The sequence below is a fragment of the Ruegeria sp. AG6 genome (genome assembly GCF_056541565.1).
On record NZ_JBQFYQ010000002.1, the window covers coordinates 228,221 to 285,891 of the forward strand.

Genomic DNA, 57,671 nt, shown 5'->3' on the forward strand with positions numbered 1-57,671 from the left:
TCTGATGGCCGTGGCTGATATCGCCCAAAAATACGACCTTTACACCCATCTTGACGCCGCCTGGGCGGGTTCGGCCATGATCTGCCCCGAATTCCGCAGGGCTTTGTGGCAGGGCGCCGACCGCTATGACAGCATCGTCTTCAACCCGCACAAGTGGATGGGTGCGCAATTCGATTGTGCGATGCAGTTCCTGAGGGACGCCACGCCGCAGCTCGATACGCTGAAAATCGAGCCGGAATACCTCAAGACGACCGGAGCCGAGGTGACGAATTACTCGGAGTGGACCATCCCGCTGGGCCGCAGGTTCCGGGCGTTGAAAATCTGGTTCCTGTTGCGGTCATACGGGTTGGAGGGATTGCGCGAACGCATCCGCAACCATGTGGCATGGGCCGGTGAACTGGCGGAAAAGATTGGTGCGATCGAGGGGTTCGAGATCACAACCGGCCCTATCCTCAGCCTGTATTCCTTCCGCTGCCCAGGGGACGATGCTCAGCAGCAGCGTCTGGTGGACGCGCTGAATGACGATGGCCGGATTTACCTGACGCAGGGCATGTTCGACGGCCGCAAGATCATCCGCTTTCAGGTCGGGCAGTTCGATACCACCCGCGACGACGTGTTGATGGCTGCGGACGTGATCCGGGACGTGTGGGAGACCATGAAATGAGGTTTGCCACTTTCGTATCGGGCGAAGAACGTTTCTTCGGGGCAATCACCGACGGTGGTGCCATTGCCTTGAACCAGGAATTCCCGGAACACGACAGCCTTTATGAGGTGATCGCGGCCGGGGCGTTCGATCAACTGGCAGAGGCGGCCGGGGGGAAACCTGTCACCCATCCCGATTTCATCTACGACATGGTGATGCCGGACGCGCGACGTATCCTTTGCGTCGGGGTGAACTTTCCTGACCGGAACGCAGAATACAAAGATGGCAGCGCGCAACCCAAATACATGTCCCTGTTTCCGCGTTTCGCCAGTGGCTTTACAGGCCATGACCGGCCTCTGATCCGCCCGCCGGAAAACCACACGCTGGATTACGAAGGCGAAGTGGCCATCGTGATTGGCAAGGCTGGCCGACGCATTCCACAGGAAGACGCGTATGATCACATCGCCGCGCTGACGTTGTGCAATGAGGGAACCATTCGGGACTGGGTTCGGCACGCCAAGTTCAATGTCACACAAGGCAAGAACTGGGACAGGTCCGGGGCCATTGGCCCGTGGCTGGTTCCGTTCACGGATGTGGCTCAGCTGGATGAGGCGCGTCTTCAAACCCGCGTGAATGGCGAGCTGCGTCAGGATGATACGCTGAACCGCATGATGTTCCCGATCCGGCGCGAGATCGAATATATCTCGACTTTCATGACGCTTCAGCCCGGCGATATCATTGTGACCGGTACACCGACCGGGGCGGGCGCGCGGTTCGACCCGCCGAAATACCTGGCACCCGGTGATGTGGTCGAGGTCTCGGTCGACGGTATCGGTACTCTGCGAAACACGGTTGAGGATGAAATAGTATGACGCCCGAAGACCATGCGCGCGCGGCCGCTGATCTGTTGCAGGCGGAACGAACGCATGAACAGATTGGCCTGCTCAGCCTGCGCCACCCCGAGATAGGCATGGATGACGCTTACGAGGTGCAGAAAGCCATCTGTCGCCAGAAACTGTCCGAAGGGCGCAAGGTGATCGGGTGGAAGATCGGCCTGACTTCGAAAGCCATGCAATACGCGTTGAACATCGATATTCCTGACAGTGGAATTCTGTTTGACGACATGGTGTTTGCACAGGGTGCCACCGTTCCGGCCGGGCGTTTCATTCAGCCGCGGATTGAGGCCGAAATTGCCTTTGTCATGAAATCGGCCATAGGCGGGGAAAACGTGTCCCGCGCAGATATCATCGCGGCGACGGATTATGTCGCGCCGTCCATCGAAATTCTGGATACGCGGATTCAACGGGTGGATCCCGAAACCGGCGCGGTCCGCACGGTTTTTGACACGATCAGTGACAATGCCGCCAATGCCGGTATCGTTTTGGGCAACGATCGCCACAGGGTGGATGCCTTTGATCTGCGATGGGTTGGCGCGCTGACCTTCCGCAATGGCGAGATCGAAGAAACCGGTCTGGGTGCGGGGGTGCTGAACGATCCGGTCGAAAGCGTCGTGTGGCTGGCGCGTCGCATGGCGCAATACGGTCAGAGCATCGCGCCGGGCCAGGTCGTTCTGTCCGGCAGCTTCATCCGCCCGGTCGAATGCCCCCTGGGAACAGAAATCCACGCGGATTTCGGACCGTTCGGCTCAGTCGATATCAATTTCGCCTGAAAGGAGCGCCAATGCCTGCGCCAATCAATACGTTCAAGGCCGCGCTGACGTCGGGAACCCCTTTGATCGGGTGTTGGATCGGCTTGGCCAATGCCTATACCGCCGAGATCGCCGCAACCGCGCAGTTTGACTGGCTGCTGGTCGACGGAGAGCATGCGCCAAACGATCTGCGCTCGATCCTCGAGCAGGTAAGGGTGATTGAAGGATCTGGCAGTACACCCGTCGCCCGCCTGCCGATTGGCGAAACCTGGTTGATCAAGCAATATCTCGATGCCGGTGTGCAGAACATACTGGTGCCGATGGTGGAAAGCGGCGATCAGGCGCGCGAACTGGTGCGGGCCGTGCAGTATCCACCTCGTGGCGTTCGGGGCGTAGGTTCCGCTTTGGCGCGGGCTTCGCGTTTTGCGGCTATCCCGGATTATCTGAAAACGGCGGACGAGCAGATCTGTCTTTTGGTGCAGGTCGAAAACAGGCTTGGGCTGGAGGCGCTGGACGACATACTGGCGACCGACGTCGATGGGGTGTTCGTCGGCCCGTCGGATCTGGCCGCAGATATGGGCCATATCGGCGATGCCGGGCACCCGGACGTGATCGAGGCCGTTCTTGATGCCATCCGGCGCATCGTTGCGGCAGGCAAGCCGGCAGGGATATTGTCACTGGACCCGGTCATGCAGCGAAAATGCCTGGATCTGGGGGCAACATTCGTGGCCACGGACATCGATGTGACTTTGTTCGCCAAGGCAATCCGGGCCGCTGCTACTGATGGGCTCAGCCTGCTGCCCGATCAGGTGGCTTCGGGAATCGCACAGACAGGCGCGGCGTCGAAATACCTGCAACAGCTTTGCAAACACTGGTCGCGCAAGGCTCAGGTAACATTTGATGAAACGCAAGGCAGCGTGAGCTTTCCGGACGGGAACCGCGTCACGCTTTCGGCAGGTGATACCAGCCTGACCGTAACCGCCGCCACCCGGGCGCGCGGTGATCTGGCCCGATGGCAACAGGTCATCGAGGCTCATCTGGCGCGTTTTGCGTTTCGGGAAGAGTTCCGCATTGATTGGTCAGGATGAGGAAAACACGTTGCGGCCCTGAATCCGGCTCTGTGGCAACAGGACAAAGGCAGGCACACCTGCGTTGGATTTGAAACGGTTTTGCCCGAAAGGCCACAACTAGAGCTTGTGGATACCATGGACGGTCAGCGTACTGACCAGATCGGCATAGTCTTCGCGGGCTTTGGGGCCCGCGCCGGTGTTCCACATGTAATACCAGTTCAGCATCCCAAAAACTGACATCGTGGTGCCGCGCAGCTTGTCCTTGTCATCATTGAAGGCTGTCGGGGCCAGCTCTTTCAGGATGTCGCGCACAAAATTTACCAATTCCAGCTGATACCCGCGCAGAAGTTTCTGCTGTTCCTCGGTCAAGGCGCTCATGCCGCTGATCTGCACCCGGTGTTCGTCATCTGCGCCTTGATAGGCAAACAGGATTTCGCGCACCGCTTTCCGCAGCTTCTGTTCAGACGTAAGACCGTTCAGATCCACATTGCAGATACGGTCGCGAAGCTCGCGCAGGTAGGTTTCTAGGATGTCATACAAGATGGCATCCTTGCTGTCGTAATAGTGGTAGATGTTTGCCTTGGAAATCCCGCACTCTTTTGCCAACAGGGTCATCGAGGCGCGATCAAACCCTTGGTCGGCGAACACTTTGGCGGCCATTTTCAGGATTTGCTTCCGCTTCTGGTCGTGATCTTTGGCGATTGTACGGGCCACGGCTTATTCCTTATCGCGATTGTCGACGACGCGCTTCGCCTTGCCCTGAGAGCGTTCGACGTCGCCGGGGTCACCTACAACAATCTCCGTTGAGACGCCAACGACGTCCTTGATCCGCTTGGTCAGCATCCGTGCCGCGGCCGTCTTGGACAGTTCGTCGGTGGAATCCGGGGACGATTCAACATAAACCCGCATGGCGTCCATGCGGCCAGATTTGTACAGCTCTATCTGATAATAAGGGGCAAGGCCCCCCGTTGCCATGACCTGTTCTTCAATCTGGCTGGGAAAGACGTTGACCCCGCGCAGGATCATCATGTCGTCGCTGCGACCGGTGATTTTGGCCATCCGGCGCATGGATCGTGCTGTCCCCGGCAGCAGGCAGGTCAGATCGCGCGTGCGATAGCGGATCATCGGCAAACCTTCCTTGGTCAGGGTCGTGAACACCAACTCGCCGGTTTCGCCATCGGGCAGGACCTCTCCGGTCGTGGGATCAATGATTTCAGGCAGGAAGTGATCTTCCCAGATCACCGGGCCATCCTTGGTTTCAACGCATTCATTGGCCACCCCGGGCCCCATGATTTCGGACAGGCCATAGATGTCGACCGCATGCATATCAAACGCATCCTCGACTTCGGCGCGCATGGCGTCCGTCCAGGGCTCGGCACCGAACACGCCAACCTTCAGCGAGCTTTCACGCGGGTCGAGCCCGGCCTTGTGGAACTGTTCAAGGATATTGAGCATATAGGAAGGTGTAACCATGATCCCGTCGGGCCGGAAATCGTTGATCAGGTTGACTTGCTTTTCGGTTTGCCCGCCGGACATGGGGACGACGGTCGCGCCAAGCCGCTCGATCCCGTAATGTGCGCCAAGACCGCCGGTGAACAACCCGTAACCATAGGCATTGTGCACCATGTCCCCCTTGCGCAACCCCGATGCGCGCAGGGACCTTGCGCCCAGATCCGCCCAATTGTCGATGTCGTTTTTGGTGTAGCCCACCACCGTCGGCTTGCCCGTCGTACCGGACGAGGCGTGCAGACGAATGATCTGGCTGCGTGGAACGGCGAACAGGCCGAACGGATAGTTGTCACGCAGATCATTCTTGTACGTGAACGGAAACTTCGCCAGATCCGAAAGCAGCTGAAGATCGTCGGGATGCACACCGGATTCGTCAAACCGTTGCTTGTACATCGGAACGTTCTCGTAGGCGTGGCGAACGGACCATTTGAGGCGTTCAAGCTGCGTCGCGCGGATTTCGTCGATCGAGGCGATCTCGATCGGGTCCAGATCCGCTTTGTTTGGGGAAAGGTCTTCCATCGCGTCACTCCTCCAGTCGCGAAGCTATTCCTGAAAATTCTGCCCGCCGACCGCGCGGGACATTCCGCGAAACTCGGCGATCAGGGTGTTGTCTTGGTTGGTGACGTGCACGTCATAGATGCCACTGCGGCCGGTGACGGCAACCTCTGTCGCGGTTGCGGTCAGATGGTCCCCTTTTTTTCCGGGCGCGAGGTAGCTCATCATCGTATGCTGGCCGACGGTTGCCACGTTGCGGCTGTTGCAGGCGAAGGCAAAGGCGCTGTCGGCCAGGGCATGAGTGACGCCCCCGTGGCAAATGCCGTGCCCGTTGCAGTGATGGTCCCCGACTGTCAGGGTCAGAACTGCACGGCCTTCGTCGACTTCGACCAGATCCATCCCGAACCATTTGCTGGCTTGGTCATTCGCCCACATCGCTTCAGCGGATTTCGTGGCACGTTCCTTGGGTGTCATCATCAGCGTCCCTGGAAATTCGGTGTCCGCTTTTCAAGAAAACTGGATACGCCTTCGGCGTAATCCGCGCTTTCCCCGCAGGTCTTCATTGCGTCTGCTTCGATCTCAAGCTGATCCGAGAGCGACGTGGTGGCAGCGGTTTGAATGCACTGTTTTGTCAGCCCGAGCCCGAGGGTTGGGCCGTTTGCCAATTGCGCGGCAAGTGCGCGCGCTTCGGTCATCAATTGATCATCGGCCACCGCCTTCCAGATCAGCCCCCAATCTTCGGCTTGCTTGGCCGGAAGGGGTTGGGCTGTCAGGGCCAGCCCCTTGGCGCGCGCCTCGCCCAACAGGCGCGGCAAGTGCCAACTGCCGCCCGTGTCGGGAATCAGGCCCACCTTGGAAAAGCTCTGAATGAATTTTGCACTTTCCGCGGCCAGAACCATATCACAGGCCAGCGCCAGATTTGCACCCGCCCCGGCGGCTACTCCGTTCACGGCGCAGATCACCGGGATATTCACTGACCGGATCAACCGGATAAGAGGGGCATAGAATCTGCGTACCGTTTTGCTTAAATCCGGCGGGCCATCCATTTTCGACGGGTCGCGATCGCCGAGGTCCTGACCGGCACAAAAGCCTCGTCCGGCACCGGTCAGCAATATCGCGCGGGCCCCGCCGTCGCGCGCGGCTTTCAGCGCATCCTGTAGCGCCAGGTGCATTTCTTCATTGAACGAGTTCAGCTTGTCCGGGCGGTTCAGGGTGATTTCGGCCCAGTTCCCGTTGTCTTGTACAAGAATCGTATCGCTCATGACTGTCTCATCTGGTCTCGTTTCAACTTAATCATTGCATTAACCGAACGGTTGGTCAATATATAAACCCGAACCGAATCTGAACCGATCAAAGGGATTGCAAATGTCGCAGTCGTCGCTGGTGAGCGTTGAATTTAAGGGCGACGTGGCGTGGGTCACCATTGGCAACCCGCCGGTAAACGCGACGTCGACAGGAGTTCGCCAAGGGCTGACTGACGCCGTTGATGCGGTCAAGGGGGCGCGGGTGGCGGTGCTGTGTTGCGCTGGAAAAACCTTTGTCGCAGGCGGCGACATGTCCGAATTCGATGCGCCGCCGGTCGAGCCGCACTTGCCCGACGTGGTTCAGAAAATCGAAGACAGCGAGGTTCCGTTCATTGCCTGCATGCATGGCAACGTGCTGGGTGGTGGGTTCGAAATCGCCATGGCCTGTGCGTGGCGGATCGCAGCGCCGGGAACGGGTTTTGGTCTGCCGGAAGTCAATGTGGGCTTGATCCCCGGGGCAGGGGGCACACAACGATTGCCGCGTCTTGTCGGGATGCAGGCTGCAATTGACATGGCTTGTTCGGGCAAAATTTTCAAGGCAGAGACACTGGCCGAGCTTGGCGGCGTCGACCGCGTCGCCGAAGACCCCAGGGCTGCTGTCCTGGAGTTGATTGCCGACCTGCCCGAACGCCCAATACCTGTCAGCCAGCGTGCTGTGGCGGAATTTGCGCCGGATCTGTTGGAGACGAGCCGCGAGGCTTTGAAGAAACGCGCCAAGGGTCAGAAATCACCGTTGGAAAACCTGACGGCGCTTGGTTGGTCGGTTGAGCCATTTGCCACCGCACAACCGAAAGAGCGCGCGCGCCATCTGGAGTTGCGCCAAAGCCCGGAAAGCCGCGCTTTGCGCTACGCGTTTTTTGCTGAACGTGCCGTGTCCAAACCTTCGTTGATCAAAGGCGTGGCCGCCCGTGACATAACACGGATCGCCGTTGTCGGAGGTGGGTTGATGGGGGCAGGGATCGCAACTGCGGCCCTGAGCGGCGGGCTGTCCGTGACGTTGATCGAGCGAGACGCTGACGCCGCGGCCGCAGCGCACAATCGGGTCGAGGGTCTGCTGCAAGGCGCGGTCAAGAGAGGCAAGATGTCCGAGGCGCAGCTTCGGGATCGCCTTGCTGCGTTTCGTGCGGTGAACAGTTATGCAGGCGCTGCGGATGCCGAACTGGCGATCGAGGCCGTCTTTGAAGACCTGCCCGTCAAGCAACAGGTATTTGACGAGCTGGCAAGGCATATGAGCAGCGATGCGATTTTGGCCACCAATACGTCCTATCTGGACCCGCGCGAAATTTTCGCGGACGTCGGCAATCAGGCCCGATGCATCGGGCTGCATTTCTTCAGCCCGGCCCATGTCATGAAACTGCTCGAGGTCGTGGTAGCTCCGCAAACCTCTGCTGAAGTGGTCGCAACCGCGGTCGCGCTTGGGAAGAAGCTTCGCAAGGTTTCGGTGCTGTCGGGTATCTGCGATGGGTTCATTGGCAACCGCATGTTGGCCGCCTATCGGCGCGCGGCCGATTATCTGCTGGCAGATGGGGCGCTTCCCTATCAGGTGGACCGTGCAATGCGGGCGTTCGGGATGCCCATGGGGCCTTACGAGCTTCAGGACCTGACCGGTCTTCAAATTGCCTGGGCGAACCGCAAACGCAATGCCGCCAACCGCGACCCGAACGAACGTTATGTCACCATCGCGGACCAGCTTTGTCAGCGTGAGCGTTTCGGCCAGCGTGTCGGCAAAGGGTGGTACCGCTACGAAGAGGGCAGTCGTGATCCGGTTCGTGATCCCGAAGTTGAGGCATTGATCGAAGCTTATTCCGACCAGCAGGGCATCACCCGCAGGGATTTTTCGGACGAGGAAATCTGTTCGCGGTTGCTGGCGGTCTTGGCCAACGAGGGCGCTTTGATCATTGAAGAGGGGATCGCGGAAAACGCCGAAGCTGTCGATATGGTTCAAATCCATGGATATGGCTTTCCCCGCTGGAGAGGAGGACCGATGAACTATTGCAACGAAATCGGCATCAGCCGGTGCGCCGCAAATATGCTAACCGTAGTGAAAGAAAGCCCAGGTTCGTGGCGCCTCGCGGGCCAATTGGAAAACAATTAACATGTTGATGGTTACAAAAGTGACCATTAACGCATTCTCGAGTCATGTTTCACAGGGAGGAGACAAAACCATGAAGTTCACCAAGTTGAGCACTCTTTTGGCCTCGGCCGCGCTGGCTGTTTCGGGCACAGTGGCGCTGGCGGCGGATTATACGCTGACGATTTCCAGCTGGGCACCGCCGACCCACGGCATCAACGCGAAGATGTGGCCGAAATTCGTGGAAATGGTCGAAGAAGCCACCGACGGCAAAGTCACTGCTGAACTGAAGCTGGGAATTGCCCCGCCGCCGGCGCAGATGGATCTGATCATGGATGGCGCGGCGGATGCGTCGATCATCTTCCATGGTTACCAGCCCGGTCGTTTCGTCACCACCAAGATGATTGAGCTGCCCGGATATGAGGGCTCGGCCGAAGCGGCTTCGGTCGCGTATTGGCGTACATACGACAAGTATCTCAAGGCAGCGGACGAACATCGCGGTGTGAAAGTGATCGCCCTGCACACACACGGCCCGGCACAGCTTCATTCCAGCAGCTCCGTGACCAACCTCGACGAGGTATCAGGCCTCAAGGTGCGTATCCCGGGTGGTGTGGGCGGAGATGTCGGCACGGCGCTGGGCGCAACCGGAATCCAGGTTCCCGCGCCGAAAGTATACGAGACACTCGCGTCGAAAGCTGCTGATGGTGTGGTTATGCCATTTGAATCCCGTAAGGGTTTCAAGCTGACTGAAGTGGCGCAGAACGTATATGAAGTTCCGGGTGGCCTGTATCGCGGTTCATTTGCATTCATCATGAACGAAGACACTTTTGCGGATCTTCCCGCCGATGTGCAGGCCGCTTTGGAAGAAAAGGTCTTCGGCGAACCGCTGAGCCGCGAAATCGGTAAAATCTGGGATGAGATCGACGCGATCGGCCGTGAGGCGACCGAACAGACCGAGGGCAACGCGATTAATGCAGCCTCTGCTGAAGATCTGGAAAAGTTCAACGCGATTGCTGCCGATGTGCGCGCCAAGGTCATCGAAGAGGTCAATGGCACCGGTGTTGATGCGCAAGCCGCTTATGACATGATCGTTAACGAAATGGCTGCCCAGTAACACAGCCCGGCTGGCGAGGTTGACCCGCCAGCCATCTTCACCCGTTGGGGGCCAATCATGCAATCTATCGTGACCTTCGCGCGTCGCGTCAGTATCATTCCGACGGTGCTGGCCTGTGTGGCGCTGTTCATCCTGATGGTGATGACCTTTTTTGACGTCATCCTACGCTCAGTCTTCAATGCTCCGATCGAGGCGGCAACCGAACTGACGCGGATTCTGATGGCGATCCTTGTGTTCTCGGTTCTGCCGATGATTTCGGCCGGGAAAGGGCAAATCGCCGTTGACCTGACCGATGGAATTTTTTCCCGCCTGCGGCTGAGCAGGGCACGCGATGCAATTGTCTATCTGGTGTCTGGCATCATGCTGATCTGGCCGATTCAGCGCGTTTGGGTTCTGGCTGAACGTGCACGGGATTACGGGGACGTCACCGAATACCTGTCGATCCCTGTCTTCTATGTCGGCTGGTTCATCGCCGCCTTCACTGCAATAACGGCCGTTGCGATGGTCATCACCGGTCTTTTGCACATTTTTGCCCCCCAAACCTTGTCGGAGCACGCCTGATGACTGCCGCACTGATCGGTTTCGCCCTTGTCCTGGTTCTTGTGTTGGTACGCTTGCCCATTGTGTTTGCGATGGGCCTCGTGGGGACGCTTGGGTTCGCATATGAACGCGGTGGCAGCATCCTGTCCGAGCGCGGGCTGAAGGCCGCCATGTCGATGGTGGGTCGCCAGATTACCGATACGGCACAGGACTATGGCCTTTCGGTCGTGCCACTGTTCATCCTCATGGGTCTGTTCGTGAACAAGGGCGGGCTCGCGCGCGAATTATACGCGGTTTCAAACGCCTTCCTGGGCCACTTCCGAGGTGGTATCGCCATGGCGACGGTTGCCGCGTGCGGCGGCTTTTCGGCCATTTGCGGTTCCTCGCTGGCAACGGCTGCGACCATGTCCAAAGTCGCGATGCCCGAGATGCGCCGGTACCGCTACGCGGATGAGTTGTCGACCGCGTCGATTGCCGCCGGTGGCACGCTGGGTATCCTGATCCCACCGTCGGTCATTTTGGTGATCTACGGCCTGTTGACCGAAACATCGATCGGCAAACTCTTCGTTGCGGGCATAATTCCCGGTGTACTTGGTATCCTCTTCTATCTGTTCGCGGTGCGCTGGACCGTTTGGCGCAGGCCCGAGGCCGGCCCCGCCGGTGAACGCCACGGCTGGGGCGAACGCCTGTCGGCCCTGCGCTCGGTCTGGGCGGTGTTGCTGTTGTTCTTCCTGGTGATCGGCGGCTTGTACGGAGTGTTCGATTTCCATCCTTTGAACCTGACCTTCAGCCCGACCGAAGCCGCTGGTATGGGCGCGATGGGGGCGTTCCTGATCGCATTGTCGCGCGGCGGGCTGACCCTAAGATCGACCTTTGAAGTGCTGAAGGAAACCAGCTTCACCGCCGCAGCGCTGTTCTCGGTTCTGATCGGCGCGCAGATCTTCTCGAATTTCATCAACCTAGCCGGTCTGCCCGAAGCGTTGATCGCCTTGGTCACCGCATATGAGGTGGAGCCCTTCGTCGTGATCCTGATGATCCTCGGGATCTACATCATTCTGGGATGCGTCTTTGAATCGCTGTCGATGCTGTTGCTGACGGTTCCGATCTTTTTCCCTCTGGTCACGTCACTGGGATACGATCCGATCTGGTTCGGCATCGTTGTCGTCGTCGTGACCGAGATCAGTTTGATCACGCCGCCCGTGGGTCTGAACGTGTTCATTCTGAAAGGCGTGGTCGGGGACGTATCGACCGGAACAATCTTCAAGGGGGTCACACCGTTCTGGGTGGCAGACATCTTCCGTCTGGCTCTGATCGTTCTGGTGCCTTGGCTGGTTCTGGTCCTTCCCGAACAAATGGGAGCGATGGGTCACTAATGTTCTCTCTGACTGCGCTTTCGGACGGGTTTCATGCGGATCCCTATCCAACCTACGCCGCGTTGCGCGAAGACACGCCCGTCTGCTGGCAGCCCGATGGTTCGGTGGTCCTGTCGCGGTATGACGATCTGGATCTGGTGTACCGGGATACCGAGCGTTTCATTTCGGATAAAAAGGCGGTTTTCGGCCCCAAATACGGTATCGATAGCCCGCTGTACGAACACCATACCACCAGCCTTGTGTTCAACGATCCGCCCCTGCATACCCGCGTCCGCAAGGTCATGGTCGGCGCTATGAACCCACGGGCGCTGGCGCAGATGGAACCGGGCCTGATTGAACTTGTGGATGGGCTGCTGGACGAGATGCAGGCCAAGGGCTCGGTAGAGTTGATCGAGGATTTCGCCGGTGCCATCCCGATCGAGATCATCGGCAACCTGCTTGGCATTCCCAGATCGGAACGTGGCCCTTTGCGGGATTGGTCTTTGGCTATTCTGGGCGCTTTGGAACCCCAATTGACGCCCGAGCAGGAAGAGTGGGGCAACCGGTCGGTATCTGATTTCAAGGACTATCTTCGGCATGTCATCGAAGATCGCCGGGCCATCCCCGGAGATCCTGCGACGGATGTCCTGACACGGTTGATGCAGGATGACACCGACGGTGGCTTGACCGAGGTCGAGCTGTACCAGAACTGCATCTTCATTCTGAACGCAGGGCACGAGACCACCACCAACCTGATCGGCAACGCATTGGAACTGTTGGAACAGCACCGCGACAAGCGGGCCGATCTTCTGGCCAATCCGGATCTGATCAACACGGCAGTGGACGAGTTTCTGCGGCTGGAAAGCCCAAATCAGTTTGGCAATCGTCTGACCACCGAAGATGTAACGTTCCACGGTCAGACCATTCCGGCCGGTACGGACATTCACCTGTGTATCGGCGCGGCCAATCGCGATCCGCGGCAGTTTGAACAACCTAATGAGGTTGTATTGGATCGGCGCCCCAACAAGCATCACGCGTTTGCCGGAGGTCCCCATACCTGCGTCGGCCTGACCCTTGCCCGTATGGAGGGGCGCGTGGCCGTCGGACGGTTTCTTACGCGATTCCCGACCTATCGCATCACTGACGGCGCCGAACGGGGCGGGCGCATCCGGTTTCGGGGTTTCGCGCGACTGCCAGCGCAAGTCTGAGATGTGCGGTTTGGGTGACAATTCGCCAATTTATTGACCGACCGTACGGTTTATATTATGATTTCGTGAGACGGGCATATGGCCGCGCGAAGTTCACACAACAAATGAGGAGACGCTCATGACAATCCAACAGATTTCCAGCTTCGCGGCCGGTGAATGGGTTGCGCCCGGTGCGGGTGCCCGCAATATTACAAGCGCAGTCACCGGCGAGGTGATCGCCACGGCCGGCAATAGCGCGTTGGATGTGCAGGGGATGCTGGACTATGCGCGCAATGTCGGCGGGCCGGCGCTGCGGCAGATGACGTTCCACCAGCGGGCCAAGATGCTCAAGGCGCTGTCCGTTCGTTTGGGTCAGCACAAACAGGAAATGTATGACCTGTCTTTCAGCACAGGTGCGACCCAGTCCGACCACTTGATCGACATAGACGGTGGTATCGGCACGATGTTCGTCTTCGCTTCGAAAGGTCGACGCGAGATGCCGGACGGATATGTCTATCTGGACGGTGAGGTCGAGCAGTTGTCGCGCAATGGCACTTTTCTGGGGCAGCACATCTGCACCCCGTTGCATGGGGTGGCGGTTCACATCAACGCGTTCAACTTTCCTGTCTGGGGGATGTTGGAAAAGCTGGCTCCAACCCTTCTGGCAGGCGTTCCGGCCATCGTAAAACCGGCGACGAACTCGTGCTACGTCACCGAACTATGCGTCCGGCTGATGCTGGACTCCGGCATTTTGCCTGCGGGCGCGTTGCAGCTGGTTTCGGGTGGTCTGGGCGATATGCTGGACCGTCTGACCATGCAGGACGTGGTCAGTTTCACCGGATCCGCGGAAACGGCGTCGAAACTGCGTTCCAACCCGGTCATCCTGGAGAATTCTGTTCGTTTCGTAGCCGAGCAGGACAGTCTGAACTGCTCGATCCTGGGCCCTGATGCCGAGCCCGGAACGCCGGAATTCGACCTTTTCGTCAAAGAAGTCCAGCGCGAGATGACCACGAAGGCCGGGCAGAAATGTACGGCGATCCGCCGGATCATTGCCCCAGAGCCTCAGGTGCAGGCGGTGATCGAAGCCCTGTCCGCGCGGTTGGCAAAAACGGTCATCGGCGACCCGCGGCTGGAAACCACACGCATGGGCGCGCTGATCTCGAACGGTCAGAAACGCGATGTTCTGGAAAAGGCGGCAATCATCGGGCAGGAAGCCGAGCGCGTTTTCGGCAACCCTGACGATTTTCAGGTTGATGGGGCGGATGCCGAGAAAGGCGCGTTCCTGCCGCCGATGTTGTACCACTGTGCCAATCCGGATGCGGCCCGACGCGTCCATGACACCGAGGCTTTTGGCCCGGTCAGCACGGTGATGGGGTATCGCGATCTTGACCATGCGATCGATCTGGCGAACCGCGGGCAGGGGTCGCTGGTGGCATCGGTCATAACTCGTGACGCGGATGTGGCGCGGCAAGTTGCCCTTGGGGCCGGGGTCTATCACGGGCGGCTGTATTTCAACAATCGTGACTCGATGAAGGAATCCACCGGCCACGGCTCTCCTCTGCCGCATATGGTTCACGGCGGACCCGGACGCGCTGGTGGCGGCGAGGAGATGGGCGGTGTGCGTGGCGTGAAGCACTACATGCAGAGGACAGCCATTCAGGGGTCACCCGATTTGCTGACCGCGATCGGGAACAAATGGGTTCCCGGCGCGACCGAGGTCGCAGGGCCAGCCCATCCGTTCACGCGCCGGTTCCACGAGCTGGCGATTGGCGAGACCCTCCACACGGCGCCCCGTACAATCACGATGGAAGACATCGAACACTTTGCCAATTTCACCGGCGACACGTTCTACGCACATATGGATCAGGCAGCGGCGGAACGGAACCCGTTCTTCCCGGGCCGTGTGGCCCATGGGTATCTGCTTCTGTCATTTGCAGCCGGATTGTTTGTTGAACCGAACGAAGGCCCGGTTCTGGCAAACACAGGTCTTGACGGGTTGCGATTCATGAAGCCCGTCGAGGCGGGTGATACCATCAAGGTGCGGTTGACGGTCAAGGCCAAGACCAAACGGAACGAAGAATACGGCGAAGTCCGCTGGCATGTCACCCTGACCCAACAGGATGATGAAATGGTTGCGGAATATGAGCTTTTGACGATGGTCGCCTACTAGGCCCGGAACCCATTGAATTCGGCAGGTCAGCGTGTTCACGGTTCGAAAAACGAGCGGTGAACATGTCTGATCTTCGGGATGCGTGCCAGAATCCGGGGGCGCAAACAGTGCGGGTTGCCTGCAAAGCACGCTAAGCGGCGCAATCGCGTCAAGATAATGTTCGACAGAATCAAGGGCTGGCTGCGCGCCACGACCCTTTGCGACCGAGGCTCAAAGGTCCTCTCGCCCGCGCCGCCATGAGTTGGCTGTGAAACCTTATCCCGGCGCGCGTTAAACATGCACATCAACCTGAGTTCGCAGATTGGCCGGGCGCGTTCCATCAGGGTGGAAAAACGGCGGTCTTCTTTACCGTTCCATAAACAAAGCTGGTGTCGATCGAAGCAATCCCACCGATCGGGTGAATTCTGTTTCGTATGAATTCTTCATATGCCTCGAGATCCGATACCAACACCCGCAGCTGGTAGTCCATTGCCCCGGTCAGCACGTGGCATTCAAGAACTTCGTCGATCATCCGAACGCGTTTTTCGAAATTCTGTACGTCCGTTTCATTGTGTCGCTCCAACCGGACCCGCACAAAAACGGTAATGCCTATGCCGTATGCGGCGGCGTCCACATCTGCGCTGTAACCCTTTATGATCCCGCGCGCTTCGAGGTTCTTGACCCGGCGCAGACACGGCGACGGAGACAGGTTCACCTCGTCGGCAAGGTCCTGGTTCGTCATGCGCCCGTCCTTTTGCAGCGCCCGAATGATCTGTCTGTCTTTATCGTCCATTTCAACCTTAAAATTGGCAGAATCTGCCAATATAGATCGCTGTCTTGATACTATTTGCAAGCACAAGCCCAAAGTAAAGGTGCAAACTGGCGTCAGCTTGAAACAGGAGCTTGCAATGACTCGTTCAACCGGATTTGCCACCCGCGCCATTCACCACGCTTACAACCCTCTGGAAAATGACGGCGCCCTTACCCCACCGCTGCATTTGACGTCCACGTTTACCTTTGAAACCGCAGAGGCTGGTGGAGAGATGTTCGCCGGTGAACGCGCAGGTCATATCTACAGCCGTATTTCGAACCCCACATGTGAACTTCTGGAACAACGCATTGCGGTGCTTGAAGGGGCCGAGGCCGGACTGGCCCTTTCCAGCGGCATGGGGGCGATCACGGCAGTGCTTTGGACCCTGCTGTCGCCGGGGGACGAAGTCATCGTGGACAAAACGCTCTATGGCTGCACCTTCGCCTTCATGCGCCACGGTCTGGCAAAATGGGGGGTCACGATCACCCATGTCGACATGACAGACCCAGAGAACCTGAAAGCTGCCGTTTCTGACAAAACCCGCGTTGTCTATTTCGAAACTCCGGCCAATCCGAACATGCGCTTGGTGGACATCGCCGCCAGCGCCGAAATTGCGCATTCGGTCGGTGCAACGGCTGTCGTCGACAACACCTATGCCAGCCCCTATCTGACCCGCCCGATCGAGCACGGGGCGGATATCGTTCTGCATTCTGCCACCAAATATCTCGGTGGGCATGGCGACGTGGTCGCTGGTCTGGTTGTCGGCACCGCCGAACAGATCGCCGAAATCCGCCTGGTCGGAATGAAGGATATGACCGGTGCGGTCATGGCCCCTTTCAACGCGATGCTGATCCTGCGTGGTCTAAAAACACTGAACCTGCGTCTGGATCGTCATTGCGCGTCAGCCAAGGTCGTCGCTGATTTCCTCGAGGCGCACCCCGCCGTCGGTGAGGTTTATTTTCCCGGGCTGAAAAGCTTTGCCCAGCATGATGTCGCGCAGCGGCAAATGTCCCAACCCGGCGCCATGATCGCGTTCGAGATCAAGTCCGGCCTGTCCGGTGGGATCGAATTCATGAACCGCCTGAACATGATCCAGCGCGCGGTGTCCTTGGGCGATGCCGAAACGCTGATCCAGCACCCTGCATCCATGACGCATTCGACCTATACCCCGGAAGAACGGGCCGCGCATGGGATCAGCGATGGTTTGATCCGTTTGTCCGTCGGGCTTGAGGATGTCGAAGATATCCTCGCAGACCTGGAGCAAGCTTTGCCGTATCCTGCCCGCAGCGCCGCCTGAACCCGGAGACCGCCATGCAAATTGATCCCACTCAGTTGAAGATCGTTGAACAACGTCTGCTATGGTTGTCGCATTGGATGATCCACAATGCCAACCAGATCCGACCAAAGGTGGATGGGATCAAGGTTGGTGGCCATCAAGCGTCGTCTGCTTCGATGGTGTCGATCATGACCGCGCTCTATTTTTCGGCCCTGCGCCCTGAAGACCGGGTGGCGGTCAAACCCCATGCCTCGCCGATTTTCCATGCGATGCAGTATCTCATGGGCAATCAAACGCGCGAGAAGATGGAAAACTTCCGTGGTTTTGGCGGTGTGCAAAGCTATCCCAGCCGGACCAAGGATATCGACGACGTCGATTTTTCTACCGGGTCTGTGGGTTTGGGTGTCGCGATCACCTCGTTTGCTTCGATCATTCAGGATTACATCAAGGCCAAGTGCTGGGGCTCGGATGCTCCGATGGGGCGGATGGTGGCCCTTGTAGGCGACGCAGAACTGGACGAAGGCAATGTGTACGAGGCTTTGCAGGAAGGCTGGAAGAATGACCTGCGCAATACGTGGTGGATCGTTGACTACAACCGGCAATCCCTGGATGGCATCGTCCGCGAAGGGCTGTTCGAACGGATTGAAAAGATCTTCGATGCGTTCGGTTGGGATGTCGTGCGCGTGAAATATGGGGTTCTGCAACGCGCGGCCTTTGAAGAACCGGGTGGCGATCGCCTGCGCGACTGGATCGATGCGTGCCCCAATCAGGAATATTCGGCTTTGACCTTCATGGGTGGCGCAGTCTGGCGGCAGCGTCTCATGGACGATCTGGGGGATCAGGGGGATGTGACCGCCCTGATCGAACGGCGGACGGATGCAGAGCTGGCTGCCCTGATGGAAAACCTTGGCGGCAATTGCGTCGAGACCATGGCCCGGACATTTGCCGCCATCGATCATGATCGCCCGACCTGTTTCCTGGCCTACACCGTCAAAGGGTGGGGCACCCCCATCGCAGGTCACAAGGACAATCACGGCGGGCTGATGAACAACAGCCAGTTCGCCGCGTGGCAGTCGCATATGGGCGTGCCGAAGGGCGAGGAATGGGAGCCGCTTGCGACAGTGCAGGACCCAGCCGCATTCAAGGATTTTCTGGCAAAGGCACCGTTCTTTGCCAAGGGTCCGCGCCGCTATTTCGATGACAAGCTGGACGTGCCACGGATCGAGGTCGACACCAGCCGTGAAATCTCGACCCAGATGGCGTTTGGCAAGATCCTTGACGATCTGTCAAAAGGTGATGGCCCGTTGACCGAACGCATCGTGACAACCTCTCCGGATGTCACCGGCACGACGAACCTGGGGCCTTGGGTTAACAGGCGCAAGCTGTTTGCCCGATCCATGCAAGCCGATGCCTTCATAGAACATCGGATCCCTTCGACGGCGAAATGGGAGTTCACTCCGGAAGGGCAGCATATCGAGCTTGGTATCGCCGAAATGAACCTGATGCTACTTCTGGGAGCGGCGGGTCTGTCGCATTCCCTGTTTGGCAAACGGTTGATCCCGATCGGCACCGTCTATGACCCCTTTGTCAGTCGCGGCCTCGATGCGCTAAACTATGCCTGTTATCAGGATGCACGCTTTATTCTCGTCGGTACGCCATCGGGCGTGACACTGGCACCTGAAGGCGGAGCGCATCAATCCGTTGGTACCCCCCTGATCGGCATGAGCCAGGACGGGCTGGCCGCATTCGAACCCGCCTTTGCTGATGAACTGGCGGTGATCATGGAATGGGCCTTCGACTATCTGCAACGCGACGGTGAAGGGCAACCGGACGAGCGCACATGGCTGCGCGATGAAACCGGCGGTTCCGTCTATCTGCGTCTGACGACCAACCCGATTGAACAGCCTGGAAAGCGTGTCGACGATGAGTTCCGCCAAGGTGCCATCGATGGGGCCTATTGGTTGCGAAAACCGGGGCCCAATTGCGAAGTTGTAATCGCCTATCAAGGTGCCGTCGCGCCCGAGGCAATCAGGGCCGCCGGTATCATCGGCGAGGGCCGTCGCGATATCGGCGTTCTGGCCGTGACGTCCGCGGATCGGCTGAATGCCGGTTGGACGGCTGCACAACGCGTGCGGTCGCGGGGCAACCCCGCCGCACTTTCCCACATCGAGGCCCTGATGTCTGGCCTGCCGGCGCATTGCAATCTGGTCACCGTGATTGATGGGCATCCTGCAACATTGTCGTGGCTGGGCGCTGTGCGCGGTCATCAGACCATTCCGATGGGGGTCGAACATTTTGGCCAGACAGGAACGATCGGTGATCTCTATCGCCACCACTGCATTGATGCCGATGCCATCATCGAAAAAGTGAATGGTTTGACCCGTGGCAGAGTACTTCTTAGGGCAACAGGGGCTTGAGATCGGGCCAACAAGATCAGGAACGAACCCGCTCGGGCTCTTGTTTGACCCATGTCGCATCGACGACGGTCATGTCATCGAAATGATCGGCACGATTGTGTGTGTCCGGTGCGTTTCTCCGACGCCCAACGGCAGGCATCTGCCAGCAAGATGTCGAATTGCGTACCCGCGTTGACCCAGGCTTGACGCGGCCCGGCCCTGGCGGTTGCGTCAGGGTCTGACCTGTCAGGGTGTTCCCTTATTGGAAGCTTTTCGGCGAAAATGCCCGTTTTCCCGTCTATACAACCGGGATGGCAGCCGGTAAGGGGCTGTCTTTACCCTTGGATGATCCGCTGATCGCAATTCCGCACAGCGCCTATCACCTGGCCGATACAAAGAACCACCACCGTGAAACAAACCATTGCAGATGCGCTAGCGCGCAAGGGCTATGATACATTGACCCAAGTTCAGCGAGCCGTCACCCAGCCCGAACTGGAAGGGCGCGACATGTTGGTTTCGGCCCAGACCGGATCAGGGAAGACCATTGGGTTTGGTCTGGCGATAGCACACAGGGTGCTGGGCGATGAAGAAACGCTCGGCAAACCCGAAGCGCCGTTGGCGCTGGTTGTCGCACCGACCCGCGAGCTGGCACTTCAGGTGAAACGGGAACTTGGTTGGTTGTATTCCGGAGCGGGAGCGTTTCTGGCCTCGTGCGTTGGGGGCATGGACATTCGGGATGAACGTCGCGCGTTGGCCCGAGGCGCCCATATCGTTGTGGCCACTCCGGGACGACTTCGCGATCATATCAATCGAGGGTCAATCGATCTGACAGCTATCCGAGCGGTTGTCCTGGACGAAGCGGACGAAATGCTGGATCTGGGGTTCCGCGAGGATCTTGAGTTCATCCTTGATGAAACACCCGCAGATCGTCAGACCTTGTTGTTTTCTGCCACTGTGCCACGCGCAATTGCCAATCTGGCCAAGCGGTATCAGCGCGACGCGGTACGTGTGAGCACGGTCGGCGAACAGACCCAGCACGCGGATATCGAGTATCGGGCCATGACGGTGGCGCCGCGTGATGGTGAAAACGCGATAATCAATGTGCTGCGATATTACGAGGCCCCCAATGCCATCGTTTTCTGCAACACCCGAGCAATGGTTTCGCGCCTGACCGCTCGCCTGTCGAACCGGGGGTTTTCTGTCGTGGCCCTGTCCGGTGAGCTGACCCAGAGCGAACGATCCAACGCGTTGCAGGCCATGCGTGATGGACGGGCCCGGGTCTGTGTCGCAACCGATGTTGCGGCCCGCGGCATCGATCTGCCCAACCTTGATCTGGTGGTCCATGCCGAACTGCCCAACAGCCATGAAACACTGCTGCACCGGTCTGGCCGCACAGGTCGCGCCGGGCGCAAGGGCGTCAGCGCCCTGATCGTCGCGCCATCATCGCGAAAAAAGGCAGAGCGCATTCTGAAATTTGCCAAGCTGACAGCAGAATGGGGATCGGCCCCGTCTGCCGACGAGGTGAACGAGCGTGATCAGGTTCGGATGCTGGCATCAGAGGACTGGCAGGTAGAGATTACGGAAAGCGAACGGCCGTCTGTTGAAAAACTGATTGCTCGCTTCACGCCCGAACAAATCGCGGCCGCTTACCTCAGGCAATACAAACTGCGCCATTCCGCCCCGGAAGAGCTGTCGGCGGTCGATCAGACCACCCCAAGACCACGGGCATCCTTTGGGCCCGGCGTCTGGTTTTCATTGTCCGAAGGGCGCAATCAGAATGCGTCCCCCCGTCATATGCTGCCGATGATCTGCAAGGCGGGCGATCTGACAAAAGACGACATCGGTGCCATTCGGATTGCCGAGGACGTAACTTATTTCGAAATCAGTGAAGCCAGTGTCGACCGCTTTCTGACCGCCATTGGTCCAGAGATGAAAATCGAAGAAACCAAAGACCTTGTGCGGTTGGATAAAGCACCGGATCTGTCGTCAACCGGTCGGTCCGGTCTCAAAAGTAAGTTCAAAGGCAGACCTACGGGACACAAAAAGGAAAACTCTCCGGCTGAGCGGAAAGCCCACCGCCGCCAATCCAAGCCCGAGGCTCAGCCTGCCCAGACCGTGCCCGCGACCGAAACCCGCCGAGCGTCGGATGACGACGCAAAAAGCCAGTTCAGGGCTTCGGGCGCAAAACCTAAAAAGCGCAAGCCCGACAGCGTCGAGCAAAAGAGGGGTCGTTCCAAACAAGCCGGAGACGCGCCGAAAGGTCCGCCGCCGCCGAAGGGCAAGCCAAACAGCAAGAAGAATCGTGCACGCGCGGCGGCCGTCAAATCCGCCAAGGGTGGCAACGCAGTTCCAAAACGTCGCAAACCCGGACCCAAGGGCAGTTGATTTCCGCCACGGACAAGGTTTGTCCTCTGGCCATTGGCAAGTGACCAGGTGCTGTTGATTTCGGTCCCGGCATACACATGTGCTTAACAGTTGCGTGATTTTTAGGGGTTGGAGCAAACTAAGCTTTGCTCTTCTTGCCATCTCAACCGAATACTGTGGTACAGGACATTCTTTTCGGGGTTTTCATGCGGTTCAGTGTCGGCATTGCTGTATCTATGCTGATCGCCGTATCCATCGGCGTGTCGACCTTTGTTGTTCATTCGCTGTGGTGGACGACCGCGCGTGACAACAGCCGCATGCTTGCCGCTGAGATCAACAGCCAGATTGCAAACGCGGTCCGTATCGAAGTCGGGGCAACCCTCAGATCCGCCGAAGCCGCATGGTCGGCGGTGCGCACGATTTTTGTACAGAATGTCATCGCAACACGGCAGGCCGATAAACGAGAGTTCGTGTTTCTGTCTCAGTTGCAGGCGCAGCCGAATATTTCCTGGATTTTCTTCGGTTGGCCGGACGGCAATTTTTTCGCGTCGCATCGGTTGGGCGACAGCGGGCTTGAGATGATCGAGATAGACAAGGCCATCCGCGACCGGAACCTGCGGACCGATCGATACATTTTTGTTCCCGGGGATATTCAGTTCGAAGAAAGGACCTTTGTTCCGACCTCTTATGATCCTCGCGATCATGCCTGGTTCAACAATTTCATGTCCCTGGACACGATGGGATGGATCGAAGCGCGCGATCTTCCGGGCAGTGACAAGACCGTATACGCATTTGCGGGGCCGATCGATGTCAACCGGGCACGGCAGGGTGTCCTTGCGGTCGCAATAGAAACCGACCGTTTGTCACGCTTTCTGGCGACGCTCGAGCCCGGCGAATTTGGAGCTGCCTTTATTCTGGATGCTGATGGCAAAGTAATTGCCGTTCCCGACGCAAAAGCGGACGAAGTTACACCGGCGCGCATGGGCGAGGGTGAACTGTACGAGGTTGCCAAGATCTCGGGGGAAAAACTGTTGGGCGATCCGGATGGCAAGACAGCGGGCAGTTCGACGAAGCGCGTGGTGATCGACGGCGTCCCCTATGCGGTGGCCCTGACACCTTTGGGTTTTTACGGGTGGCGCGTCGCTACGGTCATTCCGGAGGCGGCGTTTTTGTCGGGTATCAATGCAACCTTGATAGACCTGATCTATATCCTGATCGGGGTCGTGATCGTCTCAACCGCTCTGGCGATCTGGTTGATCCGTCGAATTGTAGCCAATCCTTTGGCGCGCATTGCCGAGGATCTGAGCAAGATCGAACGCTTCGACGTCGAACGCATTCCACGCCGGCCTTCAAACCTTTCCGAGCTTGCCAATCTGTCTGCGGCAACGGCCAGCATGGCAGCAGGATTGTCCGCGTTCAGAAAATACGTGCCGACCGATCTTGTGAAAATGCTGGTCGCTGAAGGCATCAAAACGCAGCCCGGTGGCGACATGAAGCAGATATCCGTATTGTTTTGCGATGTGACCGGATTCACCGGGTTGTCGGAAAAACTCGGCCCCAAAATCATCCAGTTGATGGAGCCCTTTTTCTCTGCGGCCGCAGCTGCCGTCGCGCGCCATGACGGGACGATCGACAAATTCATGGGTGACGCGGTCATGGCGATCTGGGGGGCACCGCGCAAGGATGCTCTCCATGCCGAAAATGCCTGCCGCGCGGCGCTGGATCTTGTCGCGACCGTGGAAGATGCGGGCATCAAAGACGAGGCCGGAAATTCCCTGCGTGTCAGGATCGGGTTGAACAGCGGTGAAGCACTGGTTGGCAACATTGGGTCAGAGCAGCGGTTGAACTACACGGCGATCGGTGACGTCGTGAATGTGGCCAGCCGATTGGAAGGGGCCAACAAGGAGTATGGTACGCGCATTCTGATCGGTCCCGAGACCCGGCACGAAGCCGCCGATGCAATTGTCGTCCGAGAGCTGGACACGCTCGCGGTCTTTGGCCGGACCGAGGAGCTGGTGGTCTATGAGCTGATTGCGATGGCCGACGGTTTTGAAGGATCCCTTGATTGGATCGAGACCTACGAACAAGGTCTTGCGCATTATCGTTCCGGCCGGTTCGAGCAGGCGATAGCTGCGTTTGAGGCCGCGGACAAAACGCGGGGCGGGGACCCTGTGTCCGTCGCCATGAAGCTGCGCGCAAACAAGCTTTTGACCAACCCTCCCTCGGGGGATTGGCGCGCGGTTACGCATACGAACAAGACGTGAGAGTGCAGGCAATGAGCGCATGCTAACAGCACCCATTAACAGAAAGGTCTGAGTGCACGGGAGAGGGTTTCGGGTCGTCGTATCGATTTCGCAGCGAAGATGAGAATGAGATCCGGAAATCAGGGTGCAACGGTAGAAAGACTCCTCAAAGATTTCGGCAGAAAGACACTGTTGACATTAGATATTGTATTTTGGATACATTAGGCAGAGGGATCGCGACGACCTGTGCTGTCACTGAATGCTCTGGCGACAAAGAGCCATGCGATTGTCTTTCAAAGTCCTTTTCTGGGAGAAAATCATGAACCTCAAACTTCTGGCCGCAACCACTGCGATCGCCCTGACGGGCGCCGTGGCGCAGGCAAATACACTTGTATATTGTTCCGAAGGATCGCCTGAAGGGTTCGATCCTGCGCTGTACACCGCGGGGACGACCTTTGATGCGTCTTCACATCCGATCTACAATCGGTTGCTTGAATTTGAAACGGGCACGACCAATGTGGTCCCCGGCCTGGCCGAAAGTGTCGAGGCTAGCGATGATGGTCTGGAATACACTTTCAAGCTGCGCCAGGGCGTCAAGTTCCACTCGAATGACGCGTTCACGCCGACCCGCGATTTCAACGCGGATGACGTGATTTTCTCCTTCATGCGTCAGAAAGACGAAAACCACCCTTATCATCAAGTGTCAGGAGGAACCTGGGAATATTTCCAGGGTATGGGGATGCCTGATCTGGTCGAGTCCATCGAAAAGATCGACGACTACACGGTGAAATTTACCCTGTCCAAGCCCGAAGCACCGTTTGTCGCCAATATGGCGATGGACTTTGCCTCAATCGTGTCGGCGGAATACGCTGCGGCAATGATGGAAGCCGGTACGCCGGAAAAACTGAATACGGCACCCATCGGCACCGGACCTTTCTCGTTCGTGGCATATCAAAAAGACGCGGTGATCCGTTACGCGGCCAATGATGCGTATTGGAACGACCCGGCGCAGGTCGAAAACCTGATCTTTGCCATCACGCCGGATGCGTCTGTGCGCTATCAAAAGCTGAAAGCAGGCGAATGTCATGTGATGCCCTATCCGAACCCTGCCGACATTCAGGCAATGAAGGATGATCCGGACATCAACATGCTGGAACAAGAGGGCCTGAACGTTGGTTATCTGGCCTACAACACCACCATGGCGCCATTCGACAATCCGAAGGTGCGCAAAGCGCTGAACATGGCGATCGACAAGCAGGCGATCATCGACGTGGTCTTCCAGGGCTCGGGCCAGGTGGCCAAGAACCCGATCCCGCCTACCATGTGGGGCTACAACGACGCCATCGTGGACGATCCCTATGATCCCGAAGCGGCCAAGGCGATGCTTGAGGCCGAAGGTGTTTCGGACCTGTCGATGAAAATCTGGGCCATGCCCGTCCAGCGCCCCTACAACCCCAATGCCCGTCGCATGGCCGAATTGATCCAGGCGGATTTCGCCAAGATCGGTGTGGGCGTCGAAATCGTCTCGTACGAATGGGGTGAATACCTGTCCCGCTCGAAAGAACTGAACCGGGACGGTGCCGTTCTGCTGGGCTGGACCGGGGACAATGGCGACCCGGATAACTTCCTGGCGGTTTTGCTGGGCTGTGACGGGGTCGAAGCATCCAACCGGGCGCAATGGTGCCATCAGCCATTCGAAGACCTGATCCTGAAGGCCAAGCAAAGCACGGATCAGGCCGAGCGGACCAAACTGTATGAAGAAGCGCAGGTTGTGTTCAAAGAGCAGGCTCCGTGGGCAACCATCGCGCATTCGGTCGTTTACATGCCCATGAGCAACAAGGTGCAAGGCTATAAGGTGCACCCTCTGGGCGGTCACATCTTCTATGGTGTGAGCGTCGAATAAACCACCACTCACAAACCGGAGCCACCTGATTGGTGGCTCCGGCTTTCTTATTGAGGAGGTCGGGCAGAATGCCGGATTTGTCCGAATACCGCCAATTGGCAATGGATATGTCAGTGGACGCAGTGGCCCTGGTGCCGGGTCCAAATTTCACCCGCGCATTGGGCAAATCCTTCATGAGCCACGAGCGCCCTTTTGTCGTGGTGATTCCGGCCATGGGTGATCCGGCGGCGATCGTGCCCAATCTGGAACTCGCCTCATGGGATCTGGTTGGATTTGAGGGTGCCGTATTCGACTGGCGCGATCAGACCGGCTATGACCGCGCATTTTCCGCGCTGGCAGCGCATAGTCCTATCAGATCGTTGGCCGTCGAAGGTCAGGTGATGCGGTTTTTCGTGTCAGACGCGTTTACCCGCGCAATTCCGGATCTGCGGATTGTGGACGGCGAGCGCGAAATCTCAGGCCTTCGCATCATCAAAACCGAAGAAGATATCGCCGCGCTGCAAGCGGCCATCGATATTTCGGAACGCGCGTTGGAGCGTGTGATTGCAGGTGTTCGTGCAGGTCAGACCGAAAAACAGATCGAGCAGGCGCTGATACAGGCGCTTTTTGCGGAAGGCGCCGAGTCGTTGGCCTTTTCCCCCATCGTGGCTGCGGGGGACAACTCGGCACGACCGCACGGAAAGGCGCGCGCCGACTACCGGATCAAAGCAGGCGATGCCTTGCTGTTCGACTTTGGCGCTCGAAAACATGGTTTTGCGGCCGACATCACGCGAACTTTTTTCGTTCAGGACGTCCCGGACGAAGGCCGGGATGTCTACGACACGGTTTTGCGCGCCAACAAAGCCGGGTTCGAAGCCTGCCGCCCCGGCGTGACAGCGCATGACATCGACGACGCCGTCACAGGCGTGCTTGAGGCCTCGCCCTTTGCCGATCGTATCCGGACCAAGACAGGTCACGGTCTGGGCCGGGATGTGCATGAGGCGCCGTATATCATGCGCGGCAACAGCCAGAAAATCCTGCCGGGCATGGTCTGGACCAACGAACCCGGTCTGTATGCATTGGACAAGTTCGGCGTTCGCATAGAAGATGACGTTCTCGTCACCGGGGATGGCTGTCGGTCACTGACCTGCTTTCCCAAAGAACTTACAATCATAGGTCGCTGATGCTTGGCTATTTCCTTACCCGTCTTGGCCTGTTTGTTCCGACATTTCTGGGCGTGACGTTGATTTCGTTCATGTTCATCCGGGTGCTGCCCGGCGATCCGATCATCGTGATGGCCGGGGAACGCGGCATGACGGAAGAACGTTATCAGGAAATGGTCGAAAAGCTGGGTTTCGACAAGCCGGTGTTGCAGCAGTATTGGGATTACCTCACCGGAGTGCTTCAAGGTGATCTGGGCGAAAGCTTTGTCACCAGGAAACCCGTATGGGATGAGTTCTTTTCGCTGTTCCCCGCAACGCTGGAGTTGTCCCTGTGCGCCATGATCTTTGCCGTTGCGCTGGGTCTGCCCGCAGGTGTGATCGCGGCGGTGAACCGAGGGAAGTTCTTTGACCGGGCGCTGATGTCCTCGGCGCTGGTCGGGTACTCGATGCCCATCTTCTGGTGGGCGCTGCTGTTGATCATCATTTTCTCGGGCAATCTGGGCTGGACGCCGGTCTCGGGCCGCATCGACCTGTTGTATTATTTTCCCAGCGTCACGGGCTTTATGCTGATCGACAGCCTCGTGTCGGGTCAGGAAGGAGCATTCGGATCCGCCGTGCGCCATCTGATCCTGCCGACGATTGTGCTGGGAACGATTCCGCTGGCGGTTATCGCACGCCAGACCCGGTCGGCGATGCTGGAAGTTCTGGGCGAAGATTACATCCGCACCGCGCGCGCCAAGGGTTTGTCACCTTCGCGGATCAATGGATTGCACGCGCTGCGAAACGCTTTGATTCCGGTTGTTACGGTGATCGGCCTGTCGGTGGGCACGTTGCTGGCGGGGGCCATCCTGACCGAAACCATCTTCAGTTGGCCGGGCATAGGAAAGTGGATGGTCGACAGCATCTTTCGCCGTGACTACCCGGTTGTTCAGGGCGGATTGCTGATGATCGCGGTGATCGTGATGCTGGTGAACCTGCTGGTCGATGTTCTTTATGGCATCATCAACCCCAAAATTCGGAGGCGGTGATGGCCGAACTATCTTCAACCCCGCCCAGAACGGAAGACCGCCCCAGCGCCCTGCGAGAGTTCTGGTACTACTTCAGCGAAAACCGCGGCGCTGTCATCGGGCTTTGGGTTTTTGCAGCCTTTGTGTTTTGTGCAGCTTTTGCGCCCCTTCTGGCCCCCTATGACCCAACCGAACAGTTCCGCGATCATATCCTGCAACCGCCTGCTTGGCAGGAGGGCGGAAGCTGGGCTTTCCCGTTGGGTACCGATCCGCTGGGTCGGGACATGCTGTCGCGCCTGATCATGGGCTCGCGCTATTCCTTCTTTGTTGGAATCGTCGTCGTCTGTGTGGCGGTGTCGGGCGGCGTGATGATTGGCCTGCTGTCGGGCTTTGCCCCCAAATGGGTTGATACGCTGATCATGCGGGTGATGGATATCGTTCTGGCCTTTCCGTCGCTGCTGTTGGCACTGGTGCTGGTGGCCATCCTTGGCCCGTCGCTGACCAACGCGATGATTGCCATCGCCATCGTTTTCCAACCCCACTATGTGCGCCTGACCCGCGCGTCGGTTCTGGCGGAACGTCAGAAGGATTATGTCACGTCGGCGCGCGTGGCAGGCGCTGGCAGGTCACGGTTGATGTTCATCACCGTGCTGCCCAATTGTCTGGCTCCGATCATCGTCCAGGCGGCGTTGTCCTTTTCGACAGCAATTCTGGATGCAGCTGCCTTGGGCTTTCTGGGCATGGGCGCTCAGCCGCCCACTCCGGAATGGGGTACCATGCTGGCCGAAGCGCGCGAATTCATACTGCGCGCCTGGTGGGTGGTTACTTTCCCCGGTCTGGCGATTCTTGTCACCGTTCTTGCCATCAACCTGATGGGTGATGGCCTGCGTGATGCGCTTGACCCGAAACTGAAACGGAGCTGATCGCATGAGGCTTTTGCAGATCCGCAACCTGACTGTTGAATTCGCCACGGCCTCGGGCAAGTTCCGCGCCGTGGACGGTGTCGATCTGTCGGTCGACAGGGGCGAGCTGATGGCCATCGTCGGCGAAAGCGGCTCGGGCAAGTCGGTGTCGATGCTGGCGCTGATGGGGTTGTTGCCCTGGACCGCGACGATCACCGCTGACGAGATGCGTTTTGAGGGGCTGGATCTGGCCGGTCTTTCGGCCCGCGATCGCCGCAAGATCATCGGCAAGGACATGGCAATGATCTTTCAGGAGCCGATGTCGTCGCTGAACCCCTGTTTCACGGTGGGATTCCAGATCAAAGAGGCCCTGCGCATCCATCTAGGTTTGAACCGCAAGGACCGCCACCAGCGCGCGATTGAGCTGTTTGACCAGGTCGGCATCCCGGCCCCGGAAAGCCGTCTGACCACCTTTCCACATCAGATGTCAGGGGGCATGAACCAGCGCGTCATGATCGCGATGGCCATCGCCTGCAAGCCCAAGCTGCTGATTGCGGACGAACCGACCACTGCGCTGGATGTCACCATTCAAGCGCAGATACTCGACCTGCTGGTTCGGTTGCGGGACGAGCACGATATGGGCCTTGTGCTGATCACTCATGATATGGGGGTGGTGGCCGAAACCGCCGAACGGGTTCAGGTGCAATATGCCGGACAAAAAGTCGAAGAGCAGCCCGTGCGTGATTTGTTCCGCACGCCGCGTCATCCCTATACATCGGCCCTGCTGAGCGCCTTGCCCGAGCGCGCGACCTCCAAGATCCTCCCGACGATTCCCGGCGTTGTGCCGGGTCAATTCGATCGCCCCGCAGGGTGCTTGTTCAGCCCCCGATGCCGGTTTGCTGATGCAACTTGCGCTGAAATACCGCCGACCCCCCATGCCGACGCCTTCGGCAAGGCGCGTTGTCACCACGTAGAAAAAATTGCGGCCGGAGAATTGGCATGACCGACCCCATCGTTCAGGCGAAAGATCTGACCCGGTTTTACACGGTGAAGGGCGGGTTGCTGTCCAAGTCAGCGACGGTAAAGGCCCTTTCTGGGGTGGATTTCGAACTGAAACCGGGAAAGACTCTGGCCATCGTCGGAGAGTCCGGCTGTGGCAAGTCAACATTGGCGCGATTGGTCACGATGATTGAAGAGCCGACGTCGGGCAGGCTGACGATTGATGGTGTCGACATTACCCCGTCGCGGTGGAGCAAGATGCGGGAAACGGTGCAAATCGTGTTCCAGGATCCGTATGGATCGCTGAATCCACGTCAACGCATCGGCCAGATCTTGCAGGAACCGCTGATCATCAATCGCCCGGACATGTCCGCCGCAGACCGCGAGACACAAGCGCGCGACATGATCGAGATGGTGGGATTGCGCCCCGAACATTATGATCGCTATCCACATATGTTCTCTGGCGGGCAGCGTCAGCGTATCGCCATTGCACGCGCGCTCATGTTGAATCCCAGGGTCCTGGTTCTGGATGAGCCGGTTTCGGCACTCGACCTCTCGATCCAGTCGCAGATCCTGAACCTGCTTGTGGATTTGCAGGAACGGCTTGACCTCGCCTATCTGTTTATTTCGCACGATCTTTCCGTGGTTCGACATTTTGCAGACGACGTGATCGTGATGTATCTGGGGCGCGCTGTTGAAAAGGCGCCCAAAGAACAGCTGTTCGCCGCGCCGCGCCACCCCTATTCCAAGGCGTTGCTGTCCACGACGCCCCGAGCCGACCCTATGGCCCGAAAAGAACGGATCAAGCTTGAGGGCGAACTGCCGTCGCCAATGAATATTCCAAAAGGTTGCGCCTTTGCGCAAAGATGTTGGCTGGCAACCGATCAGTGCAGGGCAACATTGCCTGAACTGGCCGGAGAAACGCATCAGGTCGCGTGTCTGTACCCCTTGTAATGCAAGTAGGTTTTTACGTTGGTGTGAGACGGTGGCAAACAGGGCGGCCTCAAGAAAAGCGACGTTGACTTCTTGTCGGAGAACCTCCGTGCCCAGGCGCTGGCAGGAACGGCGCGCCGGCGTGGGCGACCATGCCACATGTTTGTGTCGCTATCGTCGAGACCGCCATCTTCGAACCCGTACGTAAGACAGGACCGTCTATTTCCCCAAGTGCGGCCCGAGCGGCCATATCCCTTGGGCGGCTTGGGCCTGATGACTTCGATGCACGGACGCGCGTGACAAGAATACTCCGCCCCTCTTCCGGACGGGTCTTGCCCGGAGAAGGGAGGCATGTGCCAGACCGAATGCAGGGGCTACTCTGCCACTTCCGCCGAGGGTTCGTGTTTTTTGAATTGCTGATCGAACAGGTTGCGGAAGGCTCCGTTCTTTTTCATCAACTCGTCCAGATTGCCCTGTTCCACGATCGAGCCATCCTGAACCACGATAATCTTATCCGCTTCCAGAACAGTTGAAAGTCGGTGCGCAATGACGACGACGGTCACATCCTTTGTCAGGGTGTCCAGAGCCTTTTTGACAAGCGATTCCGATTCAGCGTCCAGCGCGCTTGTGGCCTCGTCCAAAAGCAGGATCTCGGAATTTCTCAGTATTGCGCGTGCGATCGCAATTCGCTGTTTCTGACCACCTGACAGGAAGGTTCCGTTTTCGCCGACTTGCGTTTCGTACCCTTCCGGCAGGTCCATGATGAACTCGTGCGCATGTGCGGCTTTGGCCGCGGCAATGACCTCTTCCTCGGTTGCGTCAGGGGCCGAGCAGCGCAGATTGTCCATGATCGACGTCGAAAACAGAAACGTATCCTGACCGACATAAGAGATTTTTTTTCGCAGGGACGCAAAGCTGACCTCGCGCAGATCCTGGCCATCAATCTCGACGCTGCCCTCATCGGGATCGTAGAACCGCATGATCAGCCCGAATATCGTAGATTTGCCACCGCCGGACTGACCGACGAGCGCGGTGGTCTTGCCGGCCTCGAACGTGACGTTCATGTCTTCGATCACAGGTACGGCACCTTGATAGCCGAAAGTCACATCGCGCAACGTTATCTGGCCGGGGCCTTCGATCAGGTCATGGGCTTCGGGGCTTTCCACCATCGTGTCGTCCTGATCCAGCAGGCCGAACAACATGCTGATACCAACCATGCAGGTTTCGATCTGAACGCGCATTTTCGACAGCCGCTTGGCAGGTTCATAGGCCATCAGCAACGCCGTGATAAAGGACATCAACTGGCCAGCGCTGGGTTGTTCCGTACCTGCGATTCCCATCGTGCTGACCACTAGTACACCCGCCACGGCGAGGCCGGCCAGAAACTCCATAAGAGGGCTGGCAATGGACTGCAACTTGGCGATATCGTTCGACCGCTGTTCAACTTTCCGGATGGCGGTGTCCATGCGGTTGATCATCCGGTCTTCGAGCGAGAAGACCTTGATGACCTTGATCCCTGCCGAGGTCTCTTGCAGCACCCGAATGATTTCCGCCAGTGACTTGAATTCGGCCTGCATGATCGTTCGTACGCTCTTCAGCAGATAGCGAACACCCAACAGGGCAATCGGACCCACGACAAAGAACAAGACGGACAGAACGGGCTGCTGATACACCATCACAGCAACCAGCCCGACCAGAGTCAGAGCGTCGCGGACGAACCCGGTGACCAGCACATCGATCAGGTTTCTGGCTGCCTGCGCGCCATGGGTGGTGCGCATCAGAAGGTCCGACGATTCATTGGTCGAAAAGAACGCGACCCCATGTTTGAGCAGTTTGCGGTAAACCTTGTCCTGCTGTTCCGCCACGATCCGATTGCCTGCGCGGGCAAGGTAAATAGCCTGAATATAGGATGCGACCGCTTTGACCAGAAACAGGAGGACAACGCCCAACGCAATTACATGTGCCCAACCCTGCAAGTCGGGGCTGGTCATGGCATCGACAATGTATTCCATCATATATGCGGAGCCGGCCGTGGTGACCGCCACGGCAATCATTGCCAGAACCGCAATACCATACAGCTTGCCTTGCGCGTAAAAGCTTTCACCTACAAGGCGGCCCATATAGCCTGATCGCCACTTGTTCCAGGCGCGCTTTATCATTGCGTTCTCCAAATCGTGAAACTGTGCGCACGCTCAGTTAACCTATATTTTGTCGGGCCTAAAGGACAGATGCCAAGCTGCGGCAGAGCGGCCCATCCCGACTGTCTGAGCTGTACGCCCGCTAAATAATGGCTGGTTGACGATCGGACAAGAGTTGGAAAGCGCAAGGACAACCGGGATTTGCCTCTTTGTACGGGCGCAGGCAGGGTTGGTGGCGTGACAGGATTCGCAAAAAAACGCCGTAAAACACGGGCTTTTTTGCCACAAACGAGTCGTATGTCCGGCATGAACCCGCTAACAAAGGGCTGTATTTCCGGACATTGAACACGTGTTGATCCGAAAACCAGACAGGGAACGGGCACAAGTATCGTATCCGATCCTGTCCGGGGCCGGTTGTTGGAAATCGAAATTCAGCGCTGCGGCCAGGTCTCTCGGGCGTTGCCTTCACCCCTCTTCTTGCAAATATGCAAGAAGGTTAACAATATCTTCGTTCTTTTTCAGGCCGCGAAACTGCATTCGATTGCCCTGAAGATACCGTTTGGGATCTGTCAGGAACGCGCTCAGGGTCTCATGCGTCCAAACGATGTCGGAACTTTCCAGCGCTGTCGAATACTTGAATCCCTCTGCCTGTCCGGCCTTTGTGCCGATAATACCGTGCAGGGACGGGCCAACACCATGGCTGCCTTCTTTCAATTTGTGGCAGGCACTGCATTTGCGAAACACCTTTTTGCCCGCCGTCGCGTCCCCCTGAACATCTGCGGCAGCAACATCCTCTGTGGCTTCCGATGCCGTCGAGGCCTGCTCTTCATCCGTGTTAAAGATCAGCCGGGCCGTAATAGGTACCGTTCGGGTGATGCCGGGCAGGCTTGCCAATTCCATAAGCTTGTCCACGCCGGCGTTCACACCGGCGTCTTCCGTGCTGAGAAACACCATGTCGTTTGTCGAAACAAGCACTGACGTCTCGGACAAGCGTGCGACGAACATTTCCGCGTCAAATTCAACTTCCCTGCCGGCCAGCGAAAGCACGGAAGCAGCTTCCAGAGTGGTGGTTTCACCCACGGCCAGCCCTGAAACCTTCGCCATGTCGAATTCGGCCGTCAGGCGCGCAGTGGGTGCTTGGCGGAATACAAATTCGATCATTCGTTCGTTGCGAATATCTATGTTGGTCTCGACCGAGGACAGGTCGATTTCGATTTCGGCTATGCCCTCCTGTGTCACGTGTCCGCTCAGGCCGGTGAAACTGTTGACCTCGCCCACCGCGTTTTTCTTGATCGTTCCATATGCCAGATGCGAGTGGTCGGACTCCAGTGTCCAATCTGCTGCCCAAATGGGTGTTGCAACAATTGCCGACGCAAACGTGACTGCCTTCAACAGAAGTTTCATTTCTTTCCTCCGCGGTTTATGTCAGTTTTGGCCCTGCGGGCCGGGTCCGTTTCTGACAAACACACACAGGTCGCGTTTTATTCGATGAGTGCCGAGATGACTTCCGAACAGGCCGTTCGTGACGCCGTACAGATGCACTCAAGACGCGTCTGGCGGTTTGCTCTGGCGTTGTCGGGGGCATCAGATGTGGCGGACGATCTGGTGCAGGCCACTTGCCTGCGTGCGCTTGAGCGGCATCATCAGGTAACATCGCATGATCGTCTGGACAGTTGGCTGATGACGATCTGCCGGTCAATCTGGTTGAACGAAGTGCGGTCTCGTTCCGTCCGGCGGGCACAGGCGCTGTCCGTGACCCCGGAAGCGGAACTGGTCGCAACTTTGCCGGATTCAGAAACGAATATTTTTGCGGCTGAAGTGTTTACTCAAGTGATGCAGCTGCCAGAAGCGCAGCGGGAAACGGTCATGCTTGTGTTCGTCGAAGGGTACAGCTATCGCGAAACCGCTGCATTGCTGGACGTTCCCATCGGCACAATCATGAGCCGGCTATCGAATGCCCGGCGGAAACTGAAAACCGTGATGCAGTTTGAGGCGGCAGACACCGCGCGACGGAGTGGCAAATGACGTTTTCCGACGAGACGCTGTTGGCGTATCTGGAAGGCACGCTGGATGAGGCTCAGAGCCGCGCCATCGAGGCCGCGGTTGAGGATGATGTCGAGCTTGAACGCCGCTTGATGGCGCTGGATCCGTTTGCGCCTGTCGTTGGGCAGGTCTTTGAGAAACTGCCCACCGCGGCGCCGAAGGTCGATTTGCCGGAACCCGTGGCGCAAAACACCAATGCTGGGTTTCTGCGCCTTCTGGTCGTGGCCGCGGGCGTCGGGGTTGCAGCCGTCGCCCTGACATTCTGGGCGACGCGTCCGGCGGAACCGGGCTGGGCGCAGCATGCGGCAATCTATCAGTCGCTTTATGTGCCCGAGACGATTGTCTCGCTGGACAGTTCCGAGGCATCGCTGGACAAGCAGTTCGCGATGGCCGAGGCAGCACTTGGCAGGTCTCTGAACCGTGAAGCGCTGGACTCCCTGCCTGGGCTGGAGTTGAAGCGAGCACAGGTTCTTTCGTTCAAGGGAAAGCCCTTGGTTCAGGTCGTTTTCGCTGATGAGCAGGATCAACCTTTTGCCTTCTGTGTTATCCGTCAGGGGCCGAACGCCCCGAAGGCAGAGGTCAAACAGGCCATTCTGAGCGGTTTGGCAACAGCGACCTGGGCGCAGGATGGCTATGGTTACATGCTGCTGGGCAGCTCTCCGCAGACCGATTTGAGCAGCGAACTGGATGTTCTGACCCGAACCTTTGCGGGCTGACGGAATACCCCTTGTGAACCAACGGGAATGCCCGAAGAATGCGGGGTATGACGTCGAAGAAACCCTTGCCCGTTCCTGAAGACGAGGCCGAAGATCTTGGCCCCGCCAGCATCTATGACGGCGATCCGTCCGAAGAGGACGACCTGTGGTTCTTGCCGCCGGATGAAGTCGAGGAAGACGAGGGATTCTTTTTGCCCGGGCCGCGACGCGAACAGCGCCTGCTGTTCGATCCGCGTGATTGGCGGGCAGCGCAGTCCGACCTTTCTGCGGAACTTGCAGATCTGGCCCTGACTTTTGGCGCGCTGGATGAACGGTTGCGAGCGGGCCCCGAAGGCTGGACGCATCGCTTGGCATTGATGGAGACGTCCGATCTGGGGTGGTGGACCGGAGACCGGATCAGCGTGGATCGATTGGCCTTGTGGACCGGTTTGCGGATCGGCGCGACTCATGATGACGTGCAGGCCCTGTTCCGGGCCGGATGGGCTGTACGACGCCTGAGTTCGGGCGCGCCGCCTGCTGCCGGCGGTTGGGAACGGGGGCTGACCGCGTTTCTTGACCGACTGGCTCAGGGGGCCGACGCGACCCCGGAATCCATCATTGATCTGGCCGAGGTCATGCAAAACGCCGAAGGGCTGCATCCTGTGACGCAGTCGGCAATTGCGTTTCACGCGTGGCGGGCGGTGTCACAAGGCATCGGACAAGACACGGAAGCAGCCGTCATAGCCGCGCGGCATGCGGCCTCCATGGGGCGTGGCGGTGCGCAGTTTATGCCCTTGGCCTTGTCCGGGCCGCGTGCGCTGCGCGGCTCGGGGGATCCGGCGGAAAAACTGAGCGCATGGATCGGCGGCGCAGGGCAGGCTGCCCTTGCGGCGTTGCTGCATCTGGATCGGATCAGCGCGTGGGAGGCGAAAGCCAAAGACGTCACGCAGGATCTGAGCGGCCGCACTCCACCGCGGCTGATCAATGCATTGACGGCCTGGCCCATGGTATCCGCACCTTTGGCCGAAGACCTGACCAAGGCTTCCCGCGCGGCGGTACAGCGCAATTTCGACCTGTTCGCGCAGCGGGGTCTGGTTCGCGAGGTCACCGGGCAGGGGCGTTACCGCGTCTGGACGGCGGCGCTGTAATCCATCAGCCAATCGCGAAACGTACGCGCTGCCGGGCGCAGCGCCGTGCGGGAGGGATAGACCAGATGATAAGCTTCCTGCCCCGGGCAGGAGATGTCCGGCAGACAAGGGACCAAGCCCGACAGTTTCATAATGCGATCTGACGCGGGCGCGCGTGCCAAGGCAATGCCGCATCCGCTGGCGCAGAGCTCGGCCGCCATCACCGAATTGTCGGCAAAAAAATACTGTGCCTGGCCTGCTGGCAGCCGCTGGTGTTCGAACCAATGCGGCCAGCTTGCCCGATGGGTCGAAACTTCGATCAAGGTGAAGTCGAACAAGTCCTTTGCCGTCTCGATCCGGGCAGCAACCTCGGGTGGGGCGATGGGATACAGATGTTCGCGCATCAACTCGTCACTTTCCGAGCCGAACAGCGCGGGGTTTCCGAACACGATCTGAAGGTCAGTGAACCGATTGGCAAAATCCGACATGACATTGCCGGTCGAAAGCGAAAGGTTGATCTGAGGATGCGCCGCCTGAAAATCGGGAACACCCCCGGCCAGAATGCCATGTGCAAACAGCAGCACCGACTGCACGTAAAGCCTTTGCTCGCGGGTTTCACCGAACAGACCGGCGGTTGCCGTTTCCAACATGAGCAAGGATTGCTGTACCGACGGCAGATAGGCGCGCCCGGTCTCGGTCAAAGCGACCGCATGCGCGTGACGGTGAAACAAGGGTGTGCCCAGTCTTGTCTCCAGCGCCTTGACCTGCTGGCTGACGGCGGCAGGCGTCATGTTCAACTGGGTCGCGGCGCGGGCAAAGCTTTCGGTTCGGGCCGCAGCCTCGAATACGCGCAGCCAGTTGAGGGAAGGGACGCGGGCGTTCATTCCGACAGGCTAAGCAGAACTTAGCCTCACCGGCAAGACAATTAGGTCTGAGCTTTTGATCCCCCGCCTTAGGCTTGTAATCAGTGAACAGATGAAATGAGCCTTCTATGTCAGACCCCGCCCTGCTGCCACGAGCCAAGCGCAAGATCTGGAATTACACGCCTCAATTGCCGATTCAGACCGCGCCCTATTGGGATTGGCCGATGAAACCTCTGGCCGCGTTGAAATACCTGCTGCAAAGCTGGAATCCGCTTGCATTGCGGGCGCTGCTGCTGGTCTTTGCGGTCATCAGCTGGACCTATCTGACGCCTTCTTTGAGCAGGATCGAGACCTTCGGCTGGAATTGGGTTGCGGAAATCTGGTTCCGCAATTTCTGTATCCTGATGGTGGTCGCAGGCGGTTTGCATCTGGCCCTTTGGAAGTTCCGCACGCAGCAGGACGAATACCGCTATGACATGCGCCCGATGATGAAGGGCGCCAAGGTGTTCACATTCAAAAATCAGGTCTGGGACAACATGTTCTGGACCTTGGGCCCGGCATTGACGTTCTGGACGTTCTGGGAATGTCTGATCCTGTATTCCTATGCCAATGGCTGGATCACGATGATCACGTTAGACGGCAACCCGATCTGGTTCATCGCCATGACCGTCTTCGTGCCGATCTGGGCCGGGTTCCATTTCTACTGGCTGCACAGGCTGCTGCATGTGGGTGTGCTTTATACAAAAGTCCACGCTTGGCATCACCGCAACATCAATACCGGCCCTTGGTCGGGGCTTTCGATGCATCCGGTCGAAAGTTTCTTTCTGATGTTCGATACGATGATCTTCTTCCTGCTGCCGTCTCATCCGATCCACGCCATTTTCCTGCTGTTCCATCACGGCATCGGCGCTCCGACCTCTCATGCCGGGTTCGAGCATGTGAAGTTCGGCAACAAGGCCAAGTTCCAGGTCGGGGATTTCTTTCACCAGCTGCATCACCGGTTTTTTGACTGCAATTACGGCACCTGGGAAACCCCTTGGGATGAATGGTTCAACACATTCCACGACGGCACCGATGAAGGCAATGACATGGTCAAGGAACGCCGCCGCAAGATCTGGGCCACCGAATAGCCCGTGAAGGCAGATCCCTGCCGGACCCAAGCGGGTCCGGTGGGCGCGTTTGATCCAACAGGCGGTGTGCGTTCAGCGTCCAACGCCGACATAGGTTTCAAAGCCGGATTTCAGCGCCTGTGACTTTGAATAGATATTGCGCAGATCCACCATTCGGGCAGAGTTCATGGAACCGGCCAGCTGGGTCAGGTTCAACGCGCGGAACTCGTTCCACTCTGTCAGCAACACCACAACGTCAGCCCCTTGAACCGCTGCATAGGGATCGTCGCACCATTCGACTCCGGGCAATAATGCATCGCCTTCCGCTTTGCCCTGCGGATCGACGACGCGCACTTTGGCCCCTCCGCCGATCAAAGCGGGAATAATGGACAGTGATGGCGCGTCGCGCATGTCATCCGTGTTGGGTTTGAAAGTGACACCCAGAACCGCCACCGTCTTGCCGTTAAGGCGGTCGTCGCAGGCGTCGCGGATTTTTTCGATCATCCGCTTCTTGACCTCGTCATTCACCCGAATGACGGTTTCCGTGATCTGCATCGGATATGCATGATTCTGCCCGATCCGCGCCAGCGCGGCGGTATCCTTCGGAAAACAGGACCCACCATAGCCCGGCCCCGCGTGCAGGAATTTGTTGCCAATTCGTCCGTCCAGACCGATGCCGCGGGAAACTTCCTTGACATCCGCACCGACCTTTTCACACAAGCCTGCGATTTCATTGATGAAAGTGATCTTGGTCGCCAGAAACGCGTTGGCGGCGTATTTGATCATCTCGGCGCTTTCCAGATCGGTGGTCAGGATCGGGAAGTCACGCAGATAAAGCGGTCGGTAAATCTCGGCCATCACTTCGGCGGCGCGATCGTTTTCCACACCCACCACGACGCGATCGGGGCGCATGAAGTCATCGATTGCGGCGCCTTCGCGCAGAAATTCAGGGTTCGAGGCCACGTCGAATTCGGCTGCGGGGTTGGCGGCCGCAACGACCTCCTGAACTTTTCTGTTTGTTCCCACCGGCACGGTCGATTTGGTGACAATGACCGTGTATCCGGTAACCGCTTGGGCGATTTCTTCTGCCGCCGCCATCACATAGGTCAAATCCGCGTGGCCGTCTCCTCGTCGGGTCGGAGTTCCGACCGCGATGAAAACCGCATCGGCGCCATCAACTGCTGTTTTCAGATCGGTTGAAAAACTCAGGCGACCGGCAGCAACGTTTTTTGCCATCAGCACATCCAGGCCCGGTTCATAGATCGGCACTTCTCCGGCCTTGAGCATGTCGATCTTTTGCTCAGCCTTGTCGACGCAAATCACGTCATGACCAAAGTCCGAAAAGCATACACCGGACACTAAGCCAACATAACCGGTGCCGATCATTGCAATACGCATCCAAAAATCCTTCTTACCAATTACCACGGACGGCGTGGGCACAATCAAAGAAACTGACGCCGGTTTCAATGGCCGTCAGCAGTTGTGTGGTGCATCCCATAGATTCTTGCGGATATTGAGGCAATAAGAACGCAGACGGTGCAAAGCCCTTCGAAACCGCGACCATGTCCGTTTTGTTCAGCGGAGCCGGGGATCAGGAAGACCGGTTGGTGTTGAAATTCGGTTGAACAGAGGGTGTTGTTGATGGCTGGAATAGCTCCTGCCTTAAGTATTGATCAGGCGCGGGGGTGATCGCGCGTTCTCGCCACCAACAAGACGGCGTAAGGGATAAAAGGGGCCGCGTGACATGGCCCGGCAAATGACAGGTCGATCAGCTGTCCATTTCAGCGGCGGCTTGCAACAGCCAATTCTGAAACAGCCGGACCGGTGGCGAAACGGGTTTTTCCTTGAGACGCATGAAATAGGTCCAGGGGCTGTTCAGATCAAACCGGAAAGGCTCGATCAGCAGCCCCCGCTCGACATAGGACCGGGCCAGCGACCGGGGCAGGGCGACGCATCCCAGTGACTTGGCGGCCATTTCCATCGCCAGATTCGAGACATTTGTCCGCAACCCGCCCTTCTGGCTCAGATCGGACAATCCGAAATGCCGCGCCGCGTGCTCCCAATAGGAGGGGCGGCCCAGGATATGGATCAGCGGTGCATTCTGCAATTGCTTGGGGTCGGTCAGCGGCTCGCCATCGACCAGAAAGTCGGGCGCACAGACCAAGGCCAGTTTTTCGACCCACAAACGATGGGCGTCGGGCAACACATCGTCGACATGATTGATCGTCAGCGAGATGTCCGAAACATTTGGTTCGACATCAGCCCAGACAGTGCCGTGAACCGTCAGATCAATATCGGGATGCACCGCGTTGAAACCACGGATCACATCCGGCAACCAGTTCTCGGCCAGACTGACCGGGCAAGATACCACCACTTTGCGGGTATGCGACCGCACGATGACCGATTGCGTGGCAGCGTTGATTTCCTGGAGGGCATGGCGCACTGACGGCAGATAGGCCTCACCCACATCCGTCAGCGACAGCGACCGGGGATGGCGCACGAATAGGGGGCGCTGCAAAAACTCTTCCAACGAGCGGACATGATTGCTGACGGCAGATTGGGTGCAGTTCAACTCTTCGGCTGCAGCGGTAAAGCTCAGGTGCCGTGCCGCTGCTTCGAACGAACGCAGAAAGGTCAGGTGTGGAAGATTCATCATGACGGATGTTTCTCAGGCAAGGCACGTTGCAAAGAACTAATAAGCCCAGGGCTTGCTGTCTTGCCCATGAGCGACTCACACGTATGGTTCTGCCTCGAAACGCGATCTGGTCCTAGTCACAAATAATCCGGGGCCATTGCCCCATGATTGTTTTCGTGCCGCTATGCGCAAATTCACATAGGCTTTTTCTTGTATCCGGAACCCGAAAGAAAAACCTCGACTGGACACCGTGACAGATACCTTTCAGACCGTTGCAGATTTTGCGCTGAATCGTGCCGCGCAGGATTTTCCCGACACCGCGCGCAAGGCAGCGGCGTTGATGCTGCTGGATACGCTGGGGATCACCATAGGATCGGGGCCGATGCAGGCCGGGCAGATTGCGCGCGAGAGTGCGGTAGCGCTGTTTGGCGCGGGCGATCCGGGGCTGAGCGCGCGCATGCTTTTCGACGGTCGTCGCGTCAGCGTCGCGGGTGCGGCCTATGCAGCGGCCACACAGACCGACAATTTGGACGGACATGATGGATACAATCCGACCAAAGGCCACATCGGGGTTGTCGTCGTTCCCGCACTGGCGGCACTGGCTGAAACCGTTCAAGATTTTTCAGGCCTCGAAGCGCTGGCGGCGGTGATCGTTGGATACGAGGTCGCAGGACGCGCGGGCATTTCTTTGCATGACACCGTCAGCGATTATCACACATCCGGAGCTTGGAACGCGATTGGCGTGGTGGCCGTGGCGGCGCGTTTGCGCGGTTTGAAGGCCGAACAGATGCGGCAGGCCATGGGGATCGCCGAATACCATGGCCCGCGCAGCCAGATGATGCGCGAGATCGCCAATCCCACCATGCTGCATGACGGTTCGGGCTGGGGCGCTTTGGTTGGCATTTCTTCAGCGGTATTGGCCGAGAAAGGCTTTACCGGGGCACCGGCCATCACCATCGAAGCGGCAGACGTTGCCCCCCATTGGCAAGATCTGGGCGATTTCTGGCAAATGGAGCATCAATATGTCAAACCCTACCCGATCTGCCGTTGGGCCCACGCCGCAATTGATGCCACCCGTGCACTCATGCGTGAAAACGACCTGACTCACCGGGATGTTGCCGCGATTCATGTAAACACGTTTCGGGAAAGCGCCTGCCTTTTCAGGGGCATGCCGGATGATACGTCCAAGGCGCAGTATTCGCTGCCATTTGCCGTCGCGACAATGGTTGCGCATGGCCGGATCGGGGTCGAGAACATCACCGGCGCGGGCCTGGCCGACTCGCTGGTCGCCTCGATCGTCGAGCGTATCTCGGTTGCAGAGGCCGCACGCCATTCTGACCGTTTCCCCGAAAGCCGGTTCGCCGATGTCAGCATCACCCTGACCGACGGGCGGATACTCGAGTCGGGCGACGTACATGCACGCGGCGGACCCGAGGCACCAATGGATGAGACAGAAGTGATCGACAAATTCATGGAATTTGCGACACCATCACTGGGTGCATCCCGTGCTGCCGCAATTCGTGACGCGGTTCTGGGGCTGGGCGCGCCAGGTTCGAAGTTCTCAGACCTTGGCGCGTTGATCTACGCCCCCGCCGACCAGACGTAAAATCTGCCGAAGCTGCCGTATATACGCATTCCGACCGGCACATCCGCACCCTTGATCCTGATGACGGCGCGGCGACGGTCTTGCCGCCTGCTGAAAAGGTTGATTTGGAGCTGGGAACAAGTCTGGGTGATCCAAGACCGGTTCGAGGTGAGTTTGCTCCCTTACACTGTCGCCCTGCGCCCTGATCCGGTCAGAGCAGGTCGAACAATCGCCCCGGCAGCGCGTCGTGACGCGGTAGGTTCAGAGCCCGCATAAGGCAGAACATCATCGCCTGATTTGAGGTGACGACCGGCTTGCCCAGCGTTGCTTCAATTCGGTCGATCGCCTCGACCGAACGCATGTCGGTGCAGCTGAGAATTATGGCCTGTGCCTGCGGGTGATCGGCCTGACAGGCCAGTTCATAAACCTCGTCCGGGGTCAGCTCTCCCTGACCGTAATTGCCCAGCTTTCGGCCAACATCGGTGCATCGAACGGTCTCGATTCCGTTCTGGGCCATGACATCCATCGCCTGAACGTTTATTTCGCCCAGATAGGGCGAGGAAAAGCCGACCTTTGTGGCCCCCAGTGCCTTGATTGCGGCGATTAATGATCCGGCCGCGGTCAGCGACAGCGCACCGGATTCCGATTTGATCTGTTGCGCCAGCTCAGCGTCGAAAGACGGCCCATGGGTCAGGGTGGCCGAGGTGCAGCCGTACAGCACCACATCGGGCCGCACGCCCGAGATCATCCGCAGATCGTGGCTGATATCCGAAGCACCCAAACCTGCCATTTGATCCGAGCCGGGAATTTCATCCACGTCATAGCCGCCCATGCGCTGGAAATGGATGGTGGTGTTTGGCGGTCGCAGCATCTCCATATCCGGTTCCAGATTGGTGTTGGTGAAGGGCACCAGAACACCGATCTTGGCGGTTGTGCGGGTCTCGGTCATGTCAGCGCTCCTTTCAAGATGTCGCAGGCCTTGTCCATCACCTGGGGCGCACAGATCGTGGCGCGCAAACAGTCCGACAAACCATAGCCGCCCATGCCGCGCATCATCAGGCCCTCCGCCCGCAGGGCCGTGTCGGCGCGCTGTGCCTGCGCGGTCGAGGCAAAGCGGATCAGCACGAAATTGGTGTGGCTTTCCGGCACGCTCAGGCCCAGTTCGCGGCATTCCTGCGCAAACCGGTCCCGAATCTCGGCTGTCCGTGCGACCACGTTGCGCATATGGGCCTGATCGCGCATCGCCGCCGCGGCCACTGCCTGCGAGGCAATCGAGATATTGTTGGGATTCAAAAGCTTGCGGACCTCACCCGAGATTTCGCTTGGGAAATAGCCCCAGCCGGCTCGCGCCCCCGCCAGCCCGTAGGCCTTGGAACATGTACGCGTGATCACGGTGTCGCCCCGATCCACCAGCGCAAAGATCTGCGCAGGATCGTTCGTGGCATCGGCAAATTCCGCATAGGCTTGATCCACCACCAGCAGTGTATCGCCAGGCAGATCCGATCGCAGACGGACAATTTCGTCATTCGGGATCAGCGTGCCGGTGGGGTTGCCCGGATTGCAGACGAACACGATGCGGGTGGCAGGTGTGACAGCGGCCAGAAGCGCGTCCACCGATACGGTCAAATCGACCTCGGGCGCTGCCACATATTCGGCCTGTGCCTGAGCTGTCGCCGAGGCGACAAAGGCATAGCCATATTGTGTGCCCAGCACCTGATCGCCCGGCCCGGCAAAGGCGCGGATCAGACAGCCAATCAGTTCCATCGAGCCCGCCCCACATAAAATGCGCGCGGGGACGAGCCCGTGCACCTCGGCAATGGCCGAGCGCATTTCGGCCCATTCCGGATCGGGATAAAGGGCCAGATCCGCCAGCGCTGCCTGCCCGGCCGCAACGGCGGCGGGGCTTGCGGGAAAGGCGCTTTCGTTCTGCGCCAGTGAAACCGTGTCTGCGCCGTTCGGATCAGCCAGCGCATAAGCGGCCATGGCGCCAATGTAAGGAACCGGTCGGATCATGCGTCACCCGCGTAAATCCTGGCGCCTTGCGCAGTTACCAACCCGCGTTTGATGTCCAGCGCCAGCGCATCCGGGTCGCGTTCGGCAGGGTCGCCAAATCCACCGCCGCCCGGTGTATCGAAGATCAGATAATCACCGTGTTCCACCCGCAACTCTCCTTTGCCCGGAATATCGTTTGCGCCGTCCCTGAAACGGATGCGACCGGGCGCGCCGGGTCTGCCGCCCATACGGCCAAGCGCCGGGTATTTCAGCCGTTCGACCGAAAGGAAAACGATAAAGGGAGCACCGTTGGACGAGGTCATCTCGATCCGCTGCCCCAGCCCGCCGCGATACTTGCCTGGGCCGCCGGAATCTGGGCGCAGTTCGCGCCGCCAGATCGTCACGGGTGCGACGCTTTCGGTGATCTCGACCTGACTGCCGAACACCCCGGACGGATAGGCCGTGGCCGACAGTCCATCGGCATGAGGTCGCGCGCCGGTTCCGCCATTGTGTACGGGTTCCACCGCGAATTCGCGACCGCCGTCACGGGCCACTTCGGGCGCGTGGCGCATGGGCAGGTCGAACATGCAACTTGCACCTTCGGCCGGGACCGCATCGGGCAGGGCCTGATGCAGGCAGCCCAGAACCAGATCGGGCGTGACCTGACCCAAGGTATGCCGCATCGCAACCGGCACCGGGCGCTGCGCGTTCAGGATGCAGCCCTTTGGCCCGTCAATGGTAAACGGCTCCAGCGATCCCGCATTGTTGGGAATGTCCGCGCCGACAATGCAGCGCAAGGCAAACACCGTATAGGCGGTGGCATAGTTCAGCGGCACGTTGATGCCCTTGCGCGAACAGCCCGAAGTGCCCGAGAAATCCACATGCATGCCGTCCTTCCTTACGGTCAGGGTGGCGTGCAGTTCCAGCTCATTCTCATAGCCGTCCATCTTCAGAACATTCTTGTAGACACCTTCGGGCACGTCGGCGATGGCCTCCAGCGTGCCGCGGCGCGACGTGTCGATGATGTACGAGCCGAGCGTCCCTAGATCGTCGAGGCCAAATTCCTCCATCATCGACAGCAGCCTTGCAACCCCGGCTTCGCAGCAGGCGATCAGTGCATAGATGTCGCCATCGTTGGCGACGGGTTCGCGGCTGTTGGCGCGGATGATGTCCAGCAGCAAATCGTTGGGGGTGCCCTGCTCAACCAGCTTGCAGGGCGGGATCAGCAGGCCCTCGTCATAGATGTCGGAACCTTCGGGGCCCATGCCCAACCCACCCAGATCAACGAGATGCGACGTGCAGGAGGTAAAGCCCACCACCTTGCCATCCTTGAATGCGGGCATCATCAGCAGAAAATCGTTCAGGTGCCCCGAGGCAAGCCATGGGTCGTTCGTCATGTAGATGTCGCCCGGCTTCATGGACTGAACCGGGAAAGCCCGGCGCAGGTGCTGCACCGCCTCGGCCATGGTGTTGATGTGCCCCGGCGTGCCGGTCACGGCTTGCGCCAGCATCCGGCCATCGGCGTCAAATATCCCGGCAGAGATGTCGCCGCATTCGCGTACGATCGGGCTGAAGGCGGCGCGGATCAGGGTTTGACCCTGTTCTTCGACCACGGCCAGCAGACGATTCCACATCACCTGCAATCGGGCGGGCGAAAGATCGTGTGAAAGATCGGACGACATCATGCGCCTCCTTTCTGGTCCCGAACGAGGACGAGGTTTCCAATGGCATCCACATGGGCCGAGAAGTCGGCGGACACGAGCGTGGTTGTCTGCGGCTCGGTGATCAATGCGGGGCCGTGAAGGTGGTCGCCGGGCTTCAGATCCGCTCGGGCAACGAAGGCCGCTGGTTTCGACACTCCGTCCACGTCACAGGTGATCGGACGGGTTTCCGGCGCCGAGATTGTCTTCAACCGGGGCGTTTCAGGAACCGCCGGCACGACACTGTCACAGGTCGCGACACGTACCGCCCAATTGAGAATCTCGATCTGCATCCCCGGCACCGGGCGCGAGAATTGCTTGCGGTATTCCTGTTCGAATGCAGCGGTCAGCGGCACGATATCTTCGGCGGTCAGGGGGCGGTCGGGAAGGGTGATCTCGATCTCGTGCCCTTGTCCGTTGTAGCGCATGAAGGCAGTGCGCAGCGTCTGGGTCGGGACATCGCCGGCCCCTTGGAAGACGACCTCTCTAGCCTCGGAAATCATGGCTTCGAACAGCGTGTTGATCCCGTTCAGGTCCATGCTGCCCAGCGACGAATAGCGCGAGCGGACGATCTCGAAAGACACCGGAGCGAACAGGAAGCCGACGGCCGATCCGACACCGGGATCGGGCGGGATCACGATGCGGCTGACCCCGGCGGATCGCGCGACCCGGCTGGCGTGCAATGGCCCGTTTCCCCCAAACGCTATCATTGTTCGTGGGCCAAGGTCCTTGCCGGATTCCACCGCATGCATCCGACCCGCGCTGGCCATGCTTTCGTCGACGATACGGCTGACGCCATCGGCGGCGCCTACGGCATCCAGATCCAGCTTTGACCCGATCACCCGGCTCAGCGCCCGTTTCGAAGCTTCGGGATCAAGCTGAATATGCCCCTCGGCAAACGTGTCGGGTACGATATATCCCAGTGCAATATCACTGTCAGTCACCGTGGGTTCGGTTCCGCCGCGCATGAAGGCGACGGGGCCGGGCTCGGATCCGGCTGATTTTGGCCCTACGGTCAACCGTCCTAGCCGGTCAACCCCGGCAATCGAACCGCCTCCGGCGCCGATCTCGATCATTTCGATGACCGGTATTCGTACCGGCATTCCGGACCCTTTGATAAACCGTGCGGCGCGGGCAATCTCGAACTGGCGCGAGGTCTGGGGACGGGCGTTGTCGATCAGGCATAGTTTGGCGGTGGTACCGCCGACGTCAAAGGACAGAACCTGATCCAGACCGGCGCGGGCGGCGACGCGGGCAGCCAGAATGGCACCACCGGCAGGGCCGGATTCCACCAGCCGGATCGGAAACCGCGCGGCGGTTCGCATGGTGCACATTCCACCACCCGCTGTCATCATCAGGATCGGACAGGTGACGCCCTGGGCCTCGAATTGTCGGACAAACCGGGCCAGATACGTTGCCATCAGAGGCTGGATATAGGCGTTGGCGACGGTCGTGCACAGCCGGTCGAATTCGCGCGCTTCGGGGCTGACGTCCGACGAAATCGAGACGGTCAGATCGGGGCGCCTGTCCGCCAGCGTATCGCGCAGCCTGCGCTCGTGCTCGGGGTTTGCATATGCGTGCATCAGGCAGATGGCGATGGCTTCCGCTCCGCTGGCGTCGATGTCCTTCAACAACGCGTCGATGGCTGTGTCTTCCAGCGAAATCAACACCTTGCCATCCGCCGAAACGCGCTCGCGGAACGTCAGCGCGCGCTCACGCGGCACCAGCAGATCAGGTTTCTCCAGATTGATGTCATATTGCGAATAGCGCCGCTCGTAGGCGATTTCCAGAATGTCCCTGAACCCTTCGGTGGTCACGGTTGCCACGACCGCGCCGCGTTTTTCGATCAGCGCGTTGGTGGCCAGCGTGGTGCCGTGAATGAAACCGGTGACTTCGCTCAGACGGTGCCCTGTCTGTTGCATCACGCGCGTTGCGCCTTGCATGGCTCCGTCGGCGGGGTTGTGATGCGTGGTCAGGGTTTTGGTCGAGGCAAGTATCGTCTCTTCGCCAGAGACAAGAACCGTATCCGTGAACGTGCCGCCAATATCGATGGCCAGGCGCAGCGCTTGAGTTGTCATGAGGTTATCCGAAAAATCCGTAATCACAGCGTGATGCATATGGGCCAGAGGCCCTGAGATCAGGCTGGGATCACAAGGTCACAGCCGGTGGCACGGCGGTCCATGGGATTCGGAAAACAACTCTTCATACGTAGGTATTCTTGTTCACACCAGCATAGCGCAACAAGCCGGAAAGCGACAAAAATGCCTGCAAACGACAAAATTCGTCACGCCTGGCCGATTGCGGGGCTTGCAGTTGAGGGTCTTGACCCCTCGCACATCACCTGTGGTCGTCTATTTTGTGTGACCCAGCCGATGCAGATGTGTGGTTCGCAAGGGTGATCCTCTGCAAGACCCATTCGAACCACATGCCGTCACTCTGAGATAGGCGGGAGAAAGATCTGCAAGCGACCGCAGGGCAAACTCTGCCTCTTGAACGGCCACGATTGAACGGGAAGGGATGGTTTCTGGGGCAGCCATGCGACTGCCCCGTTGCCGATTAGGCCTGCTGAGCGGGTGAATCGTCATCGATGAGGTCGGGCTCGTCCGGCACGATGATGCGATGCTCAAGATCCTCTTTGGGGGCGAAAACCGGGTAGACGTACAGAAACGCACCGATGATCAGATAGCCGATGGTTATCCCGTCGAACTGAGGCATCTGTAGCGTGTAGGAATGGATGATGCCGATCGAAGACATCAGCCCACCTGCGACAGCAAACGCGCCGGCCATACGGAAGCGCCCGTCAATCACATCGGCCACGATGGCACCCCAGACCAGACCGGTGATGATCGCCCCCTGGCTCAGGGCAAGGTGCCCCTCGTAATGAGCCCCTTCCATCAGAAGGGCCGAGGTCAGATCAGGATCTCCCAAGGATGGCAGCCCTTCGACACCGCTGCTGCGCAGCGCGTTCATCAACGATCCCCATTTGACCATCAGGAAGGCCGAGATATGGGGCAGGATCGCGAAGGATACCGCAGCCATGTGCATCGGTTTCACAGCCCAGGCCGTGTTGGTGATCAGGCTGACTGATACAAAGACCAGTACCGGTGCGGCTGCGGCGATCGGGATCAGCCCCGCGAGGAAGGACAGGAACCCCAGAAAGGCGGCGGCGGCAATTACAACGGCCACACCGACTATATACCCCGCATGGGCATCCAGCCGTTTATAGGCCGGATGGCCGATGTAGACGGTTGTCGGGAATGGCGAACCAAACAGAGCACCCAGCATCGTGCCTGCGCCGTCCGTCACCTGGCAGAGCCCGACAGGGTAATGGTCGCCTGCCGCTTCGGCGGATTCCACGTTGTTCATCGTTTCGATGAAATTGTAGATCTGCACGGGGATCAGCACCAGGAACAGCTCAGGGTTGGCGAACAGGTATTGCACACCGGCGATCAGGTCACCGAAATACGGGATCGGCGGGTAGAACCCGATGCCGCTGACATCAATTTTGGACTCGCCAAGCAGAAGGGCGATCACGGTACCGGCAGCAATCGCGACAAGGCCGGCCGGAACATTGCCCGGCAGGCGGAAACGGCCGATCAAACCCCATAGGATGAACAGCAGCGACGTAAAGCCGATGATGGGGTTCTCGAACACTTCGGCCAGCGGCACAGAGCCGATGAAGACCAGGGCAATGCCGCACAGAGTCCCCAGCATCCCCGCACGTGGCGTGATCCGCTTGAGATACGGGCCAACCACGGCGCCCAGAGCCGCGACGATGCCGCCCATGAACCCGGCGCCGATGCCTACTTGCCAGGCTAGCATTGGATCATTTGTCGCCCAATAGATGGGTCCGATCACCCCGAACAGGTAGACGAACATAACCGGCGTCGAGATGCCGTAGGGCAACGCGGTTACGTCTTTGCCCTGCGCGTTTGCCGCCCATTTGGCGAGGTAAGTGTAGACAGCGACACCGGCCAAAATCGCGATGGCAGCGCCGGGAACGATGCGGCCAAAGACGATGTCCGCAGGCATTTGAAAAACGAATTGGCAGACCCCGGACAGGATCAGCAGGTTGACAAGGTTGTCGGTAAACAGCGCCCAGAAAGCGCTGAAATCGCTGCGGGTAAACAGCTTGTATTCATAGGTCCTCCCGTCCATGACGGTCTCCTCCTCTGATGTGACCGGTTTGGCCCGACAGGTGTCAGGCCGATCTCCCTTTCCGGTCGTGATGGTGGCCCCGCAGGGGTGCCTGGTTTGCCCCGGTCAGGGCGGTCGCGGCAGTTTCAGAGGTCAATTCAGCCATCACCTCGGCCGCCACGAAGGCGGCGATGACGCTGGGCCGCTTGTCGCGGCTACCGCTAGCCCCGATGGGGCATTTCAAATGTTCGATGGACTGTCCGTCACAGTGTTTCTGCGCCCAGTTCCTGAGCTTTATCCGCTTTGTGGCGGACCCGATCATCCCTACATAAGCGGCATCCTTTCGTTCCAGCGCGGCGGTCGTCAGCAGGAAATCCAGCCCGTGATCATGGGTCAGAACGACAAAGGCGCTGCCTGCGGGCGCGCGCCAGATTTCGGCTTCGGGAATCGCGCTGACCCGGGTTTCGACATTGGCTGTGCAAAGCTCGACCTCTTCGGGTCGGGTGTCGACGAGGATGCAGCGCACCGGCAGATGCTGAAACTGATTGGCCAAAGCGCGTCCCACGTGGCCCGCGCCCATGACATAGACGTGTGGCAAAGCCTCGTCGCGCTGGGTCGCGCGCTCTGTGGCGGCCCATTTGTCGGACGCACGCATGCGGGTCAGTTTCATCTCGACCCGCCCACCGCAGCACTGGCCGATTTCGGGGCCAAGCGGCACATCCAGATCCTGATGCAACACCCCGTCGCGCAGCATGTCGCGGGCGGCGTTGATGGCCATGAACTCCAATTGGCCACCACCGATGGTTCCCCACAGTGCCCTGGGTGCCACGAACATCTCGGTCCCTTCGTTGCGCGGCGACGACCCGCGCACGCGTGTCAGCGCAATGCAGATCACACTGTGCTGCGTGGACAGGAATTCGCTAAGGGAACCGGGGGCAGTCATGGCTCAGGGCCCCGCTTGCAGCCGCGCAACTGCCATTAGCACACGTTCGGGGGTGGCTGGCGCGTCAAGGCGCGGACATTCGCGGTAGTCAGCTACAGAGGCTACGGCCATCGACAAGGCCTCAAACACCGAAATGCCCAGCATGAACGGCGGCTCGCCAACGGCCTTGGACCGTTTGATGGTCAACTCGCGATTTTCCGACCAATCGGCAAGTTTCACATTGAAGATACGCGGGCGGTCTGACGCGAGCGGAATCTTGTATGTCGACGGAGCATGGGTACGCAGACGGCCGGCATCATCCCACCAAAGCTCTTCGGTGGTTAGCCATCCCATGCCCTGAATAAACGCGCCTTCGATTTGCCCCTTGTCGAGCACAGGGTTCAGCGAGCGTCCGACGTCGTGCAACAAATCTGTTCGGTCCACGCGGTATTCGCCTGTAAGGGTATCAATCGTCACTTCTGAACACGACGCGCCGTAGGAGTAGTAGTAGAACGGACGGCCTTGTCCCTTGGCCCGATCCCAGTGGATTTTCGGTGTTTTGTAGAACCCGGCCGCCGAGAGCTGCACGCGCGCCAGATAGGCCTGTTTGATGAACACATCGAAGGGCAGAACCTCGTCGCCGATATGCACCTGATTGGCGTGGAAGGCCACTTCTTCGGGGGCGACATTCCAGGTTTCGGCGGCGAATTTCACCAGACGTGCTTTGATCTGCTCGACCGCGTTCAACGCGGCCATGCCGTTAAGATCGGTCCCGCTGGAGGCTGCAGTGGCCGAGGTGTTCGGAACCTTCTCGGTGGTTGTTTTGGTAATCTTGATCCGGCTGAAGTCAACCTGAAAGGCCTCGGCCACGACCTGAGCAACCTTGGTGTTCAGACCCTGGCCCATTTCGGTGCCACCGTGGTTCAGGTGGATCGACCCGTCGTTATAGACATGCACCAGCGCACCGGCCTGATTGTACCAGGTCGCGGTAAAGGAAATGCCGAACTTGACCGGTGTCAGCGCGATGCCTTTTTTCAGGATTGGCGATGTCTTGTTGAATTCAATTATGTCCTGACGGCGCTGGCGGTATTCCGATGTCTCTTCCAACTCTCCGATCAGCCGGTCGAGGATGCTGTCTTCGACAACTTGGTGATACGGCGTCACGTTACGGTCTTTGGTGCCGTAGAAATTCGCCTTACGTACATCCAACGGATCCTGCCCCGTGGCATAGGCGATTTCTTCGATCATCCGTTCCGCCGCGATCACACCCTGCGGGCCGCCAAATCCTCGAAACGCGGTATTCGACACCGTGTTGGTTTTCATTGGATGACTGTTCAGACGGACGTTCGGATAGAAATAGGCGTTGTCCGCGTGAAACAGCGCCCGGTCGGTGACAGGTCCCGACAGGTCTGCCGAGAATCCGCAACGCGCGGCAAAGCTGCCTTCGACTGCTTGAATGCGGCCATCATCGTCAAAGGCGACGTCGTAATCGATCACAAAATCATGGCGCTTACCGGTTGCCGTCATGTCCTGATCCCGGTCAGGGCGGATTTTCACGGCGCGGTTCCACTTTTTGGCGGCCACGGCGGCAACCGCGCAGAACAGGTTCATCTGGCTTTCCTTGCCGCCAAATCCGCCGCCCATGCGGCGAACGTTAACCACAACGGCGTTGGACGGTACCCCAAGGACATTCGCCACCATATGCTGCGCTTCGGACGGGTGCTGGGTGGAGCAATGTACGACCACATCATCGTCTTCACCCGGAATGGCAAAGGCGATGTGACCTTCGAGGTACATGTGGTCCTGACCGCCAACATTCATGCGGCCTTTGATCCGGTTTGGTGCCGCAGTCTGCGCCGGGGCGACGTCGCCGCGTTCCAGCTTGAGGGGGGCTGTGACATGCGGATATCCGGCTTCCTGCGCGGCAATCGGGTCCAGCGCGTGAGGCAGGGTTTCGTAGTTGATCTTTGCCAGTTCTGCGGCCCGGCGCGCGATTTCGCGGGTTTCGGCAACAACGGCAAACAAAGGCTGCCCATGAAACTGAATGGCATCGGTCGGGAAAACCGGTTCATCGTTCAGATGTGTCGGGCTGATATCATTGGCCCCCGGCACATCGTCTGCGGTCAGCACACCGACAACGCCGGGCGTGGCCAGAACGTCGGTGAAATCGATGTCCAAAAGCTTGGCGTGCGCGACGTCAGAGACCCCGAGATACGCGTGCAGCGTGCCTTCGGGCTGAGCAATATCGTCGGTGTAGTCGGCCCGCCCGGTGACATGCTTGATAGCACTGTCATGTTTGACGTTGGTGTGGGCTGATCCGATGATGGAAACGTTATCTTTCATTTTCTCGTCTCCTGATTAGGCGCAAGCCAGTTGAACGGGAGTGTCGGTTTTGGCGTCATTTTCGAGGAAGAACCGACGCAGCAAGTTTTGGCTGGTCAGCATCCGGTAGTCAGACGATGCACGCCAATCGGTCAGAGGTGAGAAATCCTGTGCCAGCGCCTCGGCGGCGGCTTCAAAGCTGTCGCGCGCCCAGGGTTGACCGTTCAGCGCCGCCTCGGCCGCGGCCGCACGCTTGGGCGTGGCGGCCATGCCGCCGAATGCAATGCGCGCATTGCTGATGGTGCCGTCTGTGATCGTCATGTGGATACCCGCAGCGACGGAAGAGATGTCCTCGTCACGCCGCTTGGAAATCTTGTATGCAGCGTCCAGATCGTTGGGTCCGGGCAGAGGCACGCGGATGCTTGCGACAAATTCATCGGGTTGGCGGTCTTGCTTGCCGTAGTCGATGAAGAAGTCAGCCAGAGGCAGGGTTCGGCGTTCGGAACCGCGCCGCAGAGTGATTTCCGCGCCGAGCGCGATGAGAACCGGCGGCGTGTCCCCGATGGGTGAGCCGTTGGCGATATTCCCACCTACGGTTCCCATATTCCGCACCTGCCACCCTGCGATGCGATCCCAGTAGGAGGACAGGTGTGGCAGGTGTTCAGACAGAAGGTCCTGGCAATCGATGTAGCTGGCGCCGGCACCGATCAGGAGGAGAGACCCCTGTCTTTCGACTGTTTTCAGGTCTTCGAGATGACCGGTGAAAATGGCGGGGCCAATGTCGCGCAGGAACTTGGTCACCCACAGGCCCACATCGGTGGCTCCGGCCACGATCGTGGCGTTTGGATAAGCTTGCAGGCATTCGGCAAGATCATCGACGCTGGATGGCAGAATGCTCAGGTTGTTTTCGGGTCCGGAGACCACGCGCCGCCCGTCCTTCAGGGCCGCCAGACGCGCGGTCATGGTTTCGCGTTCGGTGTTCAGATGATCAGATGACGGGGTGCCGTAGCGGCTGACGGCAATGGCCGCTCGGATGATCGGCTCATACCCGGTGCAGCGGCACAGGTTGCCCTGCAATGCGGTTTCAACCTGTACTTCGGTCGGTTCCGGAGTTTGCATCCAAAGCGCATAAAGGGCCATGACGAAGCCCGGTGTGCAGAACCCGCACTGGCTGCCATGGTGATCGACCATGGCTTGTTGAACCGGGTGCAGCCGGCCTTGAGGCCCAGACAGATGTTCAACCGTCACGACATGACAGCCGTCTACAGAGGCAAGAAACCGGATACAGGCATTGACCGGAGCATAGCGCAGGCCCGAGCGCCCAAGCCGTCCGACAAGCACGGTGCACGCGCCGCAGTCGCCTTCGGCGCAGCCTTCCTTCGTTCCTGTCAGTCGGCGTTCCAGGCGCAGGAAATCAAGAAGTGTCTGGCCTGCCGACACGTCTGGGACGGAGACATCCTTGCCATTGAGGACAAATTGGATGTTGGTGCGATGCGTCATGGAATTCTCCCTCTGCCCCTGCCTTCCGGAGGGTGGTCAGTGGAACCATAGGAGCAAAGATTGAGATGGAAAATCGCTGCAAATGGCAAATACTTTCAACAGATCGTTGAAAAAGATGGGGCTATACCGCATTCTTTCGCTGCTGGGAGGATCCAATGTCTTACATCGAAAGTCTGCGTGTTTTTGTCCGCGTGATGGAGCTGGGCAGCATCACCTCTGGCGGGCGAGATCTTCGGTTGACCCCGGCGGTGGCCAGCAAACGGTTGAAAGAGCTTGAAAACCATCTGGGTGTGCGGCTGTTCAACCGAACCACCCGATCGATGACACCAACCGAAGTGGGGACGGTTTTCTACGATGAAGCCAAGGCGGTCCTGCTGGCGCTTGATCACGCCGAAGCGCGTGTCGCCAGCTTTTCCGACGCGCCGCGGGGGGCGATCCGCATCACCGCGCCTTTGGGTGTCGGGCGCAGAATCGTTGCGCCTCTGGTGCCGGAATTCTCGGATCGTTACCCGGAAACAGAGATTCGCATGCGCCTGTCCGATCGCAAGGTGGACATTCTGGCTGACGGTCTGGACATCGCCTTTTTCATTGGAGAGCCTGGCGATTCAACCATGAAACTGCGGAAGTTCGCGGATTGTGATCGTGTTCTGTGCGCCTCGCCCGATTACCTGTCGCAGTTTGGGACGCCCAAAACACCGGATGATTTGTTGCACATGCCCCATAACTGCCTGTTGCTGCGTTATCCTAGGTCTCCGGAATACTATTGGACTCTTCGCACTGACATGGGGCCGCGAAAGCTTGAAGTTGGCGGCAAATACGACGCAGACGATGGTGATGTTCTGACCGACTGGGCCTTGTCCGGTCGTGGGATCGTCAACAAGCCGCGCTTTGACGTGCGGGAGTTTCTCGAGGATGGACGGCTGGTCGAGGTCCTGCCCGAGACGCCCCCCTTGCCAACGATTTTCGGGTGTCTTTATCCGCACAAAAAGCTGCAAGATCCCAAGGTGCGCCTGTTCGTCGAACATATCGCACAGCACAGCAAACGCTTTTTCGCATAAAGAAAAACCGGGCATCACGGCCCGGTTCGCTGTCATGGTTTCGCGCGCACGCGCCTATTGGTTTCTGACTTCACGCACCCATGCGATGATGGTTTGGCGTGCCTCTTCATCCATTTGCACTGCCGATGGTGGCGGCATTGCGTGGCTGATCCCGGCTTGCAGATAGATCTGGTCAGCATGTCGGGCCACATCTCCGGGTGTCTCAAGGTAAACTTTCTTCGGTGCCCATTTCATGGTGCCGTACACCGGCTCGCGGGCGTGGCACATCGAGCAATTGCCCAAGACCGTGTCATAGGCATCTTCGAAGCCCGCGGCGGACGCATATTTCTGCTCGTATAGTGTCAGCTCGCGCGCTTCGGCGTCTTCCCATGTCTCGGTGTTTCTCACCGAAGACAGCCAAGCGATCACGACCATTAGCAGAACCGTCACGCCCCAGGTCCAGTGCGGGCCTTTCCCAGTTGCGTGCATCGTGTTGAAATAGTGACGGATGGTGACGCCCGTCAGAAAGATCAGGCTGGCGATGATCCAGGAATACTCGGTGCCGAAAGCAAGTGGATAGTGGTTCGACAACATCAGGAACACGACCGGCAAAGTCAGATAGTTGTTGTGCGTGGATCGTACCTTGGCGATCTTGCCGTATTTGGCATCAGGTGTCCGACCGGCCTTGAGGTCTTCGACCACGATCCGTTGGTTCGGCATGATCTGAAAGAACACGTTGGCCGTCATGATCGTTGCAGTGAAGGCGCCAAGATGCAAAAGCGCGGCACGACCGGTGAAGATCTGGTTG

At 58.7% G+C, this 57,671-nt stretch carries 45 protein-coding genes (2 of these 45 running past the window's edge); 26 read left to right on the top strand and 19 right to left on the bottom strand.

What is annotated here, in order from left to right; genetic code table 11:
• The 4 genes in view from ACR0I0_RS08320 to ACR0I0_RS08335 are tightly spaced (at most 11 nt apart) and all read left to right on the top strand, a layout consistent with a single transcriptional unit that may run on beyond the window.
• Positions 1-664, top strand: partial view of a pyridoxal phosphate-dependent decarboxylase family protein gene (locus ACR0I0_RS08320; protein ID WP_480490933.1) — the final stretch only. It extends 734 nt beyond the left edge of the window; the window shows 664 of its 1,398 coding nt (coding positions 735-1,398); the start codon falls outside the window, past its left edge; the stop codon is at positions 662-664.
• Positions 661-1,515, top strand: a complete 855-nt coding sequence (locus ACR0I0_RS08325) for a fumarylacetoacetate hydrolase family protein (protein WP_480490935.1) — start codon at positions 661-663, stop codon at positions 1,513-1,515. The genes ACR0I0_RS08320 and ACR0I0_RS08325 overlap by 4 nt, the downstream gene beginning before the upstream one ends.
• The gene (gene hpaH, locus ACR0I0_RS08330; RefSeq protein ID WP_480490936.1) at positions 1,512-2,312 is read left to right on the top strand and encodes a 2-oxo-hept-4-ene-1,7-dioate hydratase; all 801 of its coding nucleotides are present in this window, start codon (positions 1,512-1,514) and stop codon (positions 2,310-2,312) included. Before ACR0I0_RS08325 ends, hpaH begins: the two co-directional genes overlap by 4 nt.
• 11 nt (positions 2,313-2,323) lie before the next feature.
• On the top strand, positions 2,324-3,379 hold the full coding sequence (locus tag ACR0I0_RS08335; protein ID WP_480490937.1) for an aldolase/citrate lyase family protein: 1,056 nt from the start codon (positions 2,324-2,326) through the stop codon (positions 3,377-3,379).
• Positions 3,380-3,478: 99 nt separating this feature from the next.
• Here the strand turns inward: ACR0I0_RS08335 and ACR0I0_RS08340 are convergent, their stop codons facing one another.
• From ACR0I0_RS08340 to paaG, 4 genes are read right to left on the bottom strand one after another with little or no spacing between them, the layout of a single operon-like run.
• Positions 3,479-4,075, bottom strand: coding sequence for a TetR-type transcription factor C-terminal domain-containing protein (locus ACR0I0_RS08340; protein ID WP_171636514.1), 597 nt, complete (start codon positions 4,073-4,075; stop codon positions 3,479-3,481).
• A 3-nt stretch (positions 4,076-4,078) separates the two neighbouring features.
• Positions 4,079-5,389 carry a phenylacetate--CoA ligase PaaK gene (paaK, locus tag ACR0I0_RS08345; protein ID WP_480490938.1) on the bottom strand — a complete coding sequence of 437 codons (1,311 nt, stop codon included), beginning with the start codon at positions 5,387-5,389 and terminating at the stop codon, positions 4,079-4,081.
• Positions 5,390-5,413: 24 nt separating this feature from the next.
• The gene (gene paaI, locus ACR0I0_RS08350) at positions 5,414-5,839 is read right to left on the bottom strand and encodes a hydroxyphenylacetyl-CoA thioesterase PaaI (RefSeq protein ID WP_171636641.1); all 426 of its coding nucleotides are present in this window, start codon (positions 5,837-5,839) and stop codon (positions 5,414-5,416) included.
• Positions 5,840-5,841: 2 nt separating this feature from the next.
• On the bottom strand, positions 5,842-6,627 hold the full coding sequence (gene paaG, locus ACR0I0_RS08355; RefSeq protein ID WP_480490939.1) for a 2-(1,2-epoxy-1,2-dihydrophenyl)acetyl-CoA isomerase PaaG: 786 nt from the start codon (positions 6,625-6,627) through the stop codon (positions 5,842-5,844).
• A 103-nt stretch (positions 6,628-6,730) separates the two neighbouring features.
• Between paaG and ACR0I0_RS08360 the strand changes: the two genes are divergently transcribed.
• From ACR0I0_RS08360 to paaZ, 6 genes are all read left to right on the top strand, one after another.
• Positions 6,731-8,764: an FAD-dependent oxidoreductase gene (locus tag ACR0I0_RS08360; RefSeq protein WP_480490941.1), complete on the top strand. Its 2,034-nt coding sequence runs from the start codon at positions 6,731-6,733 to the stop codon at positions 8,762-8,764.
• A gap of 70 nt (positions 8,765-8,834) precedes the next feature.
• A complete protein-coding gene (locus ACR0I0_RS08365; protein WP_171636506.1) occupies positions 8,835-9,854 on the top strand; it encodes a TRAP transporter substrate-binding protein in 1,020 nt (339 codons plus the stop codon).
• 57 nt (positions 9,855-9,911) lie between these two features.
• Positions 9,912-10,415: a TRAP transporter small permease gene (locus ACR0I0_RS08370; protein ID WP_152460571.1), complete on the top strand. Its 504-nt coding sequence runs from the start codon at positions 9,912-9,914 to the stop codon at positions 10,413-10,415.
• A complete protein-coding gene (locus tag ACR0I0_RS08375; RefSeq protein ID WP_171636504.1) occupies positions 10,415-11,767 on the top strand; it encodes a TRAP transporter large permease in 1,353 nt (450 codons plus the stop codon). The genes ACR0I0_RS08370 and ACR0I0_RS08375 overlap by 1 nt, the downstream gene beginning before the upstream one ends.
• The gene (locus ACR0I0_RS08380) at positions 11,767-12,954 is read left to right on the top strand and encodes a cytochrome P450 (RefSeq protein WP_480488732.1); all 1,188 of its coding nucleotides are present in this window, start codon (positions 11,767-11,769) and stop codon (positions 12,952-12,954) included. Before ACR0I0_RS08375 ends, ACR0I0_RS08380 begins: the two co-directional genes overlap by 1 nt.
• 118 nt (positions 12,955-13,072) lie before the next feature.
• Positions 13,073-15,103 carry a phenylacetic acid degradation bifunctional protein PaaZ gene (gene paaZ, locus ACR0I0_RS08385; RefSeq protein WP_480490944.1) on the top strand — a complete coding sequence of 677 codons (2,031 nt, stop codon included), beginning with the start codon at positions 13,073-13,075 and terminating at the stop codon, positions 15,101-15,103.
• Between the two features lie 319 nt (positions 15,104-15,422).
• Here paaZ and ACR0I0_RS08390 read toward each other — a convergent pair whose 3' ends face one another.
• Positions 15,423-15,875, bottom strand: a complete 453-nt coding sequence (locus ACR0I0_RS08390) for an Lrp/AsnC family transcriptional regulator (RefSeq protein WP_171636498.1) — start codon at positions 15,873-15,875, stop codon at positions 15,423-15,425.
• A 115-nt stretch (positions 15,876-15,990) separates the two neighbouring features.
• Here ACR0I0_RS08390 and ACR0I0_RS08395 point away from each other — a divergent pair, with 115 nt between their 5' ends.
• The 10 genes from ACR0I0_RS08395 (at position 15,991) to ACR0I0_RS08440 (ending at position 31,079) form a co-directional block, all read left to right on the top strand.
• The gene (locus tag ACR0I0_RS08395; protein WP_480490946.1) at positions 15,991-17,190 is read left to right on the top strand and encodes a methionine gamma-lyase; all 1,200 of its coding nucleotides are present in this window, start codon (positions 15,991-15,993) and stop codon (positions 17,188-17,190) included.
• Between the two features lie 14 nt (positions 17,191-17,204).
• A complete protein-coding gene (locus ACR0I0_RS08400; protein WP_480490948.1) occupies positions 17,205-19,586 on the top strand; it encodes a 1-deoxy-D-xylulose-5-phosphate synthase N-terminal domain-containing protein in 2,382 nt (793 codons plus the stop codon).
• Between the two features lie 387 nt (positions 19,587-19,973).
• Complete coding sequence (locus ACR0I0_RS08405) at positions 19,974-21,950, top strand: DEAD/DEAH box helicase (protein ID WP_480490950.1); 1,977 nt, start codon at positions 19,974-19,976, stop codon at positions 21,948-21,950.
• 185 nt (positions 21,951-22,135) lie between these two features.
• Positions 22,136-24,193, top strand: a complete 2,058-nt coding sequence (locus ACR0I0_RS08410) for an adenylate/guanylate cyclase domain-containing protein (RefSeq protein WP_480490952.1) — start codon at positions 22,136-22,138, stop codon at positions 24,191-24,193.
• Positions 24,194-24,491: 298 nt separating this feature from the next.
• The gene (locus ACR0I0_RS08415) at positions 24,492-26,075 is read left to right on the top strand and encodes an ABC transporter substrate-binding protein (RefSeq protein ID WP_171724609.1); all 1,584 of its coding nucleotides are present in this window, start codon (positions 24,492-24,494) and stop codon (positions 26,073-26,075) included.
• 68 nt (positions 26,076-26,143) lie between these two features.
• Positions 26,144-27,238 carry a M24 family metallopeptidase gene (locus tag ACR0I0_RS08420; protein WP_210093457.1) on the top strand — a complete coding sequence of 365 codons (1,095 nt, stop codon included), beginning with the start codon at positions 26,144-26,146 and terminating at the stop codon, positions 27,236-27,238.
• Positions 27,238-28,245, top strand: a complete 1,008-nt coding sequence (locus ACR0I0_RS08425; RefSeq protein WP_480490954.1) for an ABC transporter permease subunit — start codon at positions 27,238-27,240, stop codon at positions 28,243-28,245. Before ACR0I0_RS08420 ends, ACR0I0_RS08425 begins: the two co-directional genes overlap by 1 nt.
• Positions 28,245-29,147, top strand: coding sequence for an ABC transporter permease subunit (locus tag ACR0I0_RS08430; protein WP_152460560.1), 903 nt, complete (start codon positions 28,245-28,247; stop codon positions 29,145-29,147). Before ACR0I0_RS08425 ends, ACR0I0_RS08430 begins: the two co-directional genes overlap by 1 nt.
• Before the next feature lie 4 nt (positions 29,148-29,151).
• The gene (locus ACR0I0_RS08435; protein WP_210093456.1) at positions 29,152-30,129 is read left to right on the top strand and encodes an ABC transporter ATP-binding protein; all 978 of its coding nucleotides are present in this window, start codon (positions 29,152-29,154) and stop codon (positions 30,127-30,129) included.
• Positions 30,126-31,079: an ABC transporter ATP-binding protein gene (locus ACR0I0_RS08440; RefSeq protein WP_480490955.1), complete on the top strand. Its 954-nt coding sequence runs from the start codon at positions 30,126-30,128 to the stop codon at positions 31,077-31,079. Before ACR0I0_RS08435 ends, ACR0I0_RS08440 begins: the two co-directional genes overlap by 4 nt.
• Before the next feature lie 353 nt (positions 31,080-31,432).
• Here ACR0I0_RS08440 and ACR0I0_RS08445 read toward each other — a convergent pair whose 3' ends face one another.
• Both ACR0I0_RS08445 and ACR0I0_RS08450 read right to left on the bottom strand, forming a co-directional pair.
• Entirely contained in the window at positions 31,433-33,217 is a 1,785-nt protein-coding gene (locus tag ACR0I0_RS08445; RefSeq protein ID WP_171636480.1) for an ABC transporter ATP-binding protein, read from the bottom strand.
• Between the two features lie 444 nt (positions 33,218-33,661).
• Positions 33,662-34,600, bottom strand: coding sequence for a c-type cytochrome (locus ACR0I0_RS08450; protein WP_480490957.1), 939 nt, complete (start codon positions 34,598-34,600; stop codon positions 33,662-33,664).
• 96 nt (positions 34,601-34,696) lie between these two features.
• On the opposite strand from ACR0I0_RS08450, the gene ACR0I0_RS08455 reads away from it, so the two are divergent.
• Genes ACR0I0_RS08455 through ACR0I0_RS08465 form a run of 3 tightly spaced genes read left to right on the top strand, consistent with a single transcriptional unit; the run spans position 34,697 to position 37,082 of the window.
• Entirely contained in the window at positions 34,697-35,221 is a 525-nt protein-coding gene (locus tag ACR0I0_RS08455; protein WP_245218156.1) for an RNA polymerase sigma factor, read from the top strand.
• Positions 35,218-35,955 carry a hypothetical protein gene (locus ACR0I0_RS08460; protein WP_480490960.1) on the top strand — a complete coding sequence of 246 codons (738 nt, stop codon included), beginning with the start codon at positions 35,218-35,220 and terminating at the stop codon, positions 35,953-35,955. The genes ACR0I0_RS08455 and ACR0I0_RS08460 overlap by 4 nt, the downstream gene beginning before the upstream one ends.
• A gap of 38 nt (positions 35,956-35,993) precedes the next feature.
• Entirely contained in the window at positions 35,994-37,082 is a 1,089-nt protein-coding gene (locus tag ACR0I0_RS08465; RefSeq protein WP_480490961.1) for a helix-turn-helix domain-containing protein, read from the top strand.
• Here the strand turns inward: ACR0I0_RS08465 and ACR0I0_RS08470 are convergent.
• Positions 37,055-37,945, bottom strand: coding sequence for a LysR substrate-binding domain-containing protein (locus ACR0I0_RS08470; RefSeq protein ID WP_171724601.1), 891 nt, complete (start codon positions 37,943-37,945; stop codon positions 37,055-37,057). The genes ACR0I0_RS08465 and ACR0I0_RS08470 overlap by 28 nt on opposite strands.
• A gap of 107 nt (positions 37,946-38,052) precedes the next feature.
• On the opposite strand from ACR0I0_RS08470, the gene ACR0I0_RS08475 reads away from it, so the two are divergent.
• The gene (locus tag ACR0I0_RS08475) at positions 38,053-39,054 is read left to right on the top strand and encodes a sterol desaturase family protein (RefSeq protein ID WP_171724600.1); all 1,002 of its coding nucleotides are present in this window, start codon (positions 38,053-38,055) and stop codon (positions 39,052-39,054) included.
• 72 nt (positions 39,055-39,126) lie between these two features.
• Here ACR0I0_RS08475 and ACR0I0_RS08480 read toward each other — a convergent pair whose 3' ends face one another.
• Positions 39,127-40,431 carry a UDP-glucose dehydrogenase family protein gene (locus ACR0I0_RS08480; RefSeq protein WP_171724599.1) on the bottom strand — a complete coding sequence of 435 codons (1,305 nt, stop codon included), beginning with the start codon at positions 40,429-40,431 and terminating at the stop codon, positions 39,127-39,129.
• 370 nt (positions 40,432-40,801) lie between these two features.
• Positions 40,802-41,689 (bottom strand): LysR substrate-binding domain-containing protein, encoded by an 888-nt coding sequence (locus ACR0I0_RS08485; RefSeq protein WP_480490963.1) that lies wholly within the window; start codon positions 41,687-41,689, stop codon positions 40,802-40,804.
• A 229-nt stretch (positions 41,690-41,918) separates the two neighbouring features.
• Here ACR0I0_RS08485 and ACR0I0_RS08490 point away from each other — a divergent pair, with 229 nt between their 5' ends.
• Positions 41,919-43,274: an MmgE/PrpD family protein gene (locus ACR0I0_RS08490; protein ID WP_480490964.1), complete on the top strand. Its 1,356-nt coding sequence runs from the start codon at positions 41,919-41,921 to the stop codon at positions 43,272-43,274.
• A gap of 190 nt (positions 43,275-43,464) precedes the next feature.
• Here the strand turns inward: ACR0I0_RS08490 and ACR0I0_RS08495 are convergent, their stop codons facing one another.
• The 8 genes from ACR0I0_RS08495 to xdhA form a co-directional block, all read right to left on the bottom strand.
• Positions 43,465-44,202, bottom strand: a complete 738-nt coding sequence (locus ACR0I0_RS08495; RefSeq protein WP_480490967.1) for a maleate cis-trans isomerase family protein — start codon at positions 44,200-44,202, stop codon at positions 43,465-43,467.
• Positions 44,199-45,266: a pyridoxal phosphate-dependent aminotransferase gene (locus ACR0I0_RS08500; RefSeq protein ID WP_480490969.1), complete on the bottom strand. Its 1,068-nt coding sequence runs from the start codon at positions 45,264-45,266 to the stop codon at positions 44,199-44,201. Before ACR0I0_RS08500 ends, ACR0I0_RS08495 begins: the two co-directional genes overlap by 4 nt.
• Positions 45,263-46,927, bottom strand: a complete 1,665-nt coding sequence (locus ACR0I0_RS08505; RefSeq protein ID WP_480490970.1) for a hydantoinase B/oxoprolinase family protein — start codon at positions 46,925-46,927, stop codon at positions 45,263-45,265. Before ACR0I0_RS08505 ends, ACR0I0_RS08500 begins: the two co-directional genes overlap by 4 nt.
• Positions 46,927-49,023: a hydantoinase/oxoprolinase family protein gene (locus ACR0I0_RS08510; protein WP_480490972.1), complete on the bottom strand. Its 2,097-nt coding sequence runs from the start codon at positions 49,021-49,023 to the stop codon at positions 46,927-46,929. The genes ACR0I0_RS08505 and ACR0I0_RS08510 overlap by 1 nt, the downstream gene beginning before the upstream one ends.
• Before the next feature lie 478 nt (positions 49,024-49,501).
• Complete coding sequence (locus ACR0I0_RS08515) at positions 49,502-51,103, bottom strand: xanthine/uracil/vitamin C permease (protein WP_480490973.1); 1,602 nt, start codon at positions 51,101-51,103, stop codon at positions 49,502-49,504.
• Positions 51,104-51,146: 43 nt separating this feature from the next.
• Positions 51,147-52,025, bottom strand: coding sequence for a xanthine dehydrogenase accessory protein XdhC (xdhC, locus tag ACR0I0_RS08520; protein WP_171724592.1), 879 nt, complete (start codon positions 52,023-52,025; stop codon positions 51,147-51,149).
• Positions 52,026-52,028: 3 nt separating this feature from the next.
• Positions 52,029-54,347, bottom strand: a complete 2,319-nt coding sequence (gene xdhB, locus ACR0I0_RS08525; protein ID WP_480490974.1) for a xanthine dehydrogenase molybdopterin binding subunit — start codon at positions 54,345-54,347, stop codon at positions 52,029-52,031.
• A gap of 15 nt (positions 54,348-54,362) precedes the next feature.
• On the bottom strand, positions 54,363-55,826 hold the full coding sequence (gene xdhA, locus ACR0I0_RS08530; RefSeq protein ID WP_480490975.1) for a xanthine dehydrogenase small subunit: 1,464 nt from the start codon (positions 55,824-55,826) through the stop codon (positions 54,363-54,365).
• Between the two features lie 155 nt (positions 55,827-55,981).
• Between xdhA and ACR0I0_RS08535 the strand changes: the two genes are divergently transcribed.
• Positions 55,982-56,884 (top strand): LysR family transcriptional regulator, encoded by a 903-nt coding sequence (locus ACR0I0_RS08535; RefSeq protein WP_171636446.1) that lies wholly within the window; start codon positions 55,982-55,984, stop codon positions 56,882-56,884.
• A gap of 54 nt (positions 56,885-56,938) precedes the next feature.
• On the opposite strand, the gene ACR0I0_RS08540 is transcribed toward ACR0I0_RS08535, so the two are convergent.
• Positions 56,939-57,671: the 3' portion of a urate hydroxylase PuuD gene (locus ACR0I0_RS08540; RefSeq protein ID WP_171636444.1), read on the bottom strand. 500 nt of this gene lie beyond the right edge of the window; only the last 733 of its 1,233 coding nucleotides appear in the window; the start codon falls outside the window, past its right edge — the gene reads right to left on this strand; it ends in the stop codon at positions 56,939-56,941.

What these genes read in the sequence shown, in the direction of transcription:
- ACR0I0_RS08465 (WP_480490961.1), top strand. Translation starts at nt 35,994, where the DNA reads ATGCGGGGTATGACGTCGAAGAAACCCTTGCCCGTTCCTGAAGACGAG.
- ACR0I0_RS08480 (WP_171724599.1), bottom strand. Translation starts at nt 40,431, where the DNA reads ATGCGTATTGCAATGATCGGCACCGGTTATGTTGGCTTAGTGTCCGGT.
- paaK (WP_480490938.1), bottom strand. Translation starts at nt 5,389, where the DNA reads ATGGAAGACCTTTCCCCAAACAAAGCGGATCTGGACCCGATCGAGATC.
- ACR0I0_RS08325 (WP_480490935.1), top strand. Translation starts at nt 661, where the DNA reads ATGAGGTTTGCCACTTTCGTATCGGGCGAAGAACGTTTCTTCGGGGCA.
- paaZ (WP_480490944.1), top strand. Translation starts at nt 13,073, where the DNA reads ATGACAATCCAACAGATTTCCAGCTTCGCGGCCGGTGAATGGGTTGCG.
- ACR0I0_RS08395 (WP_480490946.1), top strand. Translation starts at nt 15,991, where the DNA reads ATGACTCGTTCAACCGGATTTGCCACCCGCGCCATTCACCACGCTTAC.
- ACR0I0_RS08500 (WP_480490969.1), bottom strand. Translation starts at nt 45,266, where the DNA reads ATGATCCGACCGGTTCCTTACATTGGCGCCATGGCCGCTTATGCGCTG.
- ACR0I0_RS08400 (WP_480490948.1), top strand. Translation starts at nt 17,205, where the DNA reads ATGCAAATTGATCCCACTCAGTTGAAGATCGTTGAACAACGTCTGCTA.
- ACR0I0_RS08460 (WP_480490960.1), top strand. Translation starts at nt 35,218, where the DNA reads ATGACGTTTTCCGACGAGACGCTGTTGGCGTATCTGGAAGGCACGCTG.
- paaG (WP_480490939.1), bottom strand. Translation starts at nt 6,627, where the DNA reads ATGAGCGATACGATTCTTGTACAAGACAACGGGAACTGGGCCGAAATC.
- ACR0I0_RS08470 (WP_171724601.1), bottom strand. Translation starts at nt 37,945, where the DNA reads ATGAACGCCCGCGTCCCTTCCCTCAACTGGCTGCGCGTATTCGAGGCT.
- ACR0I0_RS08420 (WP_210093457.1), top strand. Translation starts at nt 26,144, where the DNA reads ATGCCGGATTTGTCCGAATACCGCCAATTGGCAATGGATATGTCAGTG.
- ACR0I0_RS08515 (WP_480490973.1), bottom strand. Translation starts at nt 51,103, where the DNA reads ATGGACGGGAGGACCTATGAATACAAGCTGTTTACCCGCAGCGATTTC.
- ACR0I0_RS08510 (WP_480490972.1), bottom strand. Translation starts at nt 49,023, where the DNA reads ATGACAACTCAAGCGCTGCGCCTGGCCATCGATATTGGCGGCACGTTC.
- ACR0I0_RS08335 (WP_480490937.1), top strand. Translation starts at nt 2,324, where the DNA reads ATGCCTGCGCCAATCAATACGTTCAAGGCCGCGCTGACGTCGGGAACC.
- xdhC (WP_171724592.1), bottom strand. Translation starts at nt 52,025, where the DNA reads ATGACTGCCCCCGGTTCCCTTAGCGAATTCCTGTCCACGCAGCACAGT.
- xdhA (WP_480490975.1), bottom strand. Translation starts at nt 55,826, where the DNA reads ATGACGCATCGCACCAACATCCAATTTGTCCTCAATGGCAAGGATGTC.
- ACR0I0_RS08475 (WP_171724600.1), top strand. Translation starts at nt 38,053, where the DNA reads ATGTCAGACCCCGCCCTGCTGCCACGAGCCAAGCGCAAGATCTGGAAT.
- ACR0I0_RS08430 (WP_152460560.1), top strand. Translation starts at nt 28,245, where the DNA reads ATGGCCGAACTATCTTCAACCCCGCCCAGAACGGAAGACCGCCCCAGC.
- ACR0I0_RS08365 (WP_171636506.1), top strand. Translation starts at nt 8,835, where the DNA reads ATGAAGTTCACCAAGTTGAGCACTCTTTTGGCCTCGGCCGCGCTGGCT.
- paaI (WP_171636641.1), bottom strand. Translation starts at nt 5,839, where the DNA reads ATGACACCCAAGGAACGTGCCACGAAATCCGCTGAAGCGATGTGGGCG.
- ACR0I0_RS08360 (WP_480490941.1), top strand. Translation starts at nt 6,731, where the DNA reads ATGTCGCAGTCGTCGCTGGTGAGCGTTGAATTTAAGGGCGACGTGGCG.
- ACR0I0_RS08445 (WP_171636480.1), bottom strand. Translation starts at nt 33,217, where the DNA reads ATGATAAAGCGCGCCTGGAACAAGTGGCGATCAGGCTATATGGGCCGC.
- ACR0I0_RS08440 (WP_480490955.1), top strand. Translation starts at nt 30,126, where the DNA reads ATGACCGACCCCATCGTTCAGGCGAAAGATCTGACCCGGTTTTACACG.
- ACR0I0_RS08415 (WP_171724609.1), top strand. Translation starts at nt 24,492, where the DNA reads ATGAACCTCAAACTTCTGGCCGCAACCACTGCGATCGCCCTGACGGGC.
- ACR0I0_RS08505 (WP_480490970.1), bottom strand. Translation starts at nt 46,927, where the DNA reads ATGTCGTCCGATCTTTCACACGATCTTTCGCCCGCCCGATTGCAGGTG.
- ACR0I0_RS08390 (WP_171636498.1), bottom strand. Translation starts at nt 15,875, where the DNA reads ATGGACGATAAAGACAGACAGATCATTCGGGCGCTGCAAAAGGACGGG.
- hpaH (WP_480490936.1), top strand. Translation starts at nt 1,512, where the DNA reads ATGACGCCCGAAGACCATGCGCGCGCGGCCGCTGATCTGTTGCAGGCG.
- ACR0I0_RS08375 (WP_171636504.1), top strand. Translation starts at nt 10,415, where the DNA reads ATGACTGCCGCACTGATCGGTTTCGCCCTTGTCCTGGTTCTTGTGTTG.
- ACR0I0_RS08410 (WP_480490952.1), top strand. Translation starts at nt 22,136, where the DNA reads ATGCGGTTCAGTGTCGGCATTGCTGTATCTATGCTGATCGCCGTATCC.
- ACR0I0_RS08495 (WP_480490967.1), bottom strand. Translation starts at nt 44,202, where the DNA reads ATGACCGAGACCCGCACAACCGCCAAGATCGGTGTTCTGGTGCCCTTC.
- ACR0I0_RS08380 (WP_480488732.1), top strand. Translation starts at nt 11,767, where the DNA reads ATGTTCTCTCTGACTGCGCTTTCGGACGGGTTTCATGCGGATCCCTAT.
- ACR0I0_RS08370 (WP_152460571.1), top strand. Translation starts at nt 9,912, where the DNA reads ATGCAATCTATCGTGACCTTCGCGCGTCGCGTCAGTATCATTCCGACG.
- ACR0I0_RS08455 (WP_245218156.1), top strand. Translation starts at nt 34,697, where the DNA reads ATGACTTCCGAACAGGCCGTTCGTGACGCCGTACAGATGCACTCAAGA.
- ACR0I0_RS08435 (WP_210093456.1), top strand. Translation starts at nt 29,152, where the DNA reads ATGAGGCTTTTGCAGATCCGCAACCTGACTGTTGAATTCGCCACGGCC.
- ACR0I0_RS08425 (WP_480490954.1), top strand. Translation starts at nt 27,238, where the DNA reads ATGCTTGGCTATTTCCTTACCCGTCTTGGCCTGTTTGTTCCGACATTT.
- ACR0I0_RS08485 (WP_480490963.1), bottom strand. Translation starts at nt 41,689, where the DNA reads ATGATGAATCTTCCACACCTGACCTTTCTGCGTTCGTTCGAAGCAGCG.
- ACR0I0_RS08535 (WP_171636446.1), top strand. Translation starts at nt 55,982, where the DNA reads ATGTCTTACATCGAAAGTCTGCGTGTTTTTGTCCGCGTGATGGAGCTG.
- ACR0I0_RS08450 (WP_480490957.1), bottom strand. Translation starts at nt 34,600, where the DNA reads ATGAAACTTCTGTTGAAGGCAGTCACGTTTGCGTCGGCAATTGTTGCA.
- xdhB (WP_480490974.1), bottom strand. Translation starts at nt 54,347, where the DNA reads ATGAAAGATAACGTTTCCATCATCGGATCAGCCCACACCAACGTCAAA.